This is a genomic window from Bacillus sp. G402 (assembly GCF_051172515.1).
Lineage (GTDB): Bacteria > Bacillota > Bacilli > Bacillales > Bacillaceae > Bacillus > Bacillus altitudinis.
The window spans coordinates 341,294-398,657 of record NZ_JBPIZC010000001.1 but is presented as its reverse complement, the minus strand read 5'-3'; the positions used below and the strand labels follow the sequence as shown (position 1 = coordinate 398,657).

Annotated in this window: 66 protein-coding genes, 1 riboswitch and 1 other annotated feature (1 of these 68 only partly in view); of the genes, 17 read left to right on the top strand and 49 right to left on the bottom strand. The window is 41.3% G+C overall.

Annotation, left to right across the window (positions count from 1 at the left end):
- Positions 1-56: 56 nt before the first annotated feature.
- Positions 57-149 carry a YjcZ family sporulation protein gene (locus ACSBQP_RS02180; protein ID WP_008359694.1) on the top strand — a complete coding sequence of 31 codons (93 nt, stop codon included), beginning with the start codon at positions 57-59 and terminating at the stop codon, positions 147-149.
- 88 nt (positions 150-237) lie between these two features.
- Positions 238-762 carry a DUF309 domain-containing protein gene (locus ACSBQP_RS02175; RefSeq protein WP_017359784.1) on the top strand — a complete coding sequence of 175 codons (525 nt, stop codon included), beginning with the start codon at positions 238-240 and terminating at the stop codon, positions 760-762.
- A 228-nt stretch (positions 763-990) separates the two neighbouring features.
- Here the strand turns inward: ACSBQP_RS02175 and ACSBQP_RS02170 are convergent, their stop codons facing one another.
- The 7 genes from ACSBQP_RS02170 to ACSBQP_RS02140 form a co-directional block, all read right to left on the bottom strand.
- Positions 991-1,344 carry a GNAT family N-acetyltransferase gene (locus ACSBQP_RS02170; protein WP_008344455.1) on the bottom strand — a complete coding sequence of 118 codons (354 nt, stop codon included), beginning with the start codon at positions 1,342-1,344 and terminating at the stop codon, positions 991-993.
- A gap of 113 nt (positions 1,345-1,457) precedes the next feature.
- Positions 1,458-1,922 carry a 6,7-dimethyl-8-ribityllumazine synthase gene (gene ribH, locus ACSBQP_RS02165; RefSeq protein ID WP_007501031.1) on the bottom strand — a complete coding sequence of 155 codons (465 nt, stop codon included), beginning with the start codon at positions 1,920-1,922 and terminating at the stop codon, positions 1,458-1,460.
- A 26-nt stretch (positions 1,923-1,948) separates the two neighbouring features.
- Entirely contained in the window at positions 1,949-2,572 is a 624-nt protein-coding gene (gene ribB, locus ACSBQP_RS02160) for a 3,4-dihydroxy-2-butanone-4-phosphate synthase (protein ID WP_080934044.1), read from the bottom strand.
- 11 nt (positions 2,573-2,583) lie between these two features.
- Entirely contained in the window at positions 2,584-3,234 is a 651-nt protein-coding gene (ribE, locus tag ACSBQP_RS02155; protein WP_435028146.1) for a riboflavin synthase, read from the bottom strand.
- Between the two features lie 252 nt (positions 3,235-3,486).
- A riboswitch (FMN riboswitch) is annotated at positions 3,487-3,628 on the bottom strand.
- 114 nt (positions 3,629-3,742) lie between these two features.
- Positions 3,743-4,087 carry a hypothetical protein gene (locus tag ACSBQP_RS02150; protein WP_008344451.1) on the bottom strand — a complete coding sequence of 115 codons (345 nt, stop codon included), beginning with the start codon at positions 4,085-4,087 and terminating at the stop codon, positions 3,743-3,745.
- A gap of 234 nt (positions 4,088-4,321) precedes the next feature.
- Entirely contained in the window at positions 4,322-4,558 is a 237-nt protein-coding gene (locus tag ACSBQP_RS02145) for a DUF2164 domain-containing protein (protein WP_017359788.1), read from the bottom strand.
- 200 nt (positions 4,559-4,758) lie between these two features.
- The gene (locus ACSBQP_RS02140) at positions 4,759-5,340 is read right to left on the bottom strand and encodes a TetR/AcrR family transcriptional regulator (protein WP_017367527.1); all 582 of its coding nucleotides are present in this window, start codon (positions 5,338-5,340) and stop codon (positions 4,759-4,761) included.
- 239 nt (positions 5,341-5,579) lie between these two features.
- On the opposite strand from ACSBQP_RS02140, the gene ACSBQP_RS02135 reads away from it, so the two are divergent.
- Positions 5,580-6,842, top strand: a complete 1,263-nt coding sequence (locus ACSBQP_RS02135) for an MFS transporter (RefSeq protein WP_435028310.1) — start codon at positions 5,580-5,582, stop codon at positions 6,840-6,842.
- Between the two features lie 30 nt (positions 6,843-6,872).
- On the opposite strand, the gene ACSBQP_RS02130 is transcribed toward ACSBQP_RS02135, so the two are convergent.
- Positions 6,873-7,310, bottom strand: a complete 438-nt coding sequence (locus ACSBQP_RS02130) for a peptidylprolyl isomerase (protein ID WP_008359679.1) — start codon at positions 7,308-7,310, stop codon at positions 6,873-6,875.
- A gap of 321 nt (positions 7,311-7,631) precedes the next feature.
- Between ACSBQP_RS02130 and ACSBQP_RS02125 the strand changes: the two genes are divergently transcribed.
- Positions 7,632-8,516: a DUF1002 domain-containing protein gene (locus ACSBQP_RS02125; protein ID WP_008344446.1), complete on the top strand. Its 885-nt coding sequence runs from the start codon at positions 7,632-7,634 to the stop codon at positions 8,514-8,516.
- A 40-nt stretch (positions 8,517-8,556) separates the two neighbouring features.
- Here ACSBQP_RS02125 and lysA read toward each other — a convergent pair whose 3' ends face one another.
- From lysA to ACSBQP_RS02010, 23 genes are all read right to left on the bottom strand, one after another.
- Positions 8,557-9,882 carry a diaminopimelate decarboxylase gene (gene lysA / locus ACSBQP_RS02120; protein WP_025207565.1) on the bottom strand — a complete coding sequence of 442 codons (1,326 nt, stop codon included), beginning with the start codon at positions 9,880-9,882 and terminating at the stop codon, positions 8,557-8,559.
- 115 nt (positions 9,883-9,997) lie between these two features.
- Positions 9,998-11,470: a spore germination protein gene (locus ACSBQP_RS02115; protein WP_007501043.1), complete on the bottom strand. Its 1,473-nt coding sequence runs from the start codon at positions 11,468-11,470 to the stop codon at positions 9,998-10,000.
- Positions 11,424-12,032, bottom strand: coding sequence for a stage V sporulation protein AE (locus ACSBQP_RS02110; RefSeq protein ID WP_007501044.1), 609 nt, complete (start codon positions 12,030-12,032; stop codon positions 11,424-11,426). Before ACSBQP_RS02110 ends, ACSBQP_RS02115 begins: the two co-directional genes overlap by 47 nt.
- Before the next feature lie 6 nt (positions 12,033-12,038).
- Positions 12,039-12,389 carry a stage V sporulation protein AE gene (gene spoVAE, locus ACSBQP_RS02105; protein WP_007501045.1) on the bottom strand — a complete coding sequence of 117 codons (351 nt, stop codon included), beginning with the start codon at positions 12,387-12,389 and terminating at the stop codon, positions 12,039-12,041.
- The gene (gene spoVAD, locus ACSBQP_RS02100; protein WP_035390725.1) at positions 12,389-13,405 is read right to left on the bottom strand and encodes a stage V sporulation protein AD; all 1,017 of its coding nucleotides are present in this window, start codon (positions 13,403-13,405) and stop codon (positions 12,389-12,391) included. The genes spoVAE and spoVAD overlap by 1 nt, the downstream gene beginning before the upstream one ends.
- Before the next feature lie 12 nt (positions 13,406-13,417).
- Positions 13,418-13,870, bottom strand: coding sequence for a stage V sporulation protein AC (gene spoVAC / locus ACSBQP_RS02095; RefSeq protein WP_019743094.1), 453 nt, complete (start codon positions 13,868-13,870; stop codon positions 13,418-13,420).
- Between the two features lie 20 nt (positions 13,871-13,890).
- Positions 13,891-14,307 (bottom strand): stage V sporulation protein AB, encoded by a 417-nt coding sequence (locus ACSBQP_RS02090; RefSeq protein ID WP_007501049.1) that lies wholly within the window; start codon positions 14,305-14,307, stop codon positions 13,891-13,893.
- A complete protein-coding gene (locus ACSBQP_RS02085; protein WP_046343891.1) occupies positions 14,297-14,917 on the bottom strand; it encodes a stage V sporulation protein AA in 621 nt (206 codons plus the stop codon). The genes ACSBQP_RS02090 and ACSBQP_RS02085 overlap by 11 nt, the downstream gene beginning before the upstream one ends.
- A gap of 114 nt (positions 14,918-15,031) precedes the next feature.
- Positions 15,032-15,799: an RNA polymerase sporulation sigma factor SigF gene (sigF, locus tag ACSBQP_RS02080; protein WP_007501051.1), complete on the bottom strand. Its 768-nt coding sequence runs from the start codon at positions 15,797-15,799 to the stop codon at positions 15,032-15,034.
- A 12-nt stretch (positions 15,800-15,811) separates the two neighbouring features.
- Positions 15,812-16,252: an anti-sigma F factor gene (gene spoIIAB / locus ACSBQP_RS02075; protein ID WP_007501052.1), complete on the bottom strand. Its 441-nt coding sequence runs from the start codon at positions 16,250-16,252 to the stop codon at positions 15,812-15,814.
- Entirely contained in the window at positions 16,249-16,602 is a 354-nt protein-coding gene (gene spoIIAA, locus ACSBQP_RS02070; protein ID WP_008344431.1) for an anti-sigma F factor antagonist, read from the bottom strand. Before spoIIAA ends, spoIIAB begins: the two co-directional genes overlap by 4 nt.
- 157 nt (positions 16,603-16,759) lie before the next feature.
- The gene (locus ACSBQP_RS02065) at positions 16,760-17,914 is read right to left on the bottom strand and encodes a D-alanyl-D-alanine carboxypeptidase family protein (protein ID WP_202986226.1); all 1,155 of its coding nucleotides are present in this window, start codon (positions 17,912-17,914) and stop codon (positions 16,760-16,762) included.
- A gap of 159 nt (positions 17,915-18,073) precedes the next feature.
- Positions 18,074-18,886: a purine-nucleoside phosphorylase gene (locus ACSBQP_RS02060; protein ID WP_008344425.1), complete on the bottom strand. Its 813-nt coding sequence runs from the start codon at positions 18,884-18,886 to the stop codon at positions 18,074-18,076.
- An 11-nt stretch (positions 18,887-18,897) separates the two neighbouring features.
- Positions 18,898-20,082, bottom strand: coding sequence for a phosphopentomutase (deoB, locus tag ACSBQP_RS02055; protein WP_017367531.1), 1,185 nt, complete (start codon positions 20,080-20,082; stop codon positions 18,898-18,900).
- 153 nt (positions 20,083-20,235) lie between these two features.
- Positions 20,236-21,126 carry a site-specific tyrosine recombinase XerD gene (xerD, locus tag ACSBQP_RS02050; RefSeq protein ID WP_035702861.1) on the bottom strand — a complete coding sequence of 297 codons (891 nt, stop codon included), beginning with the start codon at positions 21,124-21,126 and terminating at the stop codon, positions 20,236-20,238.
- Between the two features lie 6 nt (positions 21,127-21,132).
- A complete protein-coding gene (locus ACSBQP_RS02045) occupies positions 21,133-21,360 on the bottom strand; it encodes a YqzK family protein (RefSeq protein ID WP_008344420.1) in 228 nt (75 codons plus the stop codon).
- A 117-nt stretch (positions 21,361-21,477) separates the two neighbouring features.
- Positions 21,478-21,930 (bottom strand): ferric iron uptake transcriptional regulator, encoded by a 453-nt coding sequence (fur, locus tag ACSBQP_RS02040; protein WP_003215577.1) that lies wholly within the window; start codon positions 21,928-21,930, stop codon positions 21,478-21,480.
- 121 nt (positions 21,931-22,051) lie between these two features.
- The gene (gene spoIIM / locus ACSBQP_RS02035; protein ID WP_025207569.1) at positions 22,052-22,696 is read right to left on the bottom strand and encodes a stage II sporulation protein M; all 645 of its coding nucleotides are present in this window, start codon (positions 22,694-22,696) and stop codon (positions 22,052-22,054) included.
- A 115-nt stretch (positions 22,697-22,811) separates the two neighbouring features.
- Entirely contained in the window at positions 22,812-23,942 is a 1,131-nt protein-coding gene (locus ACSBQP_RS02030) for a S8 family peptidase (protein ID WP_008344415.1), read from the bottom strand.
- A 111-nt stretch (positions 23,943-24,053) separates the two neighbouring features.
- Positions 24,054-24,275, bottom strand: coding sequence for a hypothetical protein (locus tag ACSBQP_RS02025; protein ID WP_008344413.1), 222 nt, complete (start codon positions 24,273-24,275; stop codon positions 24,054-24,056).
- A gap of 266 nt (positions 24,276-24,541) precedes the next feature.
- The gene (locus tag ACSBQP_RS02020) at positions 24,542-24,994 is read right to left on the bottom strand and encodes a GNAT family N-acetyltransferase (RefSeq protein WP_048001417.1); all 453 of its coding nucleotides are present in this window, start codon (positions 24,992-24,994) and stop codon (positions 24,542-24,544) included.
- On the bottom strand, positions 24,981-26,162 hold the full coding sequence (locus tag ACSBQP_RS02015; RefSeq protein WP_019743102.1) for a TIGR00375 family protein: 1,182 nt from the start codon (positions 26,160-26,162) through the stop codon (positions 24,981-24,983). Before ACSBQP_RS02015 ends, ACSBQP_RS02020 begins: the two co-directional genes overlap by 14 nt.
- Positions 26,159-26,716, bottom strand: coding sequence for an NUDIX hydrolase (locus tag ACSBQP_RS02010; protein ID WP_017367536.1), 558 nt, complete (start codon positions 26,714-26,716; stop codon positions 26,159-26,161). Before ACSBQP_RS02010 ends, ACSBQP_RS02015 begins: the two co-directional genes overlap by 4 nt.
- Positions 26,717-26,884: 168 nt before the next feature.
- On the opposite strand from ACSBQP_RS02010, the gene ACSBQP_RS02005 reads away from it, so the two are divergent.
- Positions 26,885-27,811 carry an aldo/keto reductase gene (locus ACSBQP_RS02005; RefSeq protein WP_035702855.1) on the top strand — a complete coding sequence of 309 codons (927 nt, stop codon included), beginning with the start codon at positions 26,885-26,887 and terminating at the stop codon, positions 27,809-27,811.
- A gap of 178 nt (positions 27,812-27,989) precedes the next feature.
- Here the strand turns inward: ACSBQP_RS02005 and ACSBQP_RS02000 are convergent, their stop codons facing one another.
- Positions 27,990-28,214 (bottom strand): YqkE family protein, encoded by a 225-nt coding sequence (locus ACSBQP_RS02000; RefSeq protein WP_008343840.1) that lies wholly within the window; start codon positions 28,212-28,214, stop codon positions 27,990-27,992.
- Between the two features lie 119 nt (positions 28,215-28,333).
- Here ACSBQP_RS02000 and ACSBQP_RS01995 point away from each other — a divergent pair, with 119 nt between their 5' ends.
- Positions 28,334-29,263: an alpha/beta hydrolase gene (locus tag ACSBQP_RS01995; protein WP_241698616.1), complete on the top strand. Its 930-nt coding sequence runs from the start codon at positions 28,334-28,336 to the stop codon at positions 29,261-29,263.
- Between the two features lie 24 nt (positions 29,264-29,287).
- On the opposite strand, the gene ACSBQP_RS01990 is transcribed toward ACSBQP_RS01995, so the two are convergent.
- The 3 genes from ACSBQP_RS01990 to ACSBQP_RS01980 form a co-directional block, all read right to left on the bottom strand.
- Positions 29,288-30,550, bottom strand: a complete 1,263-nt coding sequence (locus tag ACSBQP_RS01990) for a Rap family tetratricopeptide repeat protein (RefSeq protein WP_073414022.1) — start codon at positions 30,548-30,550, stop codon at positions 29,288-29,290.
- 300 nt (positions 30,551-30,850) lie between these two features.
- The gene (locus ACSBQP_RS01985; protein WP_008343836.1) at positions 30,851-31,090 is read right to left on the bottom strand and encodes a YqkC family protein; all 240 of its coding nucleotides are present in this window, start codon (positions 31,088-31,090) and stop codon (positions 30,851-30,853) included.
- 12 nt (positions 31,091-31,102) lie between these two features.
- Complete coding sequence (locus ACSBQP_RS01980) at positions 31,103-31,429, bottom strand: iron-sulfur cluster biosynthesis family protein (protein ID WP_250026335.1); 327 nt, start codon at positions 31,427-31,429, stop codon at positions 31,103-31,105.
- Between the two features lie 212 nt (positions 31,430-31,641).
- On the opposite strand from ACSBQP_RS01980, the gene ACSBQP_RS01975 reads away from it, so the two are divergent.
- The gene (locus ACSBQP_RS01975) at positions 31,642-32,349 is read left to right on the top strand and encodes an expansin EXLX1 family cellulose-binding protein (protein WP_076822167.1); all 708 of its coding nucleotides are present in this window, start codon (positions 31,642-31,644) and stop codon (positions 32,347-32,349) included.
- A 17-nt stretch (positions 32,350-32,366) separates the two neighbouring features.
- Here the strand turns inward: ACSBQP_RS01975 and ACSBQP_RS01970 are convergent, their stop codons facing one another.
- Positions 32,367-33,341 (bottom strand): bifunctional GNAT family N-acetyltransferase/GrpB family protein, encoded by a 975-nt coding sequence (locus ACSBQP_RS01970; RefSeq protein WP_008343833.1) that lies wholly within the window; start codon positions 33,339-33,341, stop codon positions 32,367-32,369.
- On the bottom strand, positions 33,338-33,817 hold the full coding sequence (locus tag ACSBQP_RS01965; RefSeq protein ID WP_007501073.1) for a GNAT family N-acetyltransferase: 480 nt from the start codon (positions 33,815-33,817) through the stop codon (positions 33,338-33,340). Before ACSBQP_RS01965 ends, ACSBQP_RS01970 begins: the two co-directional genes overlap by 4 nt.
- 286 nt (positions 33,818-34,103) lie before the next feature.
- Here ACSBQP_RS01965 and ACSBQP_RS01960 point away from each other — a divergent pair, with 286 nt between their 5' ends.
- The 4 genes from ACSBQP_RS01960 to ACSBQP_RS01945 all read left to right on the top strand — a co-directional run bounded on the left by ACSBQP_RS01960 (position 34,104) and on the right by ACSBQP_RS01945 (position 37,754).
- Positions 34,104-34,553 carry a YfmQ family protein gene (locus tag ACSBQP_RS01960; RefSeq protein ID WP_046343915.1) on the top strand — a complete coding sequence of 150 codons (450 nt, stop codon included), beginning with the start codon at positions 34,104-34,106 and terminating at the stop codon, positions 34,551-34,553.
- A gap of 141 nt (positions 34,554-34,694) precedes the next feature.
- Complete coding sequence (locus ACSBQP_RS01955; RefSeq protein WP_216942606.1) at positions 34,695-35,927, top strand: DNA polymerase IV; 1,233 nt, start codon at positions 34,695-34,697, stop codon at positions 35,925-35,927.
- Positions 35,928-35,942: 15 nt separating this feature from the next.
- On the top strand, positions 35,943-36,287 hold the full coding sequence (locus tag ACSBQP_RS01950) for a YolD-like family protein (RefSeq protein WP_017367544.1): 345 nt from the start codon (positions 35,943-35,945) through the stop codon (positions 36,285-36,287).
- 231 nt (positions 36,288-36,518) lie between these two features.
- Positions 36,519-37,754, top strand: a complete 1,236-nt coding sequence (locus ACSBQP_RS01945) for an MDR family MFS transporter (protein WP_008343828.1) — start codon at positions 36,519-36,521, stop codon at positions 37,752-37,754.
- Between the two features lie 30 nt (positions 37,755-37,784).
- Here ACSBQP_RS01945 and coaA read toward each other — a convergent pair whose 3' ends face one another.
- The gene (coaA, locus tag ACSBQP_RS01940; RefSeq protein WP_008342294.1) at positions 37,785-38,744 is read right to left on the bottom strand and encodes a type I pantothenate kinase; all 960 of its coding nucleotides are present in this window, start codon (positions 38,742-38,744) and stop codon (positions 37,785-37,787) included.
- 188 nt (positions 38,745-38,932) lie between these two features.
- Between coaA and ACSBQP_RS01935 the strand changes: the two genes are divergently transcribed.
- Positions 38,933-40,261 (top strand): CoA-disulfide reductase, encoded by a 1,329-nt coding sequence (locus ACSBQP_RS01935; protein ID WP_017367545.1) that lies wholly within the window; start codon positions 38,933-38,935, stop codon positions 40,259-40,261.
- An 8-nt stretch (positions 40,262-40,269) separates the two neighbouring features.
- Positions 40,270-40,692, top strand: coding sequence for a VOC family protein (locus ACSBQP_RS01930; RefSeq protein WP_223255639.1), 423 nt, complete (start codon positions 40,270-40,272; stop codon positions 40,690-40,692).
- A 16-nt stretch (positions 40,693-40,708) separates the two neighbouring features.
- Here the strand turns inward: ACSBQP_RS01930 and ACSBQP_RS01925 are convergent, their stop codons facing one another.
- Positions 40,709-41,485, bottom strand: coding sequence for an SDR family NAD(P)-dependent oxidoreductase (locus ACSBQP_RS01925; protein ID WP_435028143.1), 777 nt, complete (start codon positions 41,483-41,485; stop codon positions 40,709-40,711).
- A complete protein-coding gene (locus ACSBQP_RS01920; RefSeq protein ID WP_048001411.1) occupies positions 41,486-42,448 on the bottom strand; it encodes an MBL fold metallo-hydrolase in 963 nt (320 codons plus the stop codon).
- 169 nt (positions 42,449-42,617) lie between these two features.
- Positions 42,618-42,829 (top strand) — a binding site (T-box leader).
- A 41-nt stretch (positions 42,830-42,870) separates the two neighbouring features.
- Here ACSBQP_RS01920 and proC point away from each other — a divergent pair.
- Entirely contained in the window at positions 42,871-43,698 is an 828-nt protein-coding gene (gene proC / locus ACSBQP_RS01915; RefSeq protein WP_435028142.1) for a pyrroline-5-carboxylate reductase, read from the top strand.
- A 49-nt stretch (positions 43,699-43,747) separates the two neighbouring features.
- Here the strand turns inward: proC and ACSBQP_RS01910 are convergent, their stop codons facing one another.
- The 5 genes from ACSBQP_RS01910 to ACSBQP_RS01890 all read right to left on the bottom strand — a co-directional run bounded on the left by ACSBQP_RS01910 (position 43,748) and on the right by ACSBQP_RS01890 (position 48,999).
- Complete coding sequence (locus tag ACSBQP_RS01910; protein ID WP_155720700.1) at positions 43,748-43,891, bottom strand: hypothetical protein; 144 nt, start codon at positions 43,889-43,891, stop codon at positions 43,748-43,750.
- Between the two features lie 14 nt (positions 43,892-43,905).
- Positions 43,906-44,394 carry a DinB family protein gene (locus ACSBQP_RS01905; protein ID WP_435028141.1) on the bottom strand — a complete coding sequence of 163 codons (489 nt, stop codon included), beginning with the start codon at positions 44,392-44,394 and terminating at the stop codon, positions 43,906-43,908.
- Between the two features lie 19 nt (positions 44,395-44,413).
- A complete protein-coding gene (locus tag ACSBQP_RS01900) occupies positions 44,414-45,670 on the bottom strand; it encodes an MFS transporter (protein WP_072367805.1) in 1,257 nt (418 codons plus the stop codon).
- Positions 45,670-47,019, bottom strand: a complete 1,350-nt coding sequence (locus ACSBQP_RS01895; RefSeq protein WP_072367806.1) for a coproporphyrinogen-III oxidase family protein — start codon at positions 47,017-47,019, stop codon at positions 45,670-45,672. The genes ACSBQP_RS01900 and ACSBQP_RS01895 overlap by 1 nt, the downstream gene beginning before the upstream one ends.
- 366 nt (positions 47,020-47,385) lie before the next feature.
- Positions 47,386-48,999: a M20/M25/M40 family metallo-hydrolase gene (locus ACSBQP_RS01890; RefSeq protein WP_435028140.1), complete on the bottom strand. Its 1,614-nt coding sequence runs from the start codon at positions 48,997-48,999 to the stop codon at positions 47,386-47,388.
- 140 nt (positions 49,000-49,139) lie between these two features.
- On the opposite strand from ACSBQP_RS01890, the gene namA reads away from it, so the two are divergent.
- Positions 49,140-50,156, top strand: coding sequence for an NADPH dehydrogenase NamA (gene namA, locus ACSBQP_RS01885; RefSeq protein WP_435028139.1), 1,017 nt, complete (start codon positions 49,140-49,142; stop codon positions 50,154-50,156).
- 119 nt (positions 50,157-50,275) lie between these two features.
- On the top strand, positions 50,276-51,040 hold the full coding sequence (locus ACSBQP_RS01880; RefSeq protein WP_008342277.1) for an alpha/beta fold hydrolase: 765 nt from the start codon (positions 50,276-50,278) through the stop codon (positions 51,038-51,040).
- A 44-nt stretch (positions 51,041-51,084) separates the two neighbouring features.
- On the opposite strand, the gene ACSBQP_RS01875 is transcribed toward ACSBQP_RS01880, so the two are convergent.
- Together ACSBQP_RS01875 and rnz are read right to left on the bottom strand one after the other, a co-directional pair.
- Complete coding sequence (locus tag ACSBQP_RS01875; RefSeq protein ID WP_008342274.1) at positions 51,085-52,392, bottom strand: aminotransferase class I/II-fold pyridoxal phosphate-dependent enzyme; 1,308 nt, start codon at positions 52,390-52,392, stop codon at positions 51,085-51,087.
- A gap of 139 nt (positions 52,393-52,531) precedes the next feature.
- Positions 52,532-53,461: a ribonuclease Z gene (gene rnz / locus ACSBQP_RS01870; RefSeq protein WP_255233970.1), complete on the bottom strand. Its 930-nt coding sequence runs from the start codon at positions 53,459-53,461 to the stop codon at positions 52,532-52,534.
- Positions 53,462-53,683: 222 nt separating this feature from the next.
- Between rnz and zwf the strand changes: the two genes are divergently transcribed.
- Complete coding sequence (zwf, locus tag ACSBQP_RS01865; RefSeq protein ID WP_008342269.1) at positions 53,684-55,159, top strand: glucose-6-phosphate dehydrogenase; 1,476 nt, start codon at positions 53,684-53,686, stop codon at positions 55,157-55,159.
- Positions 55,160-55,209: 50 nt separating this feature from the next.
- On the opposite strand, the gene ACSBQP_RS01860 is transcribed toward zwf, so the two are convergent.
- Both ACSBQP_RS01860 and ACSBQP_RS01855 read right to left on the bottom strand, forming a co-directional pair.
- Positions 55,210-55,932 carry a GntR family transcriptional regulator gene (locus ACSBQP_RS01860; RefSeq protein ID WP_008342268.1) on the bottom strand — a complete coding sequence of 241 codons (723 nt, stop codon included), beginning with the start codon at positions 55,930-55,932 and terminating at the stop codon, positions 55,210-55,212.
- A 175-nt stretch (positions 55,933-56,107) separates the two neighbouring features.
- Positions 56,108-57,364: the 3' portion of a glycoside hydrolase family 1 protein gene (locus tag ACSBQP_RS01855; protein ID WP_039165890.1), read on the bottom strand. 150 nt of this gene lie beyond the right edge of the window; 1,257 of the gene's 1,407 nt are visible here — the last part of the coding sequence; its start codon lies beyond the right edge, outside the window; its stop codon occupies positions 56,108-56,110.

Genomic DNA, 57,364 nt, shown 5'->3' with positions numbered 1-57,364 from the left:
TTTATACATAGAATACCATTGTAATCAGAACTGATGAAAAAGGAGGCCGTAACATTATGGGAGATGGTTATTACTTCGGCGGAGGATTTGCGCTTATTGTTGTGCTGTTCATCTTGCTGATCATCGTTGGCGCGGCTTGGGTTTATTAAAGAAACAGAGCGTCCTTTCATAAAGGGGCGCTCTTTCTTCTTTTCTTTTCGGTATGTTAGACTGATAGTGGAAAAGGAGTTGACCGCTGTGTATCCTAAAGCGTACGTGGCTTTTTTACATGAATTTCATACGACAAGAGATTATTTTGAGTGTCATGAAATTCTTGAAGAATTTTGGAAAGAAGATCCTCCTCATCAGCGCAAAAAGTACTGGGTGGGTCTCATTCAGCTTGCTGTTGCTTTGTATCATCAAAGACGAGGGAATGGAAAAGGAGCAAAACGGCTGATTTCAAACAGCCTTCATATATTAGATTCGGACCGGAACATACTAACAGAATTAGGTCTTGATGAAGAGGCATTTCTTTTGCTGCTGAGAACACTGAAAAAGAAAATCGATGAAGACATGCCCTACGAAAGTGTGATGCTGCCAATCCGAGATGAAACGCTTCTTTCTTTATGCCAAGAGATGGCCCAAAAAGAAGGCTTAACCTTCGGACAGGAGAGCAACTTATCCCATACATTCTTAATTGAAAAGCATAGACTGCGTGATCGGACGGACGTATTGCTTGAACGTGAAAAGCAGATGGAACGTAAAAAAAGCAGAGGCATATAACCTCTGCTTCAGCGTGTAGGCAAACCCTCGCATTCGGTGTCAGTCCTGCGTGCCGGTGCTCACGAATATCGAATTCGCTCCGCTCCAGTACTCGTCCTTCCTAGACTGCAAAGGTTTTCTATCACGCTGAAAAAAAAGAAGACAAAGGGCTAAAATCAAGTTCATTTTAGCCCTTTGTCAACAATCTAAAGCAGAGGCATATAACCTCTGCTTTTACATGTGTGATATTTAGTTTGTTTCACTGTGACACTTATGAAAGAAGCCTTGCGTTAATTCATTTGGAATGAGTGTTTTCGTTTTGAATACTTCTTCCACGGCTAATACCATTTCCTTGCCGATGCCTTGGTCACGATGGGACGGATTGACACTAATATGTTCGATTTGTACTTGGTCGTCTGTTTTCAGCACACCAATCGCACCGACGATATCCTCACCATCTTTCCAAAGGAACAGCTGCCGATCTTCATCCATTTCATACGACTTTATCGTCTGCTGAAGCTGTTTGACGTCTTTCTCACCCGGCATAAAGGACAGGAGTCCCATGGCAATTTTTTCAAAAGACCTCTTGTAACGAATTAACATATATACCCCTCAATATTAAAATTATCCTATTTTCCAGCAAATGTCTTATGAATCACTTGCTCATCACACATTATAAACACTTTTAGGTTGTTTTTAAACTCTTTTTCATCAAATTAACGAAACGTTCGATTTAGGTTGGCCATTTCAATAGCAGCTGCAGCCGATTCACTGCCTTTATTTCCAGCCTTTGTACCGGCTCTTTCAATGGCTTGTTCAATAGATTCTGTTGTCAGTACACCAAAGATAATCGGCACCCCTGTTGAGATGGCACTTTGTGCGATTCCTTTAGCCGCTTCATTACAAACATAATCGTAATGTGATGTTGCCCCGCGAATCACGGTTCCAAGTGTAATGACTGCATCATATTTTTTTGTTTCTGCTAGTTTTTTTGCCATATACGGAATTTCAAAAGCCCCCGGCACCCACACGACATCAATATCGTCACCGTTTGCTCCGTGTCTAAGCAATGTATCTTCTGCTCCGTCTAGTAGTTTGCTTGTAATAAAATCATTAAATCTAGCGACGACGATTCCAAACTTTAATCCTTCTGCTACTACATTCCCTTGTATTGTATTCATATGTTCATCATCCTTTTTTGTGATTTTTATTTTGTTTTCATTGTCGTTGTTTGCTTGTTTATATATGCCTGCAATGCTTCAATCGTTAGCATCTTTAAATCGTGTTCTTTTTGAATTTTTTGCAGTTCGGGTACGCGGGCCATGGTTCCATCTGCATTCATAATTTCACATATGACACCCGCTGGCACTGAACCCGCAAGTTTAGCAAGATCAATGGCCGCTTCTGTATGACCTGGTCTTTCTACTACGCCTCCCTCTTTCGCAATAAGAGGGAAAACATGACCTGGGCGGGCAAAATCTTCTGGTTTTGACTCTTTATTTAACATGGCCAAAATGGTCGTTGAGCGCTCAAAAGCACTTATACCAGTTGTTGTTGACGTATGGTCGATGCTTACTGTAAATGCTGTATGATGTGCATCCGTATTTCGCTCGACCATAGGATGCAGATCCAAGTGTTTTGCAATCGAAGCATGAACTGGTGTGCAAATAAGACCTCTTCCATGTAAAGCCATGAAGTTAATGACTTCCGGCGTTGCATGCTCAGCAAGTGCCACAAAGTCTCCTTCATTTTCTCTGTCTTCATCATCTACTACGATAATGATTTCTCCTCGTTTCAGGGCATTTACTGCCTCATCAACTGAATGATACATACAATCGCCTCCTAGAATCCGTGCTCTTTTAAAAATGATGGGGTTAATCGTGATGGCTGCTTTTCGTTTTGCTCTTTTGTTAAAAAGCGATAAATGTATTTACCGATCATGTCACATTCAATATTTACTACATCCCCCATAGATTTAGTCGGGAAAATAGTTCCTTCAAGCGTATGTGGAATGATAGAAACTGTCACGTGAGCATCTCGCAAATCGAAAATAGTCAAGCTGACGCCGTCTATTGCGATCGATCCCTTTTTTGTAAGCATATCTGTGAGGGTCTTGTCCATTTTCAAATCATAGTAAATGGCATTACTCTTCTTTTCTACATGGGTAATCACAGCCGTTCCATCAACATGGCCTGAAACAAAATGACCGCCGAATCGTCCATTTGATGACATCGCTCGCTCTAAATTCACTTGGCTACCTGGTGCAAGCTGATCAAGTGATGTCGCTTTGACCGTCTCAGGCATCACATCTGCCGCAAACTGTTCTTTTGTGAAGCTTGTGACAGTGAGACAAACGCCATTGATGGCGATACTATCGCCTAGGTGAACATCTTCTAGTACACGACTGCACTTGATGATGATTTCCATGGCATCTGCGGACCTTTTGATCAATGACTGGACTGTACCCACTTCTTCAATAATCCCCGTAAACATGTGATCCTCCCTTTCTCTTTCTTTTGTATTTCTCACTTTATGAAAAAGCGATGTTTGGGACATGTGATCGATTGAACACCTTCGTCGCTTTTTATGGTCCATACAAGGTAAATGAGGGATCACCTAATAAACACTGCATGCGATGACTATATTGACATACAGAAAGCCCCGGAAAAATTCCGGGGCTGTGGTTTTTTTGCATTAGAAATAAAACTATGATCAACACTTATTTTTTGTTCATACATAGCTTTCGTTATCCTTCTCCCATCCAGACTTTCACTGTCGGCTTCAGCTTCTCACTGAATCAACCGTTAATAAATTAACGGGTCACGGGCTGTAAAGCATTTGCTTTATTACCGTCGGTCGGGATTTTCACCCTGCCCCGAAGGATACAATCGATATTTAGCTGTCCTTAGGGGCTATTATAGCGATCCTTGTGGTCAAATGCAACAATCAAGATTTATTCACCTGTTCATAAAAAAAGCCTCCTTATAGGAAAGGAGACTTGTTAATTGACGACTTTTACTACTTTTATAAGACCGTCTATTCTTTTTTCATTACTAAAGTATGCTTTAATACGATCGCCTTTTTTCAGATCGGCCACATCATCTTCAAATTTCTTTCCATTAAAAATGATTTTCGTGCCATTTTTGGCTTGACCGTAATACTCATCACCATCAATTTTTGTAATGGTATATTCATAGATTGTGTAATCTTTGTCATTATTCGTTAAGCTTTCGCCGATGGCTGTTGGCACATCTTCAATTTTCATACCATTCATGTATAAATAACCTGCGCCTAAACAAAGCAGTAAAACAAATAAGATTGCGATTTTTAATTTGATTTTCCCCATATTTAGAACCTCCATCATCTGCACTTCGCCTATTTGTATGTTCTATTCCTTCTTTTGATGAAATAAAACCAAAAAAGCTGATTTTCATTAATGGTTACTTATATAACGATTCAAATGGACTTTTGGTTCCACCTTTTCATCATTACATATGATACGAATATGCGTTCTTTATTAAGGGGGTCTTTTTTCCTCTTTATCTGTTAGCAGGGTGAATAAGATAGACGAGCTTTTTGATTATATTCTTTTCTCTAGTGCGAATAGATCTTCCTCTAACAATTGAGATCTTTGAACAGCGATATTTCGGCTGTCACGAACCCCTTGATTATAATAGTAGCTTCCAAGATGTTTTGTGATAAATTCTAATATATTGATGGCTGCTAATTCACCAATCTCCTCTTCTCGTTCTTCGGCAAAGTAACGCTGAATAGCAATCATCATCTGGTTTTTTTCTTCTTTTGTTAATGGTTTCAAAGTATCTCCTGCTTTCTTTCAGCATGATCACACGCTTTTTAGATGTGCACTTTCACTTATTTTTAGAGCTGCATATGGTGACACTCACGAATACGAATGTTTGTTCTCTTATCATATCACAAAAACGTGTCCATCACACCCTAAAAGAAAAAGCGTGTTTTAATCAATTGATCAAAATACGCTTTCTTTATATAGACTATTTATTTCAATATGGATAGGATCGTCGCCACAGAATGATCTACAAATGAACGCTCTGGGCGAGATTTCATGAGAACTGTAAGTCCAATAAAAGAAACAACCAATGCCTGTGCTAAGGCTTTGGCATTCAGACTGCTTTCGAGCTCACCCGAGCGAATACCTTGTACAATTTTTTCTTCAAAAATGACCGAAAGATACATCTGATGCTCTCTTGTGAGAATTTCAAATTTCTCTTCGTGGGGGGCAAGCTCGACTATTGTATTGATGCAGAAGCACCCTTTACTCGGCCCATGTCCATATTCCTCTTCTACTAATTCAGCAAATAATGTATGAAATGCTTCCTTTGCAGATAGATTGTTTTGAAGTTTGGTTCGAATGTGGGCAGCATGCTGAGTTGTATATTTGCGTAATGCTGCTTCAAACAATTCCTCTTTATCACCGAACGCTGAGTATAAGCTTGGCCGCTGTATTCCCATTTTTGCAGTTAAGTCGCTTAATGTAGTGGCTCTGTACCCCTTCTCCCAAAAAAGCAACAGGGCCTCATCCAACGCTTTTTCCTCATCAAATTCCCGTTGTCGAACCATTATCAACCCTCATTTCTATCATAAAAATCTCTTCACTAAATCAATCATCTATTTCTTATAACGTTTTTTACTCATCGGTATATTATCATTTTATTTTATTGACATATCATTGTCAAATTGACTAGATCTTCACTACATCATCTTGACTTTAAAACGTTTCTCTGGTTATCCTTAACAGGAATCATTTTATACCGATCAGTATATTATACTTTTTAGTACAAAAGGAGCTGATGACATGCATGAAAAAAGAAAAAATGAATGCCGTTGAACATTCTGATCTGGAAACGACTCATTTACAAATAACCACCCGATCAACGATGACTCGCAATATGGCTCTACTGTTTTCGACAGCCTCCGGGATGGCAGTTGCAAACATATACTTTGCACAGCCATTATTAGACTCCCTCGCATCCGAGTTTGGTATCAGCTATTCATCCGTTGGTATGGTCATTACGATTACTCAGCTTTGTTATGCGCTAGGACTGATACTGATCGTACCACTTGGTGATCTGTTCAACCAACGGCGACTCATCGTAGCTCAAATGCTAGTATCCGTATTATCTCTCATTCTAGTCGGTATCGCCCCTACCGCCACCGTCCTGTTCATAGGACTAGCTGCGGTGGGACTGCTTGCTGTAGTCACTCAGGTACTCGTAGCATTCGCAGCGACATGGGCCGCTCCTGAAGAACGCGGCCGCATAGTAGGCTTGGTTCAAAGTGGAATTGTGATTGGTATTCTTCTCGCACGAACGTTTGCTGGTGTACTAAGCGATCTCGCCGGCTGGAGATCAGTCTATCTCGTTTCCGGCGTGATGATGCTGATCATAACTGGGGTGTTGTACCGGTATCTTCCTCGTGCTGAGAGCAAGAGAGTCTCCATATCCTATGTGAACTTGCTCGCTTCAATGTTTATATTGTTCAGACAAGAACGAATTCTACGTATTCGTAGCGTACTGGGTTTTCTGATCTTTGTTGTGTTTGGCACGCTGTGGACTTCACTTGTGCTGCCTCTCAGCACTACGCCATACAATCTGTCACATACGGCGATTGGTGCATTTGGCCTTGCTGGAGTTGCCGGAGCATTAGGTGCCGCTCGAGCTGGAAGCCTTGCTGATCGAGGCTTAGGACAGTTAACAACGTGCATCGCCCTTGTCCTATTACTCTTTTCATGGTGTTTTATTTTTTTCACTGAATATTCCCTCATTTTATTAATCGTTGGTATCGTCATTCTTGACCTATCTGTGCAGGCCGTTCATGTGACCAATCAAAGTATGATTTTCACAGTCCGGCCTGAGGCGAGAAGCCGGCTGACTGCTGCTTATATGATTTTTTATTCCCTCGGCAGTGCGCTCGGTTCTATTGTATCAACTAACATATACGCAAACGCTGGCTGGAATGGGGTATGTCTATTTGGAGCCTCTATCAGCGCCTTAGCCCTTTTATATTGGATGATCACCTACCGCTTCACGGCACAGATCACAGGAACATCAGATTTAAAATAAAAAACACCGCAATTAAGCGGTGTTAATGGATTAAGCATCGACAACTTCGACTTTTTCCATCCCTTGACCTTGTTCCATGTCAAGAACAGCCTCGATACCAGATGTTACTTTACCAAAAACAGTGTGAACACCGTTTAAGTGCGGCTGTGGGTCATGTACGATAAAGAATTGGCTGCCGCCAGTGTCTTTACCAGCGTGTGCCATTGATAATGAACCTCTCTCGTGCTGATGAGGGTTTCCTTCTGTTTCACATTTAATTGTGTAACCAGGTCCTCCAGTTCCATTACCGTTTGGATCGCCGCCTTGGCTTACGAACCCAGGGATCACGCGGTGGAATTTCAATCCATCGTAGAAGCCTTCATTCGCTAATTTTTCAAAGTTTGCTACTGTACCTGGAGCAGCCTCTGGGTAAAGTTCAAACTCAATTTTCTTTCCATTCGTTAATTGTATGTATCCTTTTTTCGCCATTTTTCACATTCTCCTTTCAGGTTAAACAACGCTCATTATAGCACATTTTCGGTCATGTTAAACATCCCCTGCTTACCTAATGTGATTTACCTCTTTTGCCAACATTGATAAAATAAAAGAGCTTGATCCTTTTCTCCTAAGGAAATGATCACAGACTGATCAAAACACTTCATCATATTGGAGGTTTCAAACATCTTTAAAAGATAATTGAAACGTCAGACTGATTTGTTACGTCTATATGATGGAGTACGATTCAAATCATGTACTCAAAAGATGAGTTTCTCACCATCGAGAAACGCTTTCGACTTGAAGGAGGTCAACATGTTTAAAAAAACAATGCTTGGTATGATGGCAGCGCTCCTTTTACTGATTGGTGCGCCAAAAGTCAGCTTAGCGGATGCAGCTGTCGGCGATGTCATCGTCACACTCGGGCAAGACTTAACACCGGCTGATCGCCAGAAGGTGCTTGACGAGTTGAATCCACCTGAAAATGCGACAAAAATTGAAGTAACCAATAAAGAAGAGCATGAATATTTAGGAAAGTATATCCCTCGTTCTTCTATCGGGACGAGAGCATTATCATCTTCATCCATCACCATTGAAAAATCAGGTACGGGTCTGACTGTGGATACACATAACATTAAGACCATTACAGATGAGATGTATTTAAATGCTTTAATGACCGCAGGCGTGAAAGATGCAAAGGTTGTCGTGACGGCGCCGTTTGAAGTATCTGGTACAGCAGCACTGACAGGTCTATTAAAAGCCTATGAAGTGTCAAGCGACAAAGCCATTCCTGAAGATGTGAAACAGGTGGCAAACGAAGAGCTTGTAACAACATCGAAACTTGGAGACTCTATTGGAAAAGACAATGCTTCTGCTCTGATTGCAAAAATCAAAGATGACATTGCCAAAAACGGAGTTCCTAAAACAACAAAAGAAGTGGAAGAAAAAGTAGATCAAGCCGCTTCTGATTTGAACTTAAATCTAACGCAGGACCAAAAAGATCAACTTGTCTCTCTCTTCGATAAAATGAAAAATATCAATATCGATTGGAAACAAGTCGGATCTCAAATTGATAAAGCAAAAGACAAGATTACAAAATTCATAGAATCAGATGAAGGGAAAAACCTTCTACAGAAGATTTGGGATTTCTTTGTCTCTATTTGGAACGCGATCGTCTCTGTATTTACTGGTGGAAAATAAATGTCATAGAAAAAGCTGCCTGATGATCAGGCAGCTTTTTTTAAGTCGATGATTTCACTTTTGATTGATAAGGTAAATCCAATTTGACAATGTCCTCATATGTCTCACGCTCAACGACAAGCTGCGCTTCCCCATCTTCTACAAATACTACAGCCGGGCGCGGGATGCGGTTATAGTTGTTTGACATGCTGTAGCCATAAGCTCCTGTACAAAAGACAGCTAATAAGTCTCCCTGTGATAACTCTGGCAGATCAATATCCCAAATGAGCATATCTCCACTCTCACAGCATTTCCCTGCAATGGACACCGTTTGATCATGCGTTTGGCTCATTTTATTGGCGCTCGCTGCTTCATATTTTGCTTGATATAAAGCAGGTCGAATGTTATCACTCATTCCGCCGTCAATGGCTACATAATCGCGAATTCCAGGTACATGTTTGGATGAGCCGATCGTATAAAGAGTGGTTCCCGCATCTCCAACAAGTGAGCGGCCTGGCTCAATCCAAATTTCAGGCATCTCAAATTCATAGCGGGCTACATTTTCTTTCACCGCTTGAATAATTTTCTCCACATATTCAGTCGCAGGCAGTGGCTCATCCTCTTCTGTATAACGGATACCAAAACCTCCGCCTAAGTTCAGCACTGTGGAAATAAAGCCAAATGATTCTCTCCATTCATCTAGCTTCAAGAAAATCTTATCTGCCGCAAGGACAAAACCAGCCGTATCAAAAATTTGTGAGCCGATATGACAATGAACACCTAAGAGCTCGATCACTTCTGATTCAAGTACTTGTTTGACTGCTTCGTCTGCTTGTCCATTATGAAGATCAAAACCGAATTTTGAATCTTCTTGACCTGTTGTAATATAGTCATGCGTATGTGCTTCAACACCCGGCGTGATGCGGAGGAGTACTTTCACCTGTTTTGACAGCTCTTGACCAAGCTGTTCAATGAGGTTGATTTCATAAAAATTATCAACAACAATACAGCCGATTCCATGCGCTAATGCCATCTTTAATTCTTCTCTGCTTTTGTTGTTACCATGGAAATGAATTTTTTCTACTGGAAACCCGGCACAAATGGCTGTGTGCAGCTCCCCGCCTGAAACGACATCAAGTGATAAGCCTTCTTCTTTTGCCAGTTGGAACATGGCAATAGAAGAAAACGCCTTACTCGCATATGCCACCTGAGCTTTTAGTTCTTCTTCAATAAATGCTTTCTGAAAGCTTTTTGCACGCTCCCGTATTAAAGCCACATCATATACATAAAGTGGTGTCCCATACGTTTCAGCTAAAGAAACGGCATCAACACCACCAATTTCTAAATGTCCGAGTTCATTTTGTCTGCAAGTGCCGTGTAAATACAATGTCATTCCCTCTTTCTCCGCCTCGGCTGAAAAAAGACAGCTGCACAAGCTGCCTTTTGCCGTTTCTCAAAGTTAAAAATACAATATCACAATCTTCAGCCACTTTCAACGAGCGTTAAGAATTTGGCGGAATTTTTGATCTGTTCTGAGGGTGAACGATGCTTGGCCTTACTTTTGAGCCAGGAACAGACGTCCGAATGAGCACTTGCCATAAAGCCTTTCCATTAAAAGGAATAAACGGCCACATATAAGGCGTCTGTAAGGAACGAATGGATGTTAAATAAATAAGTAACAGCGTAAAACCGATGATCAGTCCATTCAGCTTAAAGATCGCTACTAGTGCTAATATGATCAGTCGGATAATTTTATTAGCGACACTCAGTTCATAACTTGGAGTGGTGAATGTGCCGATAGCTGCTAGCGAGACGTATAATATGACCTCTGGTGTAAATAAACCGACATCAATCGCGATTTGTCCAATTAAAACGGCCGCAATCAAGCCCATGGCAGTCGACAAGGCGGTCGGCGTATGGATCGCCGCCATTCGTAAAAATTCCACCCCAAAATCAGCAAGGAATACTTGGAGAATGACAGGAATATGAGAAGGTTTGTTAAATCCAATATAGCTTAGATTGTCTGGCAGAAGATTCGGTTCTAGAATAAAAAGAAACCAGATCGGCAAAAGAAAAGTAGAACATAAGATGCCTAAAAAACGCACCCATCTTAAAAAAGTCCCAACTGCTGGCGCCTGGCGGTATTCTTCAGCATGTTGAACATGATGAAAAATAGTGGTTGGTGTAATGATGACACTAGGAGATGTATCCGTAATGATGATGACATGCCCTTCTAATATATGGTTAGCGGCTACATCTGGGCGCTCGGTGTATCGCACAAGCGGGAAGGGATTATATCCTTGCTTAATGATAAATTCTTCTATTGTTTTATCAGACATCGTCAGTCCGTCAACTTTAATCCCAGACACTTCTTTTTCGATAATATCAACAAGATCAGGGTCAGCTATGTCTTCAATATAACAAACACAGACGTCCGCTTTAGAACGCTCACCTACTTTAAGCATTTTATATCGCAGTTTTTCATCCCGCACTCTTCTGCGAATGAGTGCTGTGTTCACAATGATATTTTCAACAAAGCCGTCTCTTGCACCTCTGACAACCTTTTCTGTATCCGGTTCCTCCGGCATTCTGCCAGGGTAGCTCCTGACGTCAATAATAAATGCGTAATTTTCACCTTCGACAACGACTGCCACAAGTCCAGACAACACTTGATCCACTGCTTCATCAAGCGTTTCAACTTTTGAGACTTGCTGATTGACAAGACGGTTTTCTACCACACGTGCAAGATCATCTGATTCAGGTTCGTTATCATTGATTTCAATCAGTTCTTTTAATAAATAGATCACATATTGTGTATCACATAATCCATTTACATAGTAAAGCTGGATTTCCTGATCATGGACATAAATTTTCCGAACGCCAAGGTCAAAGCTGAGACCCATCCCGACATTGTCTTTGAAAAAATCTTCATTTTTCTTCGGATCTCGGTACACGTGCACCTTGTCTTTCTTCATGGAAACCGCTCCTTTCTAAAATTAATTCGACTGCCTTCATTGTGATGGGGGACCCTTTGCTTAGATCATCTTTCCGTCCCATCTTGCCAATATCTCCAATGCCGACAACAATCGGAAGCTGAAGTGAATCGAGACAATACACTGTATCTCCACTCATTTTGTGTGGTTCCATTTCTGGAAGTCCATGTTTGTCAACGCCGTATTCTGTCAGTTCACCTTCCCGGTCAATGGAGACATGTACCTTTGTCCATTCCGCTTGATGGGTTTTAGATGCCACTGCAATGGCGCCAATCACTTCAATTTCAGGGTGACGTGCTACGTGCTTCATCGCCGTCTCCCCTGTTCCTTCACCTGTTAAGCCAGAATCATCAAACATGACAAACACTGGGTCATACGGCGTTTTTAAAATCATCTGGACCAGTTCTGGTCCTGTTCGTTTGCTCGGATTCCCTTTTGAGCTGGAAATACATCTTCCGCCGACTTTCTTTGCGACAAGCTCAATCGTTTTGGCAGCATATATATCTCCGTCTGTCACTAAAATGACTTTGCGTCTTTGCCCCATATTAGGTTATCCTTTCGGTTTAAAGATAAGTGCAATGATAAATGAAAATAAAATCGCAGCTGATATTCCAGCAGAGGTTAACTCAAAAATCCCAATTCCGATTCCAATAAATCCGTGGACATCAGCCTGATGCATCGCCCCATGAAGCAAGCTATGACCAAAGCTTACGATAGGCACGGTAGCACCCGCTCCTGCAAATTCAATAAATTTATCATAAATACCAAACCCGTCTAAAATCGTCCCCGCCACAACAAAGGTCGTCATGACATGTGCCGGTGTGAGTTTCAGTACATCAAGTAAAAGCTGGCCGATCACGCAAATCAGTCCGCCTGCAACAAAAGCAATCAAATAATCCATTAGCTTTCTCCTCCTGCACGCTCAAATACAACTCCGTGCGCAATGGTTGGAATGGTCTCTTTTTGCTGAACCATCATTGGGCTGAGAAGTGCCCCGGTTGCCACAACCAATACTCTTTGCAAATTCCCTGCTTTCATTTCTTGAAAGATGTGACTGAATGTCACGACAGCTGAGCAGGCACAGCCGCTACCTCCAGCGAATACATTTTGATCAGGTGTGTATATGATTAATCCGCAATCATCATGCTTCCGTCCAAGCTGAATGCCATCTTCTTTCAGAAGATCCTTTAAAATAGGCGATCCAATTCCAGATAGATCTCCAGTTAGGATGAGATCATAATCATCTACTGTTCTTCCTAAGTCTTCTAAATGTTGTTTGATTGTGTCTGCCGCTGCAGGCGCCATAGCCGAACCCATATCAAATGGATCTGTAATCCCAAGATCCATCACCCGTCCGACGGTGGCACTTGTAATTTGAATTTTGGAAGGTTCTTGGCTGATGACGACAGCACCGCTCCCTGTCACTGTACTTGTGGCTGTATCGGGTTTTTGCCCGCCATATTCTGTTGGATTACGAAATTGCCGCTCTGCCGTCGCATTGTGACTGCTTGTCGCAGCAAGTGCTCTATTGGCAAAGCCACCATCTACTAGCGCTGAGGCAATGGCGACTGATTCCATTGATGTGGAGCAGGCACCAAATAAACAAAGAAACGGGATTTTGAGTTCTCTTGCCACATAGTTGGCTGTCACGTTTTGGTTCAGTAAATCTCCTGCCAGCAGAAGGTCAATATCACTTTTTTGCAAATTCGCTTTTGATAAGGCCATTGATATGGCATCATCCATGAGCTGCCTTTCAGCCATTTCCCAGTTCTTTTGATAACAGTGCATTTCATCATAGGTTTTATCAATGAGATGACCGATTGGGCCTTCTTTTTCTTTCGGTCCTGCAGCTGTTCCTTCCGCATTCACATAAAGCTTGTGTTCAAATACCCAAGATTGCTTACCTGTTAGTTTCACGTTTTATTCCTCCTACGAAAACATCTTTTCCAAGACGTATCGAATAATCCCTACGACATATGCCGAGACGACACCAAACACAATGACGTTCCCAGCCAGTTTAAACATGTTGGTCGCTACACCTAACACAAGCCCTTCACTTTTATGCTCAAGAGCCGCACTTGTCATGCTATTTGCAAATCCTGTCACCGGGACAGCTGATCCCGCTCCAGCAAACTGGCCGATTTTATCGTAAATACCAATACCAGTTAAAATAGCAGAAATTAAAATAAGGGTCGCCACCGTTGGATTCCCTGCTGTCTTCTCATTAAAATCAAAAAAAGTAATATAGAAATTTTGCAATCCCTCGCCTATCGCACAAATCAAACCGCCGACAAGAAAAGCCTTGATGCAGTTCAGTACATAAGGAGGTTTCGGCTGATACGTTTTCACTTTAGATGGATAGTTCTCTTTTAAACTTGACACGTGTTGTTCCCTCCACATTTTTAAATATAAATAAGCCAATGAAATAGCGAGCCAAACACCTTTCCTAAGACGATGGCCATGAGCAGCAGCACAATTTTCCCGTCCATTCCAATTCTTTTCGTTAAGATAGGAAGTACATTTAACACTTCAGTGAGTGCGGCTGCAAGCATGCCGACAAAAATGCCAGATAAAAGACCGATCGGAAGCGCCAGCCATTTGGATAAATGCAAATGGACTTGACTTAAAGTAGCCCAGCCGCCAACGACCGCTCCACTTATCACGGCAGCCTCATATCCTTGAATGAAACGCTGCGTTTTCGTTAATTGCATTAATCGAGGGATAATACCAAGCACTGTGAGAAACGCTACAAATCCTGCCCCTACCGTTAAACCGCCGCCGAGCCCAACAAGCACCACAAAAAGCCATTTACCGATCATGGATATCTTTCAATGTTTCTTTGTTTTCATTGAGTGCGACATAATGATCAAGATCGAGCTGATATTTAAACATTTCCACTTCAAGCGGGCTTGGCTCTTCGTTTAAACGCTTTTTAAACACATGATTGAAAAATAAAATCATGCCCAAACCGAGTCCAAAGCTATATGGAATTTGTAATAAATACGGATGCTCAACCGTGTTTCCAGTAATCATCTCGTAAAGGCGGATATGAACAAGCCGCATACTAACATCCTCATGGAAATTCATGATGGCAAGGGCCGCTCCGACAAATAAGAGAAGCCATACAAACACGAATAATACGGGGGACAGTTGGCGTTTGCCTGTATCAATTTCAACAATGGCCTCTGAGCCTCCAACCGTTTGAATGTCGATGTCAGGCCACGCTTTTTTGATCGTTTTGACCACATGCATGATATCTAACACAACGATGTGACGATCCTTTTTGCTGACATGGTATATCGGCATTTTGCTCAGCTTTTGCACAGCACTGTCATCTCCAGTGATTTGGGCAATATCCTCTAAATAGATAAGCTGATCATTACCAGTCTTAATCCGATGGCGCAGCCGAATAAAGATTTGTCCGTCCATCCAAGTCACTTCCTATACGATGGGTTAAAAATAGTATGTGGTGAAAAATGGTTCTCATACTGAAAGAACTTAATTTACCGGTAATTACCACACAAAAAAAGCCAGCCAAATTGGCTAGCTGTCTTTTTGATCCATTTGCATTTGGATTTGTTTTAAAATCTTCTTTTCAAGCCGTGAGACTTGCACTTGGGAAATTCCGAGTCTTTCTGCTACTTCTGATTGTGTTTGGTCTTTATAATACCTTAAATAGACAATCAGTTTCTCACGCTCTTCTAATTCTTTAATCGCCTCTTTTAGCGCAATTTTATCAAACCATCTTTCTTCTGAATGATCTGCAATTTGATCGAGCAACGTAATCGGATCACCGTCATTTTCATACACGGTTTCATGAATAGATGATGGTGAGCGGACCGCTTCTTGAGCAAGTACGACATCCTCAGGTGTGATGTCCAGATATTCAGCGATTTCCTGAACAGTCGGCATTCTGCCATGAGATTTAGACAATTCGTCCCTTGCCCGCCTGATTTTATTTCCAAGTTCCTTTAAAGACCTGCTGACTTTGACGGTTCCATCATCACGAATGAAACGCTGAATTTCACCAATGATCATTGGAACGGCATAGGTCGAAAACTTCACATCATAAGACAAATCAAATTTATCAACAGATTTCAGCAGGCCAATACAGCCTATTTGGAACAGATCATCTGGTTCATATCCTCTATTTAAAAAGCGCTGAACAACGGACCAAACAAGACGCATGTTTTTTTCTACGAGGAGGTCTCTTGCTTGTTGATCTCCGTCTTGGCTTTTTTTGATGAGCTGTTTCACTTCATCATTAGACAGCTGTGCTTTTTTTGCTTGCTTTTTTACCTCCACATCCATATGAGCAGCTCCTTAATTACAAAGCGCTTTGCTTTTTGATAGATGCTTTGTTAAGCGGATCGTTGTGCCCATTTCTGGAGATGAGTCCACCATGACATCATCCATAAAGTTCTCCATGATCGTAAAACCCATCCCGGAACGCTCTAAGTCTGGTTTCGTCGTAAAAAGCGGCTGCCTTGCTTCCTCAAGATCTGAAATGCCCATACCTTCATCTCGAATCGTCAGATACACAATATGGTCATCCAGCGTGACGCTAATGTGTACCTTGCCGTCTGGATTCCCGTCATACCCGTGAATGATTGAGTTCGTGACCGCCTCTGATACAACGGTTTTGATTTCTGTTAGCTCATCTAATGTTGGATCGAGCTGAGCGATGAATGCTGCCACCGTTACTCTCGCAAAGGATTCGTTTTGACTTAAAGCAGAAAAAGTCAGATTCATTTCATTTGTCATGATGCCACCCCCAATGTTTGCAGCGCAGTTTGCTCTGAAGGCTCCATACGAATAATTTTAAACAAGCCGGACATATCAAATAAACGGTTCACCGCTGGCGAGATCGCACAGACGACCATTTCACCGCCAAGTTGTTTAATTTCTTTGTATCTTCCTAAAATCACTCCGAGCCCAGAGCTGTCCATAAACGATAAATCAGCTAAATTCAGCACGATGTGGCGAATGTCCTCTGTTTCCAAATAATTCGTCACCTTTTGTCTCAATGTCTCTGCGGAGTGATGATCCAGCTCCCCTGTCAACCGAATGCAAAGTACGCTCTCTTTTATTTGAAAATCAATACCAAGGCTCATCTTTTCTTCCTCCTTGCTCTATTTTCGGATAAAGAATGTTTCTCTTTCTTCACATGCAAATCCTTCACCATGACAAAACTAGTGATCATTCGTCACATTTAGATGTTCTTTTCGTTCATAGCAAAAAAGACTGCCAGTTGCAGCAGTCTTTCACCTTTTACTTCCATTTAACAAATTCGGCCATCGCCCGTTTGAAGAACGTCCAAACACCGGCTTTTTCCATATCTTCTTTCGCTTCAACAGGACTTTCATGAAGCACTTTTCCATCTTTTTTCAAGATGATGGTGCCAAGTTTCGTTCCTTTTGAAAATGGGGCTGTGACATCTTGAGTTAATTTAATTTCTTTTTTGATCTGATCGACATTTTCGCCTTTTTTCGTTAGAAGAGAAATCGGTTCAGACGTGACAAGCTGAATTTTTTTCTTTTTCCCTTTGCTCACTTTGATCTCTGCTACATCTTGACCACGCTTGTACAGAGGATGCGTTGTATACTGACTAAAGGCGTAATCCAGCATTTTGACGACTTGGGCATTTCTGTCTTTTGGTGTACTTGCGCCGAATACAACAGCAATCACGCGCATGTTGCCTTTTTTAGCGGATGCCGTTAGACAGTATTTCGCCTCGCCTGTAAACCCTGTTTTCACCCCATCCACACCTGGATAAAATTTAATGAGACGGTTTGTATTCACAAGCCAGAATTTTTTATCCGTGTTCTGACGAAGATAGTCTTCGTATACACCTGTGAACTTGGTGATCTCTTCATATTTCAACAGCTCTTTTGCCATTTTTGCCATATCATGAGCCGTGCTGTAATGATCTTTTTCAGGAAGTCCTGTTGGATTTTGAAAGACCGTTGAGGTGAGTCCAAGCTCTTTTGCCTTTTTGTTCATTTGCTCAACAAACTGTTCTTCAGATCCAGCAATATGTTCTGCCATGGCAACTGAAGCATCGTTTCCTGACGCAATCGCAATGCCTTTTAGCATGTCTTTAACCGTCATTTCTTCTCCCGGTTCAAGGAAAATTTGTGAGCCTCCCATAGATGCTGCATGATCGCTCGTTCTTACTTTATCAGTCATTTTTAATTTTCCTTGATCCATCGCTTCCATGATGAGAAGCATCGTCATGATTTTGGTCATACTTGCAGGGGCAAGCTTTTCATCACTGTTTTTGTTGTAAAGCACTTTTCCCGTGTCACGTTCCATTAAAATCGCTGATTTGGCTTCATGCGCCAATTCTGATGTTTGTTTTTCTCCTGGCTTTTCAATCTTTTCTTTTGCCATCGCTGATGGTGGAACCATTGAGATAAGGATCATTAAAGTAAACAATGCACATATATGACGTTTCAAGTGGCAGACCTCCATTATCGTAATCCTTTCTATTTTTTCCTCATAAAGGCTGTTTTATTCAGAGATCGTTTGATTGCCATAAAAAAAAGCCCTCTGTTTCATGAACAGAAGGCTTTTTCACACGATCTATGAGAGTTGTTTGACAACATCTTTCACTAAATCAAGGAAACTTGCTTTCACTTTTTCCGTCACTTCGATCACTTCATCATGAGAAAGCGGCTGATCTAAAATACCTGAAGCCGCATTAGAGATGCATGAAATACCAAGTACTTTTATGCCTGCATGACGTGCTACAATCACTTCTGGCACAGTCGACATACCGACTGCATCAGCGCCAAGCGTTCTGAGGAAACGAACCTCTGCCGGTGTTTCATATGAAGGGCCAGTCATTCCTGCGTAAACCCCTTGCTGCACAGATATGCCTAAATGTTTAGCCGTTTTCTCTGCAAGTGCCAGCAAATCTTTATCATACGGTGCAGACATATCAGGGAAACGAACCCCTTGACTGTCGTTTGGTCCAATTAACGGATTGGTCCCCATCATATTGATATGATCTGTAATCAACATAAGATCGCCAGGATGGAAGGACGTATTCACACCGCCCGCTGCATTTGTCACAATACATGTTTCAATGCCGATTTCTTTCATTACACGGACAGGAAATGTCACCTGCTTCATATCATACCCTTCATAGTAATGGAAACGTCCTTGCATGGCACAAACGACCGTGCCTTTCAGCGTTCCAATGACGAGCTGGCCTGCATGCCCTTCTACTGTTGAAACAGGGAATCCAGGAATATCTTCATATTTCAATTTGATTGGATTTTCAATCTCATCGGCTAAAATGCCAAGACCTGAACCTAAAATCAATCCAACTGTTGGTACATATGTCGATGCTTGTTTAATATATGCCGCCGCTTCTGAAAACTGTGCTCCCACGTGATTTCCCCCTATTTGAGTTTAGATAAAAAGCTTGTTCCGTATTTTGGCAGCGTTGATTTAAAATTATCTGCTACCGTTGCCCCAAGATCAGCAAATGTTTTCGCTGTTGGTAGCTCATTCGCTTCTTGATGCTTTTTGCTGTAAGCAATAAGCGGAACGTATTCTCTTGTATGATCTGTTCCGTGATGAACCGGGTCATTTCCGTGATCTGCTGTGATCACAAGCAGATCATCCTCTTTTAATAGATCAAACACTTCAGGTAGACGTGCGTCAAATTCCTCTAGTGCCTTACCGTAGCCTTCTGGATCTCTTCTATGTCCATAAAGCGCGTCAAAATCGACCAGATTTAAGAAGCTCAGCCCAGTAAAGTCTGATTTCAGCGTCTCAACTAGCTTGTCCATTCCATCCATGTTGGATTTCGTTCTGAGTGAAGAGGTGATTCCTTCTCCATCATAAATATCAGAGATTTTTCCGATCGCAATGACATCTAGTCCATCATCTTTCAATTCATTCATGACGGTACGGTCGAATGGTTTTAATGCATAGTCATGACGATTTGGTGTTCTAACAAATGCCCCCGGCTCCCCGACAAATGGACGAGCGATGATGCGCCCTACCATATATTTTTCATCTAAAGTCAGTTCACGTGCGATTTCGCAAATGCGGTAAAGTTCGTCTAATGGCACAACTTCTTCGTGTGCAGCAATTTGCAGCACAGAATCTGCTGAAGTATAAACGATTAAATCGCCTGTTTTCATATGCTCTTCGCCAAGCTCATCAAGAATTTCTGTACCAGACGCTGGTTTATTTCCAATGATGCCGCGCCCTGTTTTTTCTTTTAATTCATTTAACAGTTCATCTGGAAAGCCGTCTGGAAAGACTTTAAATGGTGTGTCGATGTAAAGACCCATGATTTCCCAATGCCCTGTCATTGTGTCTTTCCCGTTGGATGCTTCTTGCATTTTCCCATAATACGCAAGCGGTTTTTCGTCCGCTGGAATTCCTTTAATTTCTTTAATATGACTTAGCCCAAGCTTCGCCATATTCGGCATATGAAGCCCGTTCATTTTTTCAGCAATATGTCCAAGTGTATCTGCACCTACATCATTAAAATCAGCAGCATCAGGTGCTTCCCCGATTCCTACTGAATCCATCACAATGAGGAAAATACGTTTATACTGATAATCAGGCATAAAAAAGCGCCTCCTTCAATATTCTTGTCCTTTCACCTTTCACAACTGGAGAGGTCAGACATCTCAAGTATAAACCGTTTTCAAGTCAATTGACAACCATAAACGGTCCAAACATAAAAAAGCATGATACACGTTCACCGTGCCATGCTTTACTTATGCCCTTGGATGGAATTTGTGATACACGTCTTTTAATCTTGTTTTTGTGACATGTGTGTAAATTTGTGTAGTAGAAATATCGGCATGTCCGAGCATTTCCTGTACGGCTCTAAGATCCGCACCGTTTTCAAGCAAATGTGTCGCAAATGAATGTCTGAGCGTATGAGGCGTCAGTTCTTTTTGAATACCTGCTTCTATGGCTCGTTTCTTTAAGTTCTTCCAAAAGCCCTGCCGCGACATTTTTTTTCCGTGATGATTCAGAAATAAAGCATCGGCCGGCTGTTTTTTGAGCAGCTTGTTTCTGCCTTTTTCTATATACACTTCAATCGCACTTGCAGCAGCTTCACCAATAGGCACGATTCGCTCTTTTCTTCCTTTTCCAAAACAGCGGATAAACCCCATGGTCAGATGCACATCTGCAAGAGTCAGATCAAGCATTTCACTTACGCGAATACCTGTTGCATATAAAAGTTCGAGCATGGCTTTGTCACGGTAGTCAAATGGTGTTTGCTGCTTAGGTGTATCGAGCAGCTTTTCTACCTCATCTAATGATAGAACTTTCGGTAATTTCCGCTCTGTTTTTTGTGATTCAATGTTCCATGACGGGTCATCTGTTGTCACTTTTTCACGGAGCAAAAATTGATGAAAGGAGCGTATCGATGATAGATGACGGACGGACGTTTTACTCGATTTCCCCTCGTCTTTTAACTGTTTTAAATAATGAATAATATGAAGGCGTGTGACGTCTTTTACATCTGTCAATTGTTCATGCGTCATTAAAAAAGACAAATAGCTCTGTAAATCTCTTTTATAAGAGACAATGGTATTTTCAGAGAGTCCTCTCTCTACTGTCATAAAATGAATAAAGTCGGATAATTGATCCTTCAATGGTTTCTACTCCCCGTTTTGATAAAAATAAATCAATCGATCCTGCCAGCTGTCTTGTTTCGGCTGATCCATTTCCATCACTTTTATCGCTGCACCTTCTGGTTTATCATAACGATGATAGCTTTCATATTCTGAATTTATCCATATCATAGCATAATAGAACAGGACGGTAAAACCAGTGAACAAGATAAATACTTTCATTACTTCCCCTGTTGTTTTGAGCCATTTTCGCATGTTCTTCATGTCCTTTCTCGTGTTCTCATTACTTCAGCATATGCCAGGTGGGACAAGGAATATACAGCGAACATGCAAAAAACCTTTTCATTTTGAATGAAAAGGTTCCAATTCGGATTATTTGCCGGATTCATCATCATGACACCGGTGGCAAATACCATGGAATGTCAATCTATGATCCTTAATTTTAAATTTCCAGTCGCGTTCAATAATCTCTTCAACATCTTCTAATAAATCATCTTCTATCTCATCGACTGTCCCGCATTCCATGCAGACAAGATGGTGATGGAAGTGAGCGGCTCCTTCTTTGCGAAGATCATATCGCGAAACGCCGTCTCCAAAGTTAATTTTATCAACAACTTTCAGTTCAGTAAGCAATTCTAACGTCCGATAAACAGTAGCAAGACCAATTTCAGGAGACTTCTCTTTTACGAGGAGGTATACATCTTCTGCACTTAAATGGTCTTCTTCATTCTCAAGCAGTACTCTTACTGTTGCTTCACGCTGTGGCGTGAGCTTATAGCTGGAAGAATGAAGCTGTTTCTTAATTCGATCAATCCGATTTTCCATTGACTTTCCCTCCTACGCCACATTACTTGATCATTATATCAAATGATGTGCAGAGAGCCAACTATAATCATTTTAAATTGATAAATAAATTGATTATTATTTAATAACGATTATAAAATCATCATAACAGAACACCTGCCAGCTTTTTCATCAGCATGAATGATAAGTATGATTCAAAAAAGGACGAAAGAGCAGCGAGGGTTAAAATCATCAGTAGAACAGAAGCATACCGGCCAAACCAATGGATTGGCGCTTGACTGATGGTTTTTTTCATAAAAAGCTGACCAATTAAACGAATGGAGAACGCAATCGCACAAGTTCCGATGACTAAATACGCAGGAATGAGCAAGATATTTTGAGGAAGCACCGAGACAAAAGATAGAAAAAAACCGCTAAGCCCCATTTGATTGACCAAAAAACCAACAGTAAACCCAACTACAATCCCTTTTAAAAAAATCATCAGAAAAATAAGTGGCAGGCCAATGATGGAAATTCCGAGTATCCACATGAGGCCCAAATATTTCATATGATGCAAAAAGCTTTGCAAAAACATGTCTTTTGATTCTGCTGCTTTCTCATTCGTCAGTTGACCAAAAAATTGATTTAAATAGTAGAATAAATCCTCTTTCTGACTCATTGTCATACTATTGACGATAATGGCTCCAAAAATGACGCCCATTAAAAATAGTACAGAAACAAACAAATAAATCGATACATGATCTTTCACGTGCTGAAGAAGATGTTCTTTCCAAGACTTTTTCCGCATGCGCCTTCCTCCCAAATAGTAAAGGTTACTAGATTCTATGAGAGAGCAGACGAAACATGACAGTTTTATAAAAAGAAAAACGAGAAAGCAGCTGTACACCGCTCTCTCGTTTCCTTTATCGTGCAGCTTTTTGTACGTTCACAAGCCCAGCGCCATAATAAAAAGGTTCGCCAAGTTTTGTTGCCGTTTTTGTCAGCCTTTCACGCAATTCATCATTTGTCAGATTCGGATGTTTTGATAGAATGACTGCCGCAGCACCAGCTACATGAGGTGATGCCATAGACGTTCCACTCTTATATCCATATTCGTTATGAGGAATGGTACTTAATGTTGAAACGCCTGGTGCTGATACTTCCACTTCTTCCCCAACAGAGGAATCAAAGGCTCTTTGCTTTCGTTGATCCACAGATGCGACTGCCATGACAGAGCTGTATTTGGCCGGGTAATCTATCGTATTAAGTGACCCGTAGCTCCCAGCATTTCCTGCAGATGCGACAATGAGAATCCCGTTGTCATAAGCTCGATCTACCGCTTCTTTCAGCGCCTCCGATTCACTTGCTCCCCCCATACTAATATTGATAACATCCATCTCATTCTCAATCGCCCATTCAATGCCTTTAATGATCCAGCTATAGTAGCCGTCACCATTTTCATCTGCCACTTTCACCGCATAGATCGAAGCTTTTGGTGCCACACCAACGACGCCTACTTTATTATCTAATGCTGCGATCGTGCCTGCAACGTGAGTTCCGTGTTCATGCGGGTCAACGAGCGGATCGGACTCTGTTGGAACAAAGCTGACACCACCAGTTACATGTAAATCTTCATGCTTGCCGTCGATTCCACTGTCAAGAACAGCTACTTTGACATTCTGTCCGGCATATCCTCGTTTATGTACCTTTTGTGCTTTGATGCTTTTGATGCCATAAGGAACGCTTTGACCGCTTGTTTTTGCTTTTTGGTCTTCCTCAATAAAAGTAACTTCTTTTGCTTGATGTAGTTTTTCTTTTGATGCTTCGTTCAACGAAACTTTCATCATATCTATTTTCTCTATTGATTCTTTCACATGACCGCCGGCTTTTTCAACAAGCTGTTTTTGTGTTTTGTCTTGAACGGAAGAAGAAAAACCGATCATATACTCTTTTTTTGCTTGATCCTTTGCAGATACATCTGATGCGCCGAATGTCATCGATGCCAGTAGCATACTTGCCATACAAAGCCCTGCTCCAAATGATTTGACCTTCACGATACCCACTCTCCCTTTCATTTCTTTTTGTCATTTAACTACATTTTTAGACAAAAAGAAACGACCGTTTGTCCTATTTTTTAAAATTTTTCCAATTATTTGATCTACTTGTCACAAAAAAGCAAAATAAAAATGCTTATGATCCTGTTCATAGCGATCATAAGCATTCCTGCCTTTATGTTTTTTCATCATATGCTGCAAGGCTTCTTGTTTTGTTTTTGTCTTTCTTTCGTGTGTACTAAAATGCGGCATATTTCCTCTCGATTGTTCTGGATTTCGGCTGTGCTGCCTTTGAAGGTGTTCTCTCTTTTTCTTTGCTTTGCTTTTTCCCATTTCGCAAAACCCCTTTCGTTGTCGTTATGATACATGAACGCACCTAAAAAAGATAGACGTATTCACGCCTATCTCAAATTGTTGACAAAAGGCTAAAATGTACTTGATTTTAGCCTTTTGTCTTCTTTTCAGCGTGATAGAAAACCTTTGCAGTCTAGGAAGGACAGCTACTTTCACGGAGCGAATTTGACATTCGTGAGCACCAGAGCGCAGACTGACAAAGAATGCGAGGGTTTGTCTACACGCTGAGATAGACGTATACACGCCTATCTTTCTTTTCTCACCATATCAAGATGCGGAATTCCATCCTCATCATAACAATCTGAGACAGCTTCGAAGCCAAACGATTCGTAGAACGATTTCAAATAAGCCTGTGCTTGGATTTTAATCTTTGTTTCGCCTAATTCACTGAGCTTTTTTATCGCCTGATCGAGCAGGATCTTCCCGTAACCTTTTTTCCGGCCGGCCTTCGTCACAAGGACACGACCAATGGATGCCTCTTTGTACATGATCCCGCTTTGGAAAATGCGGCAATAAGCGACAATCGTGCCGTTCTCTTTGGCGATGACATGCAGCGCCTCTTGATCACGATGATCAATTTCAGGATAAGGACATGTTTGTTCTACAACAAACACATTTACCCTTTCCATTAAAATCAAGTAAAGGTCCTCTTTAGACAGTTGTTCAAATGTGTGACATGTCCATTTAAGTTGATTCATGATTGATATCCACCTTACCGTAGACCCCGCCTCCGCCAGCGATCAGTCCAACTTCACCTCTTCTTGCTTTGATGATGTAATCGGCTGTTTTCTCAGGCAGGACCGCTTTTAATTCTTGTTCTGTTGCTTGATGAAGAATATTCATCTCTGTATGAAAGACAGCTTTTAACTTTTCTAACGTTTTGGCTCCAACACCCGGAATAAAATGAAGGGGAAGCTGGTGAACATAAGGAGGCCTTATTCCTTTGTCACTTTCTTGGTCAGCAAGCTCCTTTAACCGCTCACTCACCCCTTTTGTCATTCGGGTATGGCCGCATGCTTGGCACTTTTCTTGATCCTGACTGTCAGGTCTTACCCCGCATTTCTCACAGGTCGTATGATAATACTTTCCGAGCCGCGGAGCGAGCCCATAATTTCCAGTGATGTTTCTGCCATCTTTTCCTTGAAGCGCTAGCTCAAATTCAGCAAAGGAGGCATGATCCATTCGGATCTTCGTATATTCCCGCGCAATTTTCCCTAAAGAATGGGCATCTGAATTTGTTAAAAAAGGATAACGGTTTAGCTCACTTAGCTGGGAGGCCATAGACGTATCACAGCTAAGGCCAAGCTCAACAGCATCAATGAGTTCTGGATCGAATACTTCGGTTAAAGACGTATTGACCCCTTTGCCGTATAAACTTTTATGCGGCGTAAAAATATGGGCAGGAATAAATAATCCCCCTAGTTCCTTCACCTTATGCTGAAGCGTTCTCCCATCCACATATAACCGCTGTGAACTCAAATGCACATTTTTCATATGAAGAGAAAGCCATGCGGAAAACTCAGACATTTTACGAAGCGTGGGCATAAAGGCAAGCACATGAATCGGACCTTTTGATTGGTCATCATTGATTTCTAGCTCACTGCCTAAAAGCAAAACGGTCTTTCCAAATGATAAACCGCCATCGCTTAGTTCAGTGTACGTGCCTTCCTCTACACCTTCTATCAATTCTTCTAGTACTTCGGGAGATTGTGCATCAATGACACCAATCATCCCCATCCCTTTACTTTGAGACGCTTCAATGAGAATTTGGTCAATGGTCAGTGACCTTGCACCTGTAATTTTGACAGCCCTGCCTGTTCTTGTTCGACCAATATGAATATGGATATCTGCAAAGAATTCTCTCATTTTGTAGACTTAAGTACCTCTTGCAATTGTAAGTATTGAATGGCATAGGCTGTTTTTGCATCATAAATATGTTGTTTTTCGATGAGTTGCAGTGCTTCTTCTAGTGAGACTTCCATCACTTCGACAAATTCATCCTCATCCAGCTCTCGTTTTTCTTCAAGCGGGACGAGCTGATCAGCAAGGTAGATGTGAACAATTTCATCCGCAAACCCTGGTGATGTATAAAAGGCGGTCAGCTTTTGGAGCGCCTGAGTTGTATAACCTGTTTCTTCTTCTAATTCTCTCAGTGCTGTATGTGCCGGCTCTTCTCCTTTTTCTAATTTTCCAGCCGGAATCTCAACGATGGCTCTCTCCAGTGCTTTACGGTATTGCTTGACCAAAATGATTTTATTTTCGTCTGTACGTGCAATGACTGCTACTGCACCTGGATGTTTAATGATTTCGCGTTTGCCTGGTTTTCCGTTCGGCAATTCTACATCTTCAAGAACCAAGTCAATGATTTTTCCGTTATATAATGTTTTTGACGATAATGTTTTTTCTTCAAAGTCCTTCAATTTTGTCAGCTCCTCGTTCTACTTTCACTTTTTACTTCATTCATTTTAACATAGATGTTTTAGGAGAAGCCAAAATGCGGATGCCTGCTTCAATGCGCCTTTTGAAATCACCTAGCTTGAATTCCAGAATTGTTTCACTTAATGTGAAAGGATAGGAGTGTGATTGAATTGAAAAAAAGACGAATTGGCACCTCTGATCTCTTGGTTAGTGAGGCGGCACTAGGATGTATGTCCCTTGGGACTGAAAAAGAAAAAGCGCTCTCTTTATTAGATGAAGCCATTGATCTTGGGATTAACTATTTGGATACAGCTGATTTATATGATTTTGGAACAAATGAGGAAATCGTCGGGGAAGCCATTAAGAACAGACGCCAAGATCTGATTTTGGCCACAAAAGGTGGCAACCGCTTTGAAAATGGCAAACCTGGCTGGGAATGGGATCCTTCAAAAGCATATATAAAAGAGGCAGTGAAACAAAGCCTGAAACGACTTCAAACAGATTATATTGATTTATATCAATTGCATGGCGGCACAATTGACGATCCAATTGACGAAACCATCGAGGCATTTGAAGAATTGGTTGAAGAAGGTGTCATTCGCTATTACGGCATATCGTCGATCCGTCCAAATGTCATTAAAGAATACGCCAAAAAATCAAACATCGTGAGTGTGATGATGCAATATAGTTTACTCGACCGCCGCCCAGAAGAATGGTTTTCTCTTCTTGAAGAACAAAGCATTAGTGTCGTGGCAAGAGGTCCTTTAGCAAAAGGATTATTAACAGAAAAACCCCTTTCGCAAGCAAGTGCGGCGATTCAAAAGAACGGGTATCTTGACTATTCATTTGAAGAGCTCCAGCAAATCATCCCTTCGTTAAAGAAAGTCGCTTATGACCTATCACTGACAGAGCTGTCCATTCAATACTTGCTCAAGCATTCTGCAGTCAGCTCTGTTGTTTTTGGCGCAAGCTCGGTGAAACAGTTAAAAGAAAATGTGGCAGCGGCAAATGCACGTTCATTAAGCGACCAAGAAGTAAAAGCTTTGTCATATTTCACAAAACAGTCTGTGTATGAGACGCATCGTTTGAATCAATAGAAGACAAATGGAAGAACAGCTTGCCACTTATGTTTTGTTTTAATGTACAACCCTATTGATGGTGCGATTCTGAAATGAAGTGATACGAGGGAGTTAGACGTGTTTTCTCTCAGGCTCATGTAGTATGTATTCATCTCAATGATATAACATAAAAAAGGGAGCATCGTAGCTCCCTTTTTTAACTTTTATACTTTCTCCAGTCTAAATGACTTTCATCTAGCAGCTCTGAGAAGCTTTTATTTTTTTCTTTTTCTTTCTGTTGCCGAAGGAGGTCTTGTCGTTTTTGTTCTTCTCTTTTTTCTGTCTCAGCGGCCAGGTTCTGCTTCATTTGAAGGAGCTGCTGTTTCACATCATCCTTTATGCCGTCCTTTAGCTTTGCTTGATCTTGATTGGTCTTTTTCACTTTGCCTCTCTCCTTTTGCTTTAGTGTATCATCCGTTTTATTTGCTCAGCAAGAGTCACGCCAAACTCCCAACATGTGGTATGATCTTCATAGAAACCCTTCGGAAAGGAAGAATCAGCTTGAAGAAGAAATGGCTCGCTATACTCGCCTTGGTATTATTTCCACTCGCTGCAATCGGCATTTTTTTTACCAATAAAATGATGTATATACGAAAATTAACGGATGAAGAGCTCATCAAACGAGAATCAGATGAAGGGCACTATCATCACGAGGAGTTTCAACAGCTGCAAAAAGAGAAAGTTTGTATTCCTTCAGCATTTGGTTACGATCTTCATGGCTATTTTGTACCGCTCCCTCATACAACACGCACCATCGTTCTTTGTCACGGGGTTACCGTCAGTTTGATCAATTCCGTGAAGTATATGAAATTATTCCAAAAGCTTGGATGGAATGTGCTGCTTTATGATCATAGAAGACATGGGATGAGCGGCGGAAAAACAACGAGCTATGGATATTATGAAAAAGAAGATTTGGCTCAAGTCGTCAAGTGGCTGAGAAAAAGACTTGGGGAAAAAGCAATCATTGGGATACACGGAGAATCGATGGGCGCAGTCACAACTTTATTATATGCTGCAAAACCGGATGCAAACGCCAATTTTTACATCGCTGATTGTCCTTTTGCTTCTTTTGAGGATCAGCTTCTGTATCGATTAAAAACAGATTTTCGTCTTTCAGGACAGTGGATTCTTCCACTAAGTGATCAAGTGTTGAAATGGCGGGACGGATACAGCATTCGGCAAGTTTCTCCACTTGATGTAATCGATCAGGTGAAAGAACCTATCCTTTTTATTCATAGCCTCCATGATGACTATATCCCTTGTGAGCAAAGCGAGCAGTTATACGCACGCAAAAAAGGTGATAAACGGCTATTTATTGCGCCACATGGTGCGCATGCGATGTCTTATAGTGACAATAAGGAAGTCTATGAACAAGAGGTCGAAGCATTTCTGGAAGCATTTCAATTCAATCAAAATGAAAGAGGAGAATGAACAGCCGTTCGTCTCCTCTTTTTGCTAACTTATACGATAGTCACCACTGTTGTATGGTGTCTGCCCGCCAGCTCCATATGGCTCTCTTCCGATTGCTGCTGACTCATGACCGATAACCCTGCAGTTGCTGCCAATAAAAGAACTATCAAACTCATTTTCATATAAATGACCTCCATTTTGAATTTTTGATATGGCTTGAATTTTCCTTTCGTAATACCGGGTAGAAACTTCAAATAATCCAAGCTCATTATAATAATGTGCCGCATCAAGTGCCAGTTCCTCAATATCTGGGTATAAGCGCTTGTCCTCCAACAAATCTAATGTATCGTCTATGATTTTTATTTCTGCATCAACGTATAATGCTTTTAAAAACTGAAACTTGCAGATGTAAATTTCATCTTCTAATTCACAGGCTTTCATAATACCTTGTTGATAGAGGGTTAACGACTCTTCTATTTGTTTTTGTTTAAACAGGATTTGGGTCAGCATAAATAGTGGGTCTAGAGAGCGATTCAGATGGGTTAAATTCTCCTTTTCAAACACTTCAAGAGAGTCTTTGAGATAGCGACTTGCTGTAGCAAGATCGTTCATTTGGTAATAGCAGTTACCTAAGTTGAAAAGGGCCAAACCTATGACTCGAGGGTTTCCAATTGAGCGTGCTCGCTTTAGAGCATTTTTAAAGTAGGGCAATGCATGTTCATAGCATTTCAAATCATCATAGTTTGCACCGATGACAAATTCACAGTGGATGATTCTCAGCGTGTACGTTCTGTAGGCAGAGTACGTATCTAACGCTTGCAAAGCATAGTGCATCGAAAAGTGGGTTTGTTTCATGTGGTAGTATATTTCTGCTAATTTAAAATAAAATTCTGCTCTTTCTATATCATCTGATATGAGATTGAGCTTTTTTTCTGCGGAACGGTAATAAGCAATGGCACTCAAATAGTTTCTCTGTTCAAATTCAAACATTCCTGTAAAAAAATGAACATAGTATTCAAGCATATCCGTTAATTTGGTCTGCGAATGTTCAATTGTTTCTAGAAGCTTCTTAATCTCCTCATCATTCGAGGCTTTTTTTGCCGGTTCAAAATATTCAAGCATGACCTTATGTCGAAAATCCATCAGCTGGTAAAAAAGCAGCAAGTTCTGATCTTGCTCCATCTCAAGGATTTCCTGCTCGATCTCGGCCTTTAGCTTCTCTGCTTTCATGACATGAAATCCGCAAATCTGCCTATACCATTCGTTTATTTTGATTCCAACCTGAGGCGATGACAGCTTGAGCTTCAATTCACCTTAGCACCTCCCTCCTCATGTACGATACATGTTGTATTCTATCATATTTCCTCGAATGGAAGAAATATGAAATGTCGTTTTTCGTAAAGTTTTCGGTATCCCGCAATAACCGCTTCCATTGCCGATTTTTCGGCATTTACAGCCTCTCCTTTTCTCTTTCTATTTTTCTCATTTTGTCGAAATGTTTGTTAAAAATGACTTTTTATCGTTGAAAAATCTCATTTTTCAAATTAGACAGTTCTCCTGTTTGATGAGATGATGAGGCCACAAAAAAAGCCCTCTTTAGCAAAGGGCTTATAACACGTCTGTTACGTGTTCCATATTCTCTTTTATCCAACTGACTGCTAATTCAAGCGTTGGAAATTCTTCCGTTTCAAATGTGACTTCATCTTGGAGAAGCCAGACGTCCTTTTTTACTGAATCCATTCCACCGATTGACCAGTGCAAAAGACTATACGGATGATTATTATTTAAAAACGACACCCACGTTTTATTTTGTGCCGTGTTTTGTATCACTTTCAGCTTTTGATCCACTACGTTTCCACCTTACTTTACAAGTATACCCATTCTCGGGCTGAGTATTTGTTGAGGACTTTTCAACATAAGTGTATTGGCTTTTTCATTAAAATCAATCGTCATTTCCTCGTCAAAAAACACCTTTTGTGCTGTGTGTATATATAGTTTTAAATGTTGGCTATTATTAAGTGGTTCCCATTCACCTGTTCTTTCACTTGTTAACCAAAGCATTGGTACGCCACTCACTGCACAGCCACAACCTTCTGAATCGTAGCGAAGCAGTAATTCTTTCGTTTCGTTTCCTGTTTGCTGTTTATCTATATATGTTTTAGCCAGTTCTGTGATGTGAATATACATGGCGAACATCCTTTTTAAATTGATGCTTACATTGTAACACATAAAACACCATAAAACATGACACACGACTAAATCCGAAAGTCATACTCTTTGAAATACACGCTCTTCTCACTAGGATTATATCTATCTATTGGCTCTTTCTGCATCCTGTTTTTTAGAATTATACTGATGACGCTATCAATTTTAAAAGAAGAAACAGGAGGTTTTAGATCGTGAAAAAAAGATTATCTCTCTGCTTCATCGGGGCGCTGATATTGATGTTGAGTTTCACTATGCCAAACATGAAAGCGGCATCTATCCTTGATGAAGTACGAGAAAGCTATGCGACTTATACGGGATCTGGTTACTCAGGGGGCGCCGCTTTATTAGATCCTATTCCATCTGACATGAAAATTACGGCTTTAAATCCCCATGACTATAACTATAAAGGGGTAAATGCGGCACTTGCAGGGGCTTACCTTGAAGTAACGGGACCAAAAGGAAAAACCGTTGTGTATGTAACCGATAAATATCCAGAAGGAGCAAAAGGAGCTCTTGATCTTTCACCTAATGCCTTTGCCAAAATCGGAAATATGGCAGATGGGAAAATCCTAATTAGTTGGAAAATTATAAAAGCACCGATTAGCGGAAATGTAGCTTACAGAATAAAAGAAGGTAGCAGTGAGTGGTGGGCTGCGATTCAAGTGCGCAATCATAAATATCCGGTTATGAAAATGGAATATTACAAAGATGGACAATGGGTGAACATGGAAAAGACAGACTACAACCATTTCCTTGGCTTTCATATGGGGTCTACATCTCTTCCTGTTCGAATCACAGATATTCGCGGGGTCATAGTAAAGGATCAATTACCCGCTCTTCCATCTACTGCTGCTTCACAGGCCTATATTGTAAAAGGCAATGTTCAGTTTCCTAATTAACGAGATGAAGAGGCAGCTTATTTAAGAGCTTCCTCTCTTCCTTCTTTATCCCAGAGATATGCCTCATTTTCTATTTCTTTTATGATTTCATTCTTTCCCGCCATATAGCTTTGTATATCTTCCGGATACTGCTTTGCTAATTGTTCCTTGACAGACGCATACGCTTCAGATCGTTCTGGGTGGAGTCTTAAGTAATCTCGAAACAATAAATGTCTTTTCACATCAGGATGATTCCTTTCATACACATGGACATGATGCGTACGATTCAAGCCACCCTTTTGAAAAAAGCGTCTCCCTTTTATACCATTTTCACCGAGCGCTTCGTATCCAAGGTGTTCAAATCTCTCTTTTTTCCTATCAATCTCTTCTATATCGCTTACTTCTATTAATATATCTATAATTGGTTTGGCAACAAGTCCTGTAACTGACGTGCTGCCAATATGGTATCCTTCTATCCAGCTCTTTTGAATGATTTGCTTGAGTCGCTGCTTTTCTTGACGGAATTCTTCATGCCATTCTTTTTTGAATTCGACAACCTCAACCTTGCGTCGCGGTGTCCATTTCATTTTTGATAGGGTGAGCTCTTTTGCCACATGAATCACATTTGTTTCAAAAAACCCCAATTTTTCATATAGCCTTTTTGCAGGGGTGTTTTCTTGCCCTGTGGTCAGTTCTATCGGGACATTCTTCTCCATAATTGTCGACATAAGTCTTGTTCCAATCCCCTGCTTTAGCGCTTTTGGATGCACAGCCAATCGACTAATGATCAAACAATCTTCCAGCTCTTCATAAGAGGCTACACCTAATAAGAGATCATGTTGCTGAAAACCAATAAATTGCTCTTTTGCTTTCATGACATCTTGAATGGTCTCTTTTAATGGCGGAAGATCAGCATAACCAATTTGTTCAGCTTCTTGTTGGTATGCAGCTAGTTGAATATGTAAGATCTGCTTTGCTACATCACTTATTGTGTGATCTAAATGAACAATCATTTCATCGCCTCCAGCTTCTTCACAAATAACACACGGTCTTCATGAATGCCATCGTAATCTGAAAAGACTGAGATGCCATCTACTGTTTTATCTCCCTTTTCTATCTGAAACCCGAGTTTTGTATGATAAGCAATGGAGACTTTATTGATAGGAGCTGTGACAGCTTTAATTGTTGTTCTTCCTTCCTTTTCAGCCGCTTCATAAAAAGCTTGATAGAGAATTTTACCTATCTTTAATTTACGGTGATCTGGGTGGACGCCAACAAAGTGAATATAGGCTTCATCCGAATGAGATTGTGATAAAAAACCAACCAAAAAGCCGATCAGCTCTCCCTTTTCAACGACAACAAAACTTGTTTGCTGGAAATGTTCAAAAAAGAGCTTTGGCAATTTTGCACGCAAATCTCTGCCTCCCCACCAGCTTTGAATGACGGATGTGACTGCGTAAAAATCTGATGGTTTCACTTGACGTATCATGATGGCCTCGCCCCTTTTCCATTTTGGCTTTCCTTGCTTGAATCGTTTTTTTCTCAAAAATATGATTGTTTCAATAGTCTACCTGTCTGATCAAATGATTGTAAAGACAGTATGCCAGCCTTTTTTCATGTTCACTTGTTGGTTCTTCGTCTTTCAGCCGCCATCTCCTTTTAAATCTTCACACTTATTTCAAAAAGTTCACTTTTTGTGCGAAAGTTTCATTCATTTGTTATGTTAAGATGGTTCATATAGGAAATGGTACAAATGTTTATTGGAGATGATGAGATTGGTTTGGGTTGTTATTTCACTTGTTGTGTTTAGTCTTTTAAAGCTGCTTGTCACCTCTTTGCCTTCTGGTGTTGTTGAGCGCCTTTTTAGCCGCTACGCCGTACATGCTAAAGTAACAAGTGAGCAAACAAATATTACTTTTCAAGGTCGTTCGCTTGATAAGCAGCGAGCAGCTGAAGTCATTCAACATTTTAATGATGCGATCTTTATTGAACGCTATTATATTTACCCAGGTGATGAAGAACGTTTTCTTCATCCGAATGAAGGGCCAGCGCCGCTTACTATGCAAACAAAGCATGGGAAACATGATGTCACCCTTTATCTGTTCCATTATGATGACCATGTGGATGTGGTTCGGCAGTTTACACATAAGCCAAAGAAAAAGCTGATGGCTTATCGTCTGCGTTCTGAACCGCTCCAAACATTCCACAACATGGCACATGCCTAACAATCGTTGCAGCAGACGAGACGAAGTGTTCACCACTTCGTCTTTTTTGTATGAACAGCTTTTGAATGATTTACCAGTATGAATTTCACCTCATGTTGTTTACAATAGATATAGAACATATGTTCTAAGAGGTGAAGTACAATGAATGAACGAGCCATTCTGCTTGTGGATATGCAGTCATTTTATGCATCAGTTGAGAAGGTGGAGGCGCCTCATTTGGAGAATGTGCCGCTCATTGTCTCTGGAGATCCAGAACGAAGAAGCGGAGTCGTCCTGGCAGCCTGCCCTCTCGCGAAGAAACGTGGCGTACAAAATGCATCAAGGTTATGGGAAGCACAGGAGAAATGTCCTGAAGCAGTGGTCGTACGTCCACGTATGCAGCGCTATCTCGATGTCTCTGTCATGATTACAGAACTGCTTGAACAATACACAGACCTTGTCGAGCCATATTCCATTGATGAACAGTTTCTTGATATTACAGGCAGTCTTACACTATTCGGCTCTCCACATGAGATCGCTCAACATATACAAACAACGATTATGAACCAGACTGGCATTTACGCACGTGTGGGCATAGGCCCTAATAAAGTGCTCGCTAAAATGGCCTGTGACCATTTTGCCAAAAAAAACAGAACCGGTATCTATGAACTGAGTGCCGACCGAGTTGCTGCTGATTTATGGCCGCTTCCAATCGGGAAATTATTTGGCGTCGGCAAACGAATGGAGCATCATTTGAAACGAATGGGCATCAGTACCATTGGCACACTTGCTACTTATCCGTTAGACCGATTAAAAAAACGCTGGGGAATCAATGGGGAGCTTCTGCAGCGAACAGCTTTAGGACACGATCCCTCTCCAGTCACTATTCACACACATGATCAGCAAAAAGCCGTTGGGCATCATATGACCCTTCCCCGTGATTACGCATCTTTTGAGGAGATCAAAGTCGCTCTTCTTGAATTGAGTGAGGAAGTCGCTAGGCGGGCACGTTTTAAGCATTATCTCGGTCAAACGGTGTCTGTTGGTGTAAGAGGGGCTGATTTTTCACATCCAACAGGCTTTCATCGACAAATGAAGCTTCATTCACCGACACAGTATGGCTCAGATATTGCAGAGGCAGCGATTCAGCTATGCCAGCAGCACTGGGATGGCCAGCCCATTCGCAGTGTAGGTATTACCCTCTCACAGCTGCAGCCTGACAGCCACTATCAGCTGACTTTATTTGATCATCATTTGAAGAAAGATCAACTCAGCAAAGTATTTGATGAAATCCATCTGAAATATGGACCTGCGGCATTATTGCATGCTTCGTCACTGACAAGCGCAGGGCAGGCATATCACCGCGCCGAAAAAATTGGCGGGCATTACAAATAACGGAGGCGAACAAGCATGAATCCCAATAAATTAACACCTGGATACAACATCATGTGGGAATCAAGCCGAATGATGCTACCAGAGCACCGGGAGCAGCTTCTTGCTCAAAAACGAAAGAAAAAAGAATATACACCTCTACCGCTCAGCTCCGATCAGCTAGAGGAAATGAATGTTTTGATCACACAGTCGATTACCGAGGATCAAGCGATTTGCGTGACATATGTCTCATCCGGCATGAAAGCACAGTTTTGGGGCTGGGTGAAAGCCATTCATTATGAAACACGCCAAATGAAAATCGTGAATGACGAAGATGTTCTAAACCTTTCCTTACATCAAATTATTGCCATCGATCTCAATTGATTTTCGCAAAACGAAAACATGATCATTGAAAAACCCGCTTCGTTTTTCTGAAAAAATCATGACCCATCAAGGCTTAAAACCTTGAAAACGAGGCATATGCTCTTCGAATGAACGGAACGGTTCAAGCTTCTCTGTCATTTGACGGATGACTCCTCCATCAAATTGTGTATTTAATTTGCACAATTTTTCATGTATGATTGGAACATCTTACAAACTCAGGGGAGACACAGCATGAAAAATAACTTACGCACTTTACATCCACTTAGTTGGACGATCATCATCGGCACGATATTTGGCCGAATGGCGACATCCATGAGCATTCCCTTTTTAGCCGTTTATTTGACACAAGTCAAAGGCGCCTCAGCCTCTTCAGCTGGATTGATCATTGCCGTCAGCTCTCTTATTGGGATTGTTGCGAGTTTTTACGGCGGCTATGTTTCCGACCGAATCGGCAGAAAAAAGGTCATGCTTTTATCCATCTTTGGCTGGACACTTGTCTTTGTTGGCTTCGCGTTTGCAGATGCCATTTGGGTCTTCTTTTTTATGAATGCTTTAAATGGACTGTGCCGGGCGCTGTTTGAACCAACGTCTAAAGCACTCTTATCCGATGTCACCCCATCGAGCATTCGGTTGTTTGTCTTTAACTTACGGTATACGGCTATTAACATTGGTGTCATTTTCGGCCCGCTGCTTGGCTTATATCTCGGGTCATCAAAAACGACTTTTCCATTTCTCGTCGCTGCCCTCATTTACTTGTTGTACGGGTTAACGCTGGCATGGCAATTTCAAAAGCATCCAGTGGCTGCTCCAGAAAGCACCAAACAAATCGGCGTCAAAAAAGCTCTTTCCATTATTCAGAAAGATACGGTCTTTAGCATCATCCTCATTGGCGTTACTTTATGTTCATTTGGCTATTCACACCTAAGCTCAACACTGCCTCAATATTTATCGGCATCCCCTATGATTGAGGATGGCCCTAAACTGTTTGGGTATCTTTTATCCTTAAACGCAGTGGTTGTCATTGTCGTTCAGTACCCGCTAATTATGATCGCTAAGCGCTATTCAACGATTTTGTCGTTAACGACTGGGAACGTGCTTCTAGCAGGCAGTTTGTTTGCCATTGCTTTTTCACAAAGTCTCGGTACGCTTGCTTTCATCATTGTCGTGTTTACGATTGGTGAAGTGCTACTCTTTGCGATGATGGATCTGTTTGTAGACAATATTGCAAAACCTGAAGTGAAAGGATCATACTTCGGCGCAATGGGGTTTTCTCAGCTCGGCAGCGTCGTCGGACCGTTTGTCGGAGGATTGTGTATTGACTTATTTGGCGCAGCCCATCCCCTTTCTATTTTTTCAGTCTTGGCGATTGTCACCGCTGCAGGCGTTCCGTTTTTACTTATCGGATACTACCGCCTAAAAAAACGAACGGCTGCTGCCGTGGCTGTGAAAGTAAGTGGAGGTCATTAAAAAAACCGCTCTCAATTTGAGCGGTTTTCTTTATACCCTGCGGATGGCGATCTCTTCCACCTTATGCTGATCGCCTTTTTTTAAAATCAAATCGGCTCTATATTTTGTCGGCAAAATATTTTCATATAAATTTGGACGGTTCACTGTATTCCAAATCGTGCTTGCCATCTGATCTGCTTCTTCATCCGTCAAATCTTTGTATTGATGAAAGAAAGATTCAGGGTCTTGGAAGGCTGTTTCCCGCAGCAAACGGAACCGTTCTTTATACCAGCATTGAATTTGCGTCTCAGCGGCATCTACATAAATCGAAAAATCGAAGTAATCTGATACAAACACGCGCGGCTCATCCTTCAAATCATCCAGTGCCGGTGATTGCAACACATTGATCCCTTCAATGATGACAATATCCGCATCTTCTACTGTTTCATACACCCCTTCAAGACGGTCATAGGTCAGATGTGAATATACAGGTGCATGCACAGTTTGTTTCCCTGATTTTAATTCATTTAAAAACGAAAGTAGCGCTTTAACATCATAGCTTTCCGGGAAACCTTTCTTTTCCATCAGCCCCCGATCTTTTAACTCTTTTTGAGGATACAAAAAGCCGTCCGTTGTTACGAGACTCACCTTCAGTCCATCTCCAAGCCTTGATAAAAGTGTTTCAATGATACGTGCTGTCGTGCTTTTTCCGACGGCCACACTTCCTGCAATCCCGATTAAAAAGGGGATTTTCGCATGATGCGGGTAGTTTAAAAAAGCATTGACATGCTGATTTTTTTGTTTTTCTGCAAAGACATGTAATGTCAGAAAACGAATAAGCGGGATGTAAATATCTCGAACTTCTTCTAGCGATAAGTAGTCGTTTAATCCTTGAAGTGCTCTCACTTCTTCTTCTGAAACAGATACCGGCATATATTCTCCAAGAGCGGCCCATGCCTCTCTCGTATGGCGTGTATATAATGTATTAAAATCTAGTCGTTCGTCACCCAAAGTCTTTCCCACCAATCTAAACTAAACTCATAACCAAAAAGACGATAATCCGATTGTAGCTTAAAATGAAGGCGCTGTCTTTATTTTTCAACGAAAGTTTGCTTCTTTTGCGAAAAAAAAGCATTAAATAAAGGAAAATGAGGGTAAATAAGAGTATTCAGTTTGATAGATAGAAGGGAGCACACCAAATGAAATATGTGATGATTGGCGGAGATGCAGCAGGAATGAGCTGCGCTATGCAAATATATAGAGAGGATCCAGACGCGCAAATTGTAGCTTTTGAAAAAGGAGAAATTTTCTCATATGGACAGTGCGGACTCCCCTACTTGATCGGCGGTCTCATTGATCATCACAGAAAACTCATCGCACGCAGCGCTGACACCTTTCGTGACAAATACGGGATTGATGCCAGATGCTTACACGAAGTGACCTCAATTGACCCAGAGCAAAAAACAGTATCGGGTATTCATTCTAAAACAAAAGAGCCCTTTACAGAAACGTATGACCGTCTGTTAATTGCGACAGGAGCAAGCCCCGTCACACTTGATCTAGACAGTCATTCATTAGAAGGTGTCCACGTATTAAAAACAATCCCGCATGCGCTGTCTATTTTAGACAATCTAAAAAAAGACGTCACACATATCACGATTATCGGCGGAGGATATATCGGTTTAGAAATGGCAGAAAATTTAAAAGGGCTAGGCAAAGACGTTCATATCATTCAGCGGGGGGCAACACTTGGCCCAGGCTTTGATCCCGATATGGCAAAATATCTGAAAGAAGAAGCGGACAATCAAGGCATTCAAGTAGTACTTGGTGAAACAGTGCAAAAATTAAAGGGCAAGACACATGTAACAGCTGTTCAAACAGACAAGCAGACCATTGAAACAGATATGGTCATCATCGCCGTTGGTGTCACTCCGCAAACATCCTTTTTAGACAGCACAGGAATTCAGCGACTGCAAAATGGCGCAATTGTTGTGAATGAATACATGCAGACGAATGTACAAGATATCTATGCGGCGGGTGACTGCGCAGCAACCTATCACCGTATCAAAAAGGAACTGGACTATATTCCGCTCGGTACGACAGCAAATAAACAAGGAAGAATCGCAGGGTTTCATATGACAGGAACAAACCGCGCGTTTCAAGGCGTCACCGGCACAGCGGTGATGAAATTTATGGACGTGACAGCAGGGCGAACGGGTTTATCAGAGAAAGAAGCAAAAGACGCGGGCCTTTCTTTCTCTACCATCACCATCGACAGCACTGACCACGCTGGATATTACCCAGATGCAGAGAAAATGAAAGTGAAACTGATTTACAGAAGCGATGATCACACCTTGCTTGGTGCACAAATCATCGGTAAAGAAGGTGTTGATAAACGAATCGATGTCATGGCAACTGCTCTTTATCAAGGGCTGACTGTGACAGACCTTGAAGATTTAGATATTAGCTATGCCCCCCCTTTTAACAGTGTATGGGACCCACTTCAGCAAGCGGCAAGGCGGATATAGAAAAAGGAGTGAAGCCATTGACCATTCAACAAATTGCTACTATTGAAATTCCTGTGACTGATATCCCCCGGGCTGTCTCTTGGTATGACCAGATTTTAGAGATGATCGTTCTACATCAATCAGAAGAAGCCGCTATGCTCACTTTTACTCATGGCGAGGGACCTTCTTTTTATCTCGTCAAAACAAAACACGAGAAACGAATCTACTTTATGAACTCTTTTACAGGAGTTCGGCATAGTATGATTGATTTATTTGTGAAGGATTTAAAAAAATTTCACCAGTATTTAAGCGAGCATAACGTCACCGTATCGGATATTCAAATATTAGCTGACCCAGACTTAGGCGGTTTTAGCTTCGAAGATGTTGATGGCAATGTCTTTGGCGTCACCAATATTAAGCCCCATCAAACAAAAAAAGAAACCAGCCTGTGACCGGTTTCTTTTTTTGTTATTTTTTCATCATCGCTTTACGTGCTGCTTTTTCAAATAAAAACGGGAATAATTGATACAACTTACTGCCAGCATTCATCCATCCTGGTAAATTAATCTCTCTTTTTTTCGTCATCATGGCGGATACGACCTTCCCTGCTACCTTGTCAGCACTGAGCATCATAAAATCAACATTTTTAACATATTCACCACTGCGGTCTGCAATGGTAAAGAAGTCTGTGGCAATCGGTCCTGGATTGACGGTTGTGACATGAATTCCGCTGTCTGCCAGCTCCATTCTGAGGCTGTTTGAAAATCCGAGAACCGCATGCTTTGATGCGGAATAGATGGCGGATTTAGGGGTGGCAATTTTGCCTGCCTGTGACGCAATATTGATAATATGTCCCTTCCCTCTTTGTTTCATCTCAGGAAGGACCTTTTTTGTGCAGGCAATTAAACCAAAGACATTGACCTCAAACATCGACACCATTTCCTCAATGGATGCGTCCTCGACGAGATCGAACACACCAAAGCCGGCATTGTTCACCAAAATATCAACAGCTCCCACTTGTTGATAGGCTTGATCAATGTCCTCAAGCCGACTGACATCAAGCTGAACGATGTGACATACGCCGCCAGCACTTATAATCTTTTCTTGTACACCTGTGAGCTTTTCAATTCGTCTTGCCGACACAATGATTTCTGCTCCTTCGGCTGCTGCCAAGTACGCCATCTTTTCACCAATACCGCCTGAAGCACCTGTAATCCATATTCTCTTTCCTGTTAGTCGCCCCATTTATTTCACTCCTTCATTTGCTCGATAATAGAGGGTTCCGTCTTTTTGCACTTCTTCAATTTGTCCAGCCGCTAAAAGCACATCAAGCTGCCCGACTGTCTCAGACATTGTCAGAAATAATGCTTCTTCATACAGGCCCGGAAATAAGGTGCGGCAAAGATGAAAGGCGGTCATTTCCTTTCGTTGAAGCAGCTGATACATCGTATTTGCCCGTTTTTCCTGTTTTTTAAATCTTTCTTCGATCAATTCGTGATGAGAGGTAATGAGCTGGCCATGCCCTGGATAAATCGTCTGAATGGGCAAATGCAATAAACGCTCGAGTGATGCTTTATATTGAAGCAGCGATTTTTGACGTTCTGTTCCTTTCACCGGCGCTTCCATTAACGGATTGGAAGAAATGGTCGTAAGCAGCAGATCACCGCCGATGAAATTTCCTGTTGTTTCATCTAAAAAAGAAAGATGAGATTGTGCATGTCCCGGTGTCTCCAGCACTTGGAAGTGCTCATGTCCCTTCAAACGATCGCCTTCTTTTATGACGTCATCGACATGTGCCGTACATGAATATGTATAGGACTGCCTCACCATTCTTTCACACTCACCTTGACGAAGCGGCACACCTAACTGCTGAAAAAAATCATTCATAAAATGGATTTGACGCTGTTTAAACGCTTCATCCTGACTAATATAGGGCTCATTCAACTCGTGTCCGATGACACGGACATGAGGTTTCATCAGATCTAAAAGACCGACATGATCTGCATGATGATGTGTCAAAACCACTTGATCAATATCATCTATTGATAAATGATGTTCCTTTAATTGTGTGACAAAGGCATGCTGCGCCTCTTGTGTCATCGGTCCGCAATCAACTAAGGTCACGGCATCGCCTTTTAATACATATGCATGGACATCCCCCACCGCAAACGGTGTAGGGATGGATAATTGAATCATTTCTTCTTTCACTTTTATACGTCATCTCCTGATTTTTGTCTCATAGATCATCTGAACTCACTCTTCTTTATTCATTGTATCTTGCAAAGGGCAGACTGTCATGCGGTTTAGATGGTCAATTTTTTTATCTCTCCCTATTGACACAAACTTGTCCATCGTTGCATAATGAACAACAAATATAAGATGCGCGATGACAAGGATTAGTAAGCAAAATAATGATGCAAGAGAGTGAGGTCCGCCGGCTGTAAGACTTCACCATCCTCTTATTTGCTGAACCTGCCCTTTGAGCTGTTAGGCAAACCTAAACGTTTCCCGCGTTAAGGGACTAGAGCTGAGTATGCAACATTGCATGCTAATTGAGGGTGGTACCGCGAAAAACCTTTCGTCCTTTGCAGACGAGAGGTTTTTTTATTTTCTACAAGGAGGAGCAGCTTATGAGTAAAATTGGATTTATTGGTGCAGGCTCAATGGCCGAGTCTATGATTAAAGGTCTTTTAAAGAGCGGCATTATGTCAAATGAAGATATCATTGTCACAAATAAAACAAATGAAAAACGATTAGAAGAATTACATGCACGTTATGGAGTCAAAACAGATTTCGCTCGTTCCTTTATTTATGAAGAAGCCGATATGCTGGTGTTCGCTTTAAAACCAAAAGATGCGGAAAGTGGCATTTCTGAAGTAAGGCCCCATTTAAATGGACAGCTGATTATTTCTATTTTAGCGGGCATTTCTATTGAAGCCATTCAGCATTATGCTGGCGCAAAAACGGCGGTGGTTCGTGCGATGCCAAATACATCAGCAGCCATACAACAATCAGCTACTGGCATTGCTGTCAGTGATGAAGTCACAGAGGCGCAAAAGGAAAAAGCAGTTCAGTTGTTTGAAACGATCGGTCATGTGACGGTTTTAGATGAATCACAGCTGAATGCGGTCACAGCCATTGCCGGCAGCGGTCCTGCCTTTATTTATCATTTGATTGAAGGAATGGAGCGAGGTGCATCGGAACTTGGAATGGACCAAGAGACAGCGAAATTGCTCATTTGTCAAATGATTGCAGGCGCTGCAAATATGCTTCAGGATAGCGGTAAGGAACCTGCTGAATTGCGCAAAGAAATTACGAGCGAAGGTGGAACGACAGAAGCAGGACTGAATACCCTTGCTTCCTATCAATTTGAAGAAGCGATTGTCGATTGTGTGAAAACAGCGACAAAACGTGCAGCAGAATTAAACGATATGTTTTCAGCGAGTACGTATAAATAATATAGAAAAGCACCTGTTTTGATGACAGGTGCTTTTTACGTATGTCCATCTATTTTTTCTCGCTCGTCATTGAATTCAAGCAGTGTGATTGATCTTTTGGTTCTTTCTGTTCTTTTTTTGAAACGGCTTGTTCTATTAGATAATCACGCGCTTGATAAAAATGAACATCAATCAACAATTCTTGGTGCTTCATTGATTAGTACCTCCTCATATAGATGATTTGCTCATGGATAGGATGGCTTTTATTTGGGCGAGGTGATGATTTTCATGTAAAGCAATGGTTTCAGCTAAAATTTGGACTGTCATCGCCCCTTCTTCAGGGTGAAGGCCAGAGCAATCCCATGTATCCTCGTGTAATAGCTGGAGTGTGTTGTTTCTGCTCTCTTTTAGGCGCTCAATCAAAGCACGAATCTCTTGTGCGGTGTACCTTTCATAAGCTCTTTCCTTCACATAAATCTCAGGATCATACGATTGGAAAGGTATATTCTCATTTGAAAGTACCTGCTCTATCCGCTTCGACCAGACTTCCTCTGTATCATACAAATGGCCAGTGATTTGTTTAATAGTCCACTTGCCTTCTTCTAAAGATTGATCTAATGTGTGCTCATCACATGCCTGCACTAGCCCCTCAAGCTCACGAATACTTTCTCGAAGTGATGTGACGATTTCTGTTTTTGTTAATTTTCCGGTTTCCATTGCGTAATCAAAGTCTCCTTTATAGTGAATGCATTTCCCTTTTAGATTCATCTTGCTGTTTCTCTTTTAGTAACAATAAGTTGTTCATCAAACCAGCTAATATCACAAGACCTGCCATACACATAGCAATGACATGAATAGGAATCAGATCTCCGATGAACGCCATAATGATAAATCCACTAATATAAAATATGCGTGATAATGCAAGACCTGCCGAAAAAACCCGGGCTCTTAAATGACTGCTTGCATATGTCATAATATTTGTAGAGTACAAAACTTCGACTGGGCTGTATAATAGATTCGCTAATAAAACAACAAATAAAAATCCAATAAAATTTGTTTGTTGATAGGACAATGCATGTAATATCGCTAACAATATGATCGATACCGTTGACCATCTTTTATAAAACTGAAAGGAGAATTTCGCTTTTTTAAAATAAGCTGCGAGTGTAATTCCTCCGATAATTTGTCCTAGTCCACTTATTGTATGTCCAAGGCCCAAGCCAAAATTCCCTTCCTTTGCTACTTCTAAAATGTACAAACTAAACATGACATAAACAATGCTTAAAGCGAATTCTCTAGACATCAATATCCATATAGCACTTTGAATTTTGGGTGACCCTTTGATTTCTTCAATGCCCTCTTTAAAGTTTTGAACATATGACACATACTCTTTTTTTTCAGATGTTTCTTTCGCTTTAATAGGGATTAGCAGCATTGCCGATAATAAGAATGTCAACGCATCCACCAAATAAATGGTGGAAACGGACCAGATTTCTGTGACCAACCCGCCTACACCTGTCGCAATCAGCATTGAGGCACTAAAAGACGTTGCTAGTATACTATTTCCCTTAGAAAGCTGCTCTTTATCTAAGATTTCAGGTATCATAGATGAACGAGCAGGCAAGTATATACCTGAAAAAGCACCATTTAACGCTAGTAAAAAATAAAGGATAAACGGTGTCACATTCAATGTAACTACTAAAACAAAGCCTAGTCCTATTATAAAGCGTGCCAAATCTGCAAAAATCACAACTTTCTTATAAGAAAACTTATCTATAATCGGGCTTAAAAGCATAGATGTTAAAATGAGAGGAAGCATTGAACAAATAAATAGAATACTTAGGTGGGTCGCTCTGCCAGTAAGTTCATAGATTAAGCCAATCGTAGCAATCGTTCTAAACCAATCTCCAAAAGCAGATAAGTTTTGTCCAATAAAGAAACTGACAAAGTTCTGATTTTTAAAAAGCGATGTCGTTTCTTTCTTTAAAATCATTAGAGGAGCACCTCTGTCGTCTCATACCAGCCTAATTCTTTTTGCATAAACTCGACGGCTTGATCATAATTAGCTCTTTCTTTTTCTGGTATGAGATCAACTAAAATCGCAGGATACCAAGGTTTCGCTTCTTCTTTTATCACAAAATATTGCTCCGCCTCCTCAACTACCCCTCTTAACATGAGTAATTCTAATTTACGATAAATCTCTTCACGCTTTGGCATTTGATTGAGATGTGCTTTTTCTATTTTCATTGTTTTAGGGAAAAAGACAAGTCTTCTATCAAAAGCATGATACTCTCTAGATTTAACGATAGGTAACTCTTGATTTGTCAGGTTTTCAATATATTTTTGGGTATTTGCTTCATTTGCCCAAATCATACCTTGCATGTACGAGATGGCACCTGTGCCTAGTCCAATATATTGATCTTCATAACCACCGTAAATCACTTCGCCATATTGAAAACGTTTATTTTGATGCTCAGGGGCCATAAACGTATAGACATAATTTTGATGCCAGCCCTTCGTTTTTAAGTGACGATAGAGTGTATCGCTAAACTCAAACTTTTCTTTAGGATTGGGAGGCATAGGAACTTTGCCTTTATTTATTTTTGATAACCATCCCTTTGAACATGCAATGTATTCTAATGGATACGTATCAATACTGGTGCTTCCTAATGCCATCACTCCATTTATGTCCTCTATCATCTCTTCTTTCGTTTGCCCAGGCAGCTGATATAATAAATCAATATTATAGGATTGGAAATGCCGCTTCATTAAGTCTACCGTCTGAGAGATTTGATCAAAACTAGCTGTTAAATTGAACATTTTCCGATAATGTTCGTTTAATGTTTGGACACCAAAGCTCCCTCTATTTGCTCCACCTTCAGACATGGCAGCGACTCTTTCTGGTGTAGCTGTCTTTGCTTCACACTCAAAAGTCCATTCATAGTCAGGTGATAATGTGAAGTTTTCTTTTATTGCAGTCGAAAGTCGATAAATTAGCTCAGGAGACATAATGGAAGGCGTCCCTCCACCAACAAATACCACATCAAAAGTCATCTTTTGAATATTAGTTGATTGTGATAGAATACGCATCTCATTGATTAAAGCATCAATGTATTTTCCGATCATAGGCTCATATTTTGTGGATTTAATAAAGGGGCAGAACGAACAGATGGTATCACAAAAAGGGATATGTAAATATAAAGCATTTTTCCCTTTTTGAAATGTTCGTTCTTTTTGGATGAATTCTGTCACACGAGATTGTGCTCCTTCTTGGCTAGATTGACCAAAAAACGGATAAAGAAAATTCCATAAAGGCGGATGCTCTTCATAATAATTTTTCATATTTGACAATTCTCTCACCCAACTCTCATCTATTTTTAGTCCTTATACAAATTCACAGAGAAGCTAAATCATTCGCTTCTCTGCGGCACACACTAATTTGTAAGTATTTGGTAATTTTAGATCGCAATCCATTCGTTTCGTTTCATTTAAATCACCTCCTTATAATTAGGATAATTGTTACTTAATTACATAATTGATTATAATAGACTTTTCTGAATATTTCAATCATTTTAACTATTTTTTGTTAGTTCTATCGTTTCACATTGCCATTTCCATCTATAACTTCTGGCATAATGAAGAATAAAAAGAATATATATTCACAACAAAAAGCCCTATCATCACGATAGGGCTTATCACCACATATGCTTACTCTTTCTCTAATAAAGCATGAATTGTTGATTCTAAGAGCGAAGGCAAAACGCCAAAAGAGAATGGGACATGCAGCCGTTCTGTCCATTTGTGCGCATCCTTTCCTAATGGACCAACGTTGATGACAGGTACGTTAAGAGCTTCTTTTTCTCCTTGTGGTAACGAGTAGCCTTTTTGGTATAGCGGCATGTTGGCTGTATAATCGTCTATATCTTGATTTTCAAGCTGTAAGTAGCTTAAATCAGATAAACCAGGAAAATATTTGACTTCTTCTACTTCGATTCCATAGATCTCTTTTGCTTCTCTTTGAATCTTCTTTAAGGTCGTTTGAATATGCAGATCATCTGTTGAAGAAACAGATGGGTAAAATGGCGGACTATAAAACAACACAATCAGTGCTCCATCTTCCTTACAAAGGGTCGTCAGTTCTGATACAATTTTGGTTGAAAAATCACGATCCCCTAGCTCACCCCGGTTGGCAAAGGCGTAGTTGACAATTCGCTCGACCTCCTGCTTGCCGGATCGTTCAGCAGCTTTTTCGTACAGCTCATGATACGTTAACACCGTGATGTTTGTATCGATGGGTGTAAAATGTTTAAAGCGTTGAAATGCAGCGGTTTTCTGTTTGAGATTGGCTTCGATTTGGGCTGCTGCTTGTTTCGCAGTTTCATAGAGGAGCCCGTGAAGCTCTTCACTAGAGCGGTTCATCATCAGCACATTAAATAAAGAAACAGCCGTGTGAGGCGTTTGAACAGAGTAAGCTTCTTTCAAATCCTTTTGCATCAAATTGGTCGGAGGTGGTGTCACTTCACCATCTACTTCCTCACAATAATCACTATTCAGTTCTAACAGCCTGTTTAATTCAGATACCATAAAATTTGCATTTAATCCTGAGAAGGGCTCACCTACATGTGTTTCAATTCCTTTGCAGAAAAATCCCGCAAGTACCTTCCCTATACTACCTGTATAGATGTATTGGTGCGCATCCCCGGGATACTTTTCAAACATCGGCTCACTGTTTAAACACGCGGTATAATCAAGGTCATACTTCTGCTTGAGCTCCTTTAGTTTCGGAACAGCCTCCAGCATCCCCTGTGAATTCACTTCTTCATCTGGCACTGTGACGAGCAGAATATTTCCTTCAAACCTCCCCGCCATGGCTCTTTCTAGCATGGAAAGCTGGACAGTCAGGCCTGCTTTCATATCCATGGACCCTCGTCCAAACAGCCAGTCACCTGAAGCTAAATCCTCTCTTGCCCTTTTTGGAAGAAGTGCACTTTTTTGAGAAAAGGACGCCATTAACTCTTCGGGCTTACACGCCATATTTTGAAATTCTCCGTAATCCTCTGTATCGACGACATCAAAATGGCTGAGGAGTAAAACAGTACGTGGCAGCGTACTTCGTTTGACAAGTGCCGTTAAAAAATACCGGCCATCTTTCATTGGATGCAAAGCCAAGTGATCAGGGTGCTGCTCAAAATATGGACGCTCCCTCAGCAAGTAATATAAATATTCCGCTAATGCGACTTCTCCCGTTGTACCAGATATGCTTTCATACTGCATCAGAGCTGTGAGTAGCTCCTTTAGTTCACTTTCCGTTTGCCATTTCATCCGTTAATCCCCCTTTGATGTCCATATCTTTCATTATACAAAATCATGTTCAAAAGCTATATGGTTTGAGCACCTTTTATGACGAATGTTTGAATGACTGTTATAATCGGCTATACCATTCTATGAGGAGGCGAAGGTAATTGGAAACAAAGCTTTTTTCACCTTGGACATTAAAAGGTGTCACACTCAAAAACCGCATCGTCATGTCCCCGATGTGTATGTATTCATCCTATGACCGTGATGGAAAATTACAGCCTTTCCACTTTGCACATTATGTTTCCCGTGCGCAAGGTCAGGCCGGATTAATTATGGTCGAGGCAAGTGCTGTTTCACCTGAGGGAAGAATTAGTGATCAGGACCTCGGAATTTGGAGTGATGAGCACATTGAAGGGTTTGCCTCATTAAACGAACAAATCAAAGCGTACGGAACAAAAACGGCCATCCAGCTAGCCCATGCAGGACGCAAGGCTGAGCTAGATGGTGACATTCTTGCTCCATCCAGCATTCCATTTGACGAGCAATCTAAAACACCTCTTGAGATGTCTATCGATCAAATAAAAGACACCGTTCAGGCGTTTCAAGATGCCGCTGTCCGCGCCAAACAAGCTGGATTTGACATCATTGAGATTCATGGTGCGCATGGCTATTTGATTAACGAATTTATCTCACCGCTTGCCAATCACCGGACAGATGAATATGGCGGTTCACCAGAAAATCGTTATCGCTTCTTGGGAGAAGTGGTTGATGCAGTCAATGAAGTGTGGGATGGACCATTATTTGTCCGTGTATCCGCTTCTGATTACACAACAAAGGGACTAGATATTGCAGATTATATTGGCATTGCCGCATGGCTGAAAGAGCAAGGAGTCGATCTAATTGATGTGAGCTCAGGCGCTGTGGTGCAAGCCAGTATTAACACATTCCCCGGCTACCAAGTCACCTTTGCTGAGAAAATAAGAGAAGGTGCCGGCATCCAAACAGCCGCTGTCGGTATGATCACATCTGGTGTACAGGCCGAAGAAATTTTACAAAATCAGCGTGCTGACTTGATCTTTATCGGCAGAGAATTTTTACGGGATCCGTATTTCCCAAAAACAGCCGCTAAAGAGCTTCGTACATCCATCGAAAGCCCGCGCCAATACGATCGTGCTTGGTAACATCTTTAAGCAAAAAGGTGTCTATTTTTTGAAATAGGCATCTTTTTTGTTTTTAAGAGAAACATCTTTGCCTTTTGTGCCGTCTTTTAGCTAAAGAACCACTTAGAGGAGATGGAAGAATGAACTCGGCATTGATTGAAAGAACGTATCATATAGATGGACATCACTTTTATACAAGGCATCGTCAAGGAAAAAAGCAAGCCACCATTATTTTTGAAGCAGGATATGGAATTTCAGGCGATACGTGGGCGAATATCGCTCGTGATATTGACCCAGAGCTTGGTGTTTTCTTATATGACCGTTTAGGTAATGGAAAAAGCAGCGAAAGCAAAGAAGGAAGAACTTTGCATGATCTTGCGGATGATTTAGATACACTCTTACATCAAGCCAATATTCAGCCGCCATTTCTCATTGTGGCGCACTCATTTGGCTCTCTTGTCAGCCGCTTATGGGCAAGCCGCAGAAAAGAAGATGTTATCGGTATGGTCCTTCTAGACCCAGCAAGTGAGGAGCAAGAGCAGGTCATTCTGCCGCTCTTATCAAAGGAAGAACGCACTTCATATATGGCGCAGTTCACAGCAGAATGTACACATGAGGACTTTGAGCAAATGCTGCGTACGATCAAAGAGGAGCAAACGCATTATGGGATGATGCCCCTTCTTGTCATTTCATCAGGCAAAAGCCGCTTGTTTCATCCAGCACATGAAGCTTGGCTCAGGCTTCATAAACGAATGCTCACATTGTCATCCCAAAGCGGATGGATTCAGGCGCAGAACAGCTCGCACTATATTCATCACGATGAACCACATATTGTGCAGCTTGCCATTTATGATGTATGGTGTGCAGCAAAACAGCCTGCCACTTATTATCAAACAGCCAACTAAAAACAAAAACTCCTTGACCGGACATCAGTCAAGGAGTTTTTTCGTTATACCGTTGGTGCTGATTGACTTTTCTCAGACAGCAGCTTTTCAATGCTGACAAGCTGAACGCATAACGTAAAGATGTCAATCGCCTGCTCTAGTTCTTCAAGCGTTGGGAACGTTGGCGCAATACGGATATTGCGATCAAGCGGGTCGTTACCATAAGGATATGTCGCCCCTGCACCTGTTAGTGTCACACCGGCTTCTTTCGCTTTTTGCACAACAGCTTTTGCACAATGATCGAGTGTATTTAAGCTAATAAAATATCCGCCATTTGGTTTGTGCCACTCAGCGATGCCTGTTCCACCAAGCTTTTCATCAAGGATCGAAAGAACGAGGTCAAATTTCGGCTTAATAATCGCTGCATGCTTTTTCATATGTTCCTTCAATCCTTCTGGATTCTTGAAGAAACGAAGGTGTCTTAATTGATTGATTTTATCTGGCCCAATGGTTTGAACTGATAGCTGTTTTTGAATAAAGCTGACGTTGTCCTGACTAGATGCCATCAGTGCAACACCCGAGCCTGGGAACGTAATTTTAGAAGTAGAGGCGAACATAAACACACGGTTTGCATGTCCTGCTTTGTCTACTGCTTGAAAAATATCTTTTAACGTATCAGGCGTATCTGTTAGATGGTGGACTGCATAGGCATCATCCCAAAAAATACGGAAGTCGTCTGCTTTTGTCTGCATGGAAGCAAGACGGTCAACAACCTCATCTGAATACGTAATGCCGTCAGGGTTACTATATTTCGGTACACACCAAATCCCTTTGATGGCTTCATCTTCTGCAACCAATTTTTCTACCTGATCCATGTCAGGTCCATCCGACTTCATATCTACCGTAATCATCTCTATGTTAAAATGCTCACAAATGGCAAAATGACGATCATACCCTGGGCTTGGTGCAAGGAATTTTACCTTTGGAAGCTCTCCCCAAGGTGTTTTGCTGCCATATACGCCGTGAGTCATAGCACGTGCAATCGCGTCGTGCATCATATTCAGACTAGAATTACCGCCAATGATGATTTGTTCTGGCTTCAGGTTGAGCACACTTGCAAAAAATTTCTTTGTTTCAGGAAGGCCTGTCAAGCCGCCATAGTTTCGCACATCTGTACCATCCTCAGCTGTCATTGCATCCTTTGATGTCACGACATCGAGCATGCCCATAGATAAATCGAGCTGTTTTGGTGAAGGTTTCCCTCTAGACATGTCTAAGTGTAAGTTTTTACTTTTGTACGTTTCATATTCTTTTTGTCGTGCTGCATATAGGTCATTTAATTCTGCTTCACTTAACGCTGTAAAACCGCTCATCTTTGATTGTGCCTCCCGTATTCTTCATAGTGTAATTCGTCATTTGTTTTTTCTTCACCATTTTACCACTACCTTAAAAAGAGCGTCATCATAAATATCAAAAAAATCACACAACTATTTTTGACGATTCATCCAATTTTTACAGGGTACGGTCAATAGGAAAAGAAAAGAAATCATGTGCAGCTTCAGTCAGCGGGAATATATCGCGGGCTTCTTTGAGTAATTGTTTCAGTGACTCTTCCCCTTGGTACCGTGCACTAATATGGGTCAAAATCAGTCTTTTTGCGCCTGCTTCCTGCGCTGTTTTTGCTGCCTGTTCTGTCGTACTGTGATAATAATTATAGGCTAGTTCTGCATCTTCTTTCCCAAATGTTGCTTCATGGACTAACACATCCGCATTCTTGGCAAGCCTTGTTATATTCTCGCACAAACGGGTATCTCCTGAAAATGCAACGATTCTCCCTTTTTTAGGGGGTTCCAAATAATCGGTTCCATCAATCATTCTTCCATCTTCGAGTGTAACGGTTTCCCCATTTTTCAACTTCTGATACAAAGGTCCAGGTTTTACACCGATTTTTTTTAGGTCTTCGGCTTTTAGTGCGCCGGGTACATCTTTTTCCACGACCCGATAACCGTAAGCTGGGATCCCATGAGACACTCGTTTTGCTTCTACTTGAAAGGTCTCATCTTCAAAAACGATCCCTTCCTCTATTTCTATGATATGCAGCGGATAAGTCAAATGCGTTTGTGTCGCTGAAAGTGTCGCGTTTACAAAAGCTTTAATGCCGCTTGGACCATATATCGTCAATTCATCCTCTCCGCCTTGAAAGGACCTGCTGCCAAGCAGACCCGGGAGACCATATACATGATCACCGTGCATATGCGTGATAAAGATCTTCTCTATTTTTCTTGGTTTAATCGTTGTATGTAATATTTGATGCTGCGTCGCTTCTCCGCAATCAAAAAGCCACACGGCTTTTCTCTCTTCTAAAAGCTTCAGCGCAGTGCAAGTGACGTTTCTTGTTTTTGCAGGAATGCCTGCACCTGTTCCTAAAAAGAGCAGTTCCATTACGATTTCCTCCTACAGCCGGTATACAATCTCTTCATTCATATAGAATACATGAAGACAGGATAAATGTGAATTCAGCGGAATTTTTGAAAAAAGTCAAACGTGGGCAGAAAAAGTCGAATCAAATGTTTGCTTTACGAACAATGAACCTTTAAAATAAAGAAAATGTACATACATTCTCGGTTTTTACAACAATGCTACGAATAAAGTGAGGTACTTTTCGTGAATACAGAAACTAACTATCCAAAAGCAGTCATTGTCATCTTTGGCGCAACAGGAGACCTTGCAAAACGCAAGCTCTACCCTTCTATACATAGACTTTATCATAGCGGAAAGCTTGGAGATCAATTCGCCGTTGTAGGTGTTGGACGTCGTCCTTGGTCTCATGAAGACCTAAGAGCTGTGGTAAAAGAATCGGTCTCTTCTGATGATGCAGAAGCAAAAGCAGAGGAATTTATTTCTCATTTCTATTACCATGACTTTGATGTCTCAAGCCCTGCTTCCTATCAAGCACTGAACACACTTCTTTCTGGTCTTGAAGATACATACAGTATCCCAAATAACCGGATGTTCTATTTAGCGATGGCACCGGAATTCTTCGGAACCATTGCGAAGTTTTTAAAAAGTGAAGGCGTATCAGAAACGACTGGATGGTCTCGACTTGTTATTGAAAAACCGTTTGGTCATGACCTCCCTAGTGCCAAAACATTAAATGAAGAGATCCGAGATGCATTTACAGAGGATCAAATTTATCGTATTGACCACTACCTCGGTAAACAGATGGTGCAAAACATTGAGGTGATTCGTTTTGCGAATGCGATCTTTGAACCGCTTTGGACAAACCGCTATATTTCAAACATTCAAATCACATCGAGTGAATCATTAGGCGTCGAAGATCGTGCGAGATATTACGAGAGTTCTGGTGCACTGAGAGATATGGTACAAAACCATATGCTTCAAATGGTTGCCCTTTTAGCCATGGAGCCGCCGATTAAGCTCAATACAGAGGAAATCCGTAGTGAAAAACGGAAAGCATTGCGTGCGCTTCGTCCTTTCTCGAAAGATGAAGTGGATCAATTCTTTGTCCGCGGACAGTATGATGCAGGAACGATTGATGGCAATATGGTTCCTTCCTATCTTGAAGAGCAAAATGTGGACCCAAACTCCAACACAGAAACATTCGTTGCAGGGAAACTTCTCATCGATAACTTTAGATGGGCCGGGGTACCATTTTACATTCGTACAGGAAAACGTCTAGAAAAGAAATCCACTCAAATCGTGGTGCAATTTAAAGACATTCCGATGAACCTGTACTATGGAAACGGGAATTCCATGCATCCAAACTTACTTGTGATTCACATTCAGCCAGACGAAGGCATTACCCTTCACCTGAATGCTCGCAAGCTTGATGGCGGAACGTATGCTAAACCAATTAAGCTGGACTATCAAACAAATTACAACGACATCATGAATACACCAGAAGCGTATGAAAAGCTGATTCATGACTGTTTGCTAGGTGATGCAACAAACTTTGCCCACTGGGATGAAGTAGCACTGTCTTGGAACTTTGTTGATCCAATTTCAGAAAAATGGGCTGAAACCAAAACGTTAAAACCAAATTATCCTGCTGGTTCTATGGGACCAAAAGAAGCAGATCAGCTTCTTGAAAAAGATGGATATCACTGGTGGAATATATAAAATCAACAAAAAAAGAGCAGTCTCCCGATTGAGGGGGTTCTGCTCTTTTTTTAAAGTCGTGTTTTCGTAATTTCAACCGTTGAAAAATCAAATTTATCATAGCGATGATGGCTAAAGGAATATTCAAACGGCCGGCCTGTGTTTAAATAAGCCACCTGCTCCACTTCTAGCACCGGATCCGTAGGGTCACAGCCTAAATATTGCTGATCAAGCTGATCTGATTTAGCCGCTCTAATTTTTTTGTGCGCTCCTGCTACTTTTAATTGCAGTGTGTTTGTAATGTAGCTATAGATGGAACCCAATAAAACCTCTTCATCTATTCCCTTAATGACATTGACAGGCATAAAGGTTTTTTCTAATACATATGGCTCTTCTTCTACCAAACGAAGCCGAATAATGTCATAGACGGGTGTGCTTGAGTCAATGGATAAATGAGCTGCCACCTCTTCACTTGGAAAATGCACATCAAAGCGAATGATTTGGCTCGTCACGTTTTTATCTGCCATCACTTTCGTGAACCCTTTATTTTCATGACCTGATACGTTGATCGCACCTTGATTTAGTGCTGCCTTCACAATAAATGTGCCATGACCTCTTTTTCTAAAGAGCAGACCTTCCGCCACTAAAAGATCGAGCGCACGCTTCATCGTCATTCTGCTGCATTTAAATTCAGCGGCAAGCGAGTTTTCATCTGGAATGGGTTGATCTTCTGGATAATATGCTGTTCCTATTCTTTTTCTAATTTCTTCTGAAATGAGTTCGTACTTTGTCATCTCACACCACCAACTGACTTGTTTTTTCATATCCTATTATAGCGCTTTCTAGCCTTCCTCTCATTCTACACTAAGCCTAGTGCGCTTAAAAGGTTCGAGCCACTTTCATTTCAACCCTTTCATCTTTACATAAGAAAAATACTTGCCCTTTTCAAGGAAAGAGCAAGTATCTTGATTAGAAACCATTATTCTCTGAAACCGATTGAAACCAGTAGCCACTTTTTTTGATGGTACGTTTCCCGTCTTCCTCAAGGTCCACTGAGACAAATCCATAGCGATTTTTATAGGCATTCGACCATGACCAATTATCCATAAACGTCCACAGATGATAGCCTTTTACATGACTTCCTTCTTGAATGGCTTGATGCACCCATTTAAGATGCTCAGAAATAAAATCAATGCGGTAATCGTCATGAATCATTCCTTCTTCATCCTGAAACCGCTCTTCTCCTTCAACACCCATTCCATTTTCAGAAATAAAGCATTCAATATTCCCATAGTCTGTCTGGACTTTTTTCAATATATCGTAAATACCCTTTTCATAGATTTCCCAGCCGCGGTACACATTCATTTTTCTGCCCGGCATTTCAAAAGAATCGAAATAATGATCTGGCATAAATGGTGCATCAGGGTGAGGCATATGTTCCTTTGCTTTCACTCTTCTTGGCTGATAATAGTTGATGCCGAGAAGGTCGATCGTGTTCTCTTGAATGAGTTCAAGGTCTCCTTCCTCCATAGCCGGCATCAATCCTTCTTTCTTTAACACGTCCACTAGCTTTTCAGGGAAATGTCCTTTCACAGCTGGATCTAGGAAGGACCGGTTAAAGAAGGCGTCAGCCATCTCAGCTGCTTCGACATCCCGCGGATTCTGGCTTCGCGGATACGAAGGAGTAAGGTTCAGGATAATGCCTATTTTCCCATCCTGCTTCATCTCTTTATAAGCCGCAATGGCCTTAGCATTTGATAAAATCTCATGAAATCCAACTTGCACTGCCTTTTGGAAATCAACTTCGTTTGGATAATGGAAGCTATACATATATCCACCCTCTACAGGAACAATCGGCTCGTTATGGGTAAACCATTTTTTCACCCGGTCGCCAAATAGCTGAAAACACAATGTCGCATAGCTGACATAATCGTCTACGACCTGCCTGTTTACCCATCCTCCCGTCTCCTGAAGCGCCATTGGCATATCAAAATGATACAAGTTCACAAACGGTTCAATGTCACTCGCTATCAGTTCATTGATCACATCATTGTAAAAAGCCACAGCTTCTTCATTAACGGCCCCTTTTCCCTCAGGTAAAAGGCGTGACCATGAAATAGATAGACGAAACGAGTTGTGCCCAATCTCCTTCATGAGGCGGATATCCTCTTTGTATTTACGATAAAATTGCGAGGTTACGCCTGGACCGACGCCCTGAAAAAAACG

Coding starts and splice junctions, on each gene's coding strand:
- ACSBQP_RS02150 (WP_008344451.1), bottom strand. CDS start 4,087: ATGGGGAAAATCAAATTAAAAATCGCAATCTTATTTGTTTTACTGCTT.
- ACSBQP_RS01950 (WP_017367544.1), top strand. CDS start 35,943: ATGAATCCCAATAAATTAACACCTGGATACAACATCATGTGGGAATCA.
- ACSBQP_RS02125 (WP_008344446.1), top strand. CDS start 7,632: ATGTTTAAAAAAACAATGCTTGGTATGATGGCAGCGCTCCTTTTACTG.
- ACSBQP_RS01890 (WP_435028140.1), bottom strand. CDS start 48,999: ATGAAATGGCAAACGGAAAGTGAACTAAAGGAGCTACTCACAGCTCTG.
- spoIIM (WP_025207569.1), bottom strand. CDS start 22,696: ATGCGGAAAAAGTCTTGGAAAGAACATCTTCTTCAGCACGTGAAAGAT.
- fur (WP_003215577.1), bottom strand. CDS start 21,930: ATGGAAAATCGGATTGATCGAATTAAGAAACAGCTTCATTCTTCCAGC.
- ACSBQP_RS01935 (WP_017367545.1), top strand. CDS start 38,933: ATGAAATATGTGATGATTGGCGGAGATGCAGCAGGAATGAGCTGCGCT.
- ACSBQP_RS02025 (WP_008344413.1), bottom strand. CDS start 24,275: ATGGGAAAAAGCAAAGCAAAGAAAAAGAGAGAACACCTTCAAAGGCAG.
- ACSBQP_RS02110 (WP_007501044.1), bottom strand. CDS start 12,032: ATGGGGCAAAGACGCAAAGTCATTTTAGTGACAGACGGAGATATATAT.
- ACSBQP_RS02065 (WP_202986226.1), bottom strand. CDS start 17,914: ATGATCCTTATCTCAATGGTTCCACCATCAGCGATGGCAAAAGAAAAG.
- ACSBQP_RS01945 (WP_008343828.1), top strand. CDS start 36,519: ATGAAAAATAACTTACGCACTTTACATCCACTTAGTTGGACGATCATC.
- ACSBQP_RS02085 (WP_046343891.1), bottom strand. CDS start 14,917: ATGGACGGACAAATCTTTATTCGGCTGCGCCATCGGATTAAGACTGGT.
- sigF (WP_007501051.1), bottom strand. CDS start 15,799: ATGGATGTGGAGGTAAAAAAGCAAGCAAAAAAAGCACAGCTGTCTAAT.
- ACSBQP_RS01875 (WP_008342274.1), bottom strand. CDS start 52,392: ATGAGCGGTTTTACAGCGTTAAGTGAAGCAGAATTAAATGACCTATAT.
- ACSBQP_RS02115 (WP_007501043.1), bottom strand. CDS start 11,470: ATGAAGAAAGACAAGGTGCACGTGTACCGAGATCCGAAGAAAAATGAA.
- ribH (WP_007501031.1), bottom strand. CDS start 1,922: ATGAATACAATACAAGGGAATGTAGTAGCAGAAGGATTAAAGTTTGGA.
- ACSBQP_RS02130 (WP_008359679.1), bottom strand. CDS start 7,310: ATGGCGAAAAAAGGATACATACAATTAACGAATGGAAAGAAAATTGAG.
- proC (WP_435028142.1), top strand. CDS start 42,871: ATGAGTAAAATTGGATTTATTGGTGCAGGCTCAATGGCCGAGTCTATG.
- ACSBQP_RS02015 (WP_019743102.1), bottom strand. CDS start 26,162: ATGAGAGAATTCTTTGCAGATATCCATATTCATATTGGTCGAACAAGA.
- ACSBQP_RS02135 (WP_435028310.1), top strand. CDS start 5,580: ATGAAAAAAGAAAAAATGAATGCCGTTGAACATTCTGATCTGGAAACG.
- ACSBQP_RS01925 (WP_435028143.1), bottom strand. CDS start 41,485: ATGGGGCGACTAACAGGAAAGAGAATATGGATTACAGGTGCTTCAGGC.
- ACSBQP_RS01955 (WP_216942606.1), top strand. CDS start 34,695: ATGAATGAACGAGCCATTCTGCTTGTGGATATGCAGTCATTTTATGCA.
- spoVAE (WP_007501045.1), bottom strand. CDS start 12,389: ATGGATTATTTGATTGCTTTTGTTGCAGGCGGACTGATTTGCGTGATC.
- ACSBQP_RS02020 (WP_048001417.1), bottom strand. CDS start 24,994: ATGAATCAACTTAAATGGACATGTCACACATTTGAACAACTGTCTAAA.
- spoIIAB (WP_007501052.1), bottom strand. CDS start 16,252: ATGACAAATGAAATGAATCTGACTTTTTCTGCTTTAAGTCAAAACGAA.
- ACSBQP_RS01980 (WP_250026335.1), bottom strand. CDS start 31,429: ATGTATATTCACATCACAGAACTGGCTAAAACATATATAGATAAACAG.
- ribE (WP_435028146.1), bottom strand. CDS start 3,234: ATGTTTACGGGGATTATTGAAGAAGTGGGTACAGTCCAGTCATTGATC.
- deoB (WP_017367531.1), bottom strand. CDS start 20,082: ATGCCTGATTATCAGTATAAACGTATTTTCCTCATTGTGATGGATTCA.
- ACSBQP_RS02170 (WP_008344455.1), bottom strand. CDS start 1,344: ATGTTAATTCGTTACAAGAGGTCTTTTGAAAAAATTGCCATGGGACTC.
- ACSBQP_RS01895 (WP_072367806.1), bottom strand. CDS start 47,019: ATGAAAAATTATTATGAAGAGCATCCGCCTTTATGGAATTTTCTTTAT.
- ACSBQP_RS01905 (WP_435028141.1), bottom strand. CDS start 44,394: ATGGAAACCGGAAAATTAACAAAAACAGAAATCGTCACATCACTTCGA.
- ACSBQP_RS01880 (WP_008342277.1), top strand. CDS start 50,276: ATGAACTCGGCATTGATTGAAAGAACGTATCATATAGATGGACATCAC.
- ACSBQP_RS02180 (WP_008359694.1), top strand. CDS start 57: ATGGGAGATGGTTATTACTTCGGCGGAGGATTTGCGCTTATTGTTGTG.
- ACSBQP_RS01970 (WP_008343833.1), bottom strand. CDS start 33,341: ATGATTGTTCATTTAGATCACACAATAAGTGATGTAGCAAAGCAGATC.
- ribB (WP_080934044.1), bottom strand. CDS start 2,572: ATGTATCATTCAGTTGATGAGGCAGTAAATGCCCTGAAACGAGGAGAA.
- ACSBQP_RS01965 (WP_007501073.1), bottom strand. CDS start 33,817: ATGATACGTCAAGTGAAACCATCAGATTTTTACGCAGTCACATCCGTC.
- rnz (WP_255233970.1), bottom strand. CDS start 53,461: ATGGAACTGCTCTTTTTAGGAACAGGTGCAGGCATTCCTGCAAAAACA.
- ACSBQP_RS02140 (WP_017367527.1), bottom strand. CDS start 5,340: ATGGTTCGACAACGGGAATTTGATGAGGAAAAAGCGTTGGATGAGGCC.
- ACSBQP_RS01900 (WP_072367805.1), bottom strand. CDS start 45,670: ATGATTTTAAAGAAAGAAACGACATCGCTTTTTAAAAATCAGAACTTT.
- ACSBQP_RS02090 (WP_007501049.1), bottom strand. CDS start 14,307: ATGATCGGTAAATGGCTTTTTGTGGTGCTTGTTGGGCTCGGCGGCGGT.
- ACSBQP_RS02045 (WP_008344420.1), bottom strand. CDS start 21,360: ATGCGAAAATGGCTCAAAACAACAGGGGAAGTAATGAAAGTATTTATC.
- spoIIAA (WP_008344431.1), bottom strand. CDS start 16,602: ATGAGCCTTGGTATTGATTTTCAAATAAAAGAGAGCGTACTTTGCATT.
- ACSBQP_RS01860 (WP_008342268.1), bottom strand. CDS start 55,932: ATGACAAAGTACGAACTCATTTCAGAAGAAATTAGAAAAAGAATAGGA.
- ACSBQP_RS01910 (WP_155720700.1), bottom strand. CDS start 43,891: ATGAAGCACCAAGAATTGTTGATTGATGTTCATTTTTATCAAGCGCGT.